Genomic DNA, 57,671 nt, shown 5'->3' with positions numbered 1-57,671 from the left:
TCCTTCGGTAAATCCTCCATCCAAATTAGCTGATTCTGATTCAGGAACTGACGGTAGCTCGCTGCACGCTCTACCTCCATATACAGATTGCGGACCTTGCGCAGCTCTTCAGTTTTACGGCTAATTGTAATACTCACCTGAAGCCTGAGCAGCTCATTAATCGTATGCGTGTACCGTTCACAGAATTGCTGGAGCTGTTCATTTTGCACGATTTTATCATTGGCTTCAATAATAAAAATACCAAGCGACAGATCATGGAAATTTAAAGCATAGCCCTGATTAAATTGTGCAGAGACCATCTCCTGCGCCATATTGTATGCTGCAAAGGTCATTAGTCGCTCATCATTCGGCGTCATCGGCTGATCAATGCGATGCAGCCCCGTTAAGTAGATGTGGACAAACGTATAGTGGTGCGTCCCTACCTCCCAATAAAGTGAGCGCATTCTTCGCTCCAGATCCTGCTCGGATAGATTACCGATATGTCCCTGAAGCAGCTGCATAAGAAAGGTGTTTCGCAGAATAGGCAGCGTCGTTTCGATTTTTTGCTCCAGCTCCGCACTTTTCGTAGAAATATTCGTCCAATGCTCTCGGATCGTTTGAAACTCATTTTTTCTTTTGCGATCAGCTTGTCTCCGCTCAGGATCGATTTGGTTAAGCAGCTTTTGAATCGGTGAATACATCGTATTCGACACAACAAAAGCAAGCAAAAGCGCTGTAATTAAACTAAATGCGCTAATCCATAGCAATGACTTGGAAAACGTAACAACAGGTGTTGTAATAAGCGTCATCGGTGACGCAGACACATAGATCCACTCATCAGCTAACCTTTTGAATACACCGTAGGATACAGAATAGCTTTCTTTTCCGTAGTCAGTGACAAATTGACCCGTCGTTTGCTCACTCGTCTTAATGTGCTCGATGAGCTTCTCCTGCAGCGGGTCCAGCTCACTGGAATCTGAAAGCATTAACTCATAATTTTTATCCAATAAAAACGTCGTTCCTTCATTATATGGCGTCATCGTTTTTAGCAAATTCATAAGCTTTTCCTTGTCCAGCTTTACAATTAGAACGCCAAAGGGAATGGGACTTTCTCCTGGGATTTTGTGCAGCAATGTCAAACCGTTCTTGCTATCGCCCATCTGTTGATCTTGCATCCAAAACATTCGTTTTTCTTGCTGTAATATTTGTTTATAGTAATCTATCGTATTTTTATCATAGAGATGGTAAAATTCAGTTTTGAATAGGATCGGCTGCTGTTCTCGCTCAATATACAGCTCTACATTATTAATTAAGGAGTGCGAGCCCTCCATTACAACAAGCGACTTAGTGACATCCCATGTTTCCTGAAAATAATAAACGAAGTCAAGAGTTTGTAGTCGATAACCAAACGTCGGATTAAACGCCCAATTCGACAGTCCCATCTCCAGATAGCTGAACTGATCATCGATATTTTGCACCCGCTCATTGATCTGTTGATAGTGCAAATCACTAATGTCATCCTGTAATTGATTAGTAGCGAAATGATAGACGAGTAATCCAATCATAAAACCAGGTATGCTTGCGGCCAGTAATATATATACTAGGCTGTTACGGTAAAATACCCCTTTGGGTTGACTTTCCAGCTTAGACCACATTACCTTCATGCTTGAAATCATGTCAGTCGACCTCTTTCTAATGTTGGATCGCATTCATAATACAGTATATCTATATAATGTATGCGTTTACAATAGAAAATTATGAAATGCGTTACAGTTTTTCATATGTTTGTTGCATAGATGCTGCTGCTAGCGAAGGCTAGCAGCGTTATCTAATTCTTTCGTAAGTATCATAATCTGATCAATAAATGAAGACCAAGCGGAACTAATCGTCGTATTCATCATTAATCCAGCTTCTTTTAATGCATCATTAAGCTGCTCTGCGCGCCGAATGGATAACTCATCCCATTGCGCACTGCTGTATGTTTTATGATTAGGCAGTGCTCTTAAATAAGCTTCTAGTCGTTGAAATTGATCATATTCTGAGCGAGAAAGCAGCTTAGAAGGGTAGCTATTCTTCTGTAATCCATAGTCTAATGAAGCAATCAATACATATAGCTGATTGGATACTAGCTGCGGCTCATTCCAGCTACTGGTTTGCTGATACTCTAGAATACCTTGCAGCTCGACAAGAGGCCCCTGAATATGACTGATAAAATACTGCTGCTGGTGCCAATGGTTGGAGTATATCATCATCGCGATTATCGTTCCAAGTATGACGAGCAGCGTACATAGTCCATGCACAATCATTCTGTGACGTTGTCGGCTTCGTTCTACTAGCGTTTTAACCATCGCATCACATACCTCCATATAATAATTTTCTCGCACTGACCAACGATTTCAACAGTACTCTAGGCTTTCATTTTCTCGTGTTAATCCTTCATACCAAACAAAAAAACAGGCTTAAATATGCAACTTATCGTGCGTTTATCTAAGCCTGTTCTTCGTGATTTTTATTTAACTTTCAACAGTGATATTGGATTATTTTGCTGTAATCATTTTGTTGATAGCACTGAATAATCCCTTTACTGAAGACGTCATAATGTCTGGATCGATCCCGACGCCCCAAAAATTAGTGCCATCTGGTGATTGGATGCCAATATACGAAACGGCCTGAGACTTCGAGCCCACCTCTAACGCATGCTCTGAATAGGTCAAGTTCGAAAAGCTAACCTCAAGGTTCGTTTGCAGTGCATCGATAATCGCATCTAAGCGTCCGTTTCCGTTGCCAATAATTTCTTTTTCTACCTCATTCATGCGAACCTTAACGATCGTTTGATAATCATCGTTGTGTGTAAAGCTATAGGATACAAATTGAATCGGCGATTTAATATTTACATACTCTTCCATGAAGATTTGATGAATTTCTTCCGTTGAAATTTCTTTATTTAATCGATCCGATACATTTTTAACTGCATAGCCTAAATGCTCACGCATTTTTTGTGGAAGATCCAAGCCATAACGCTGCTGCAATAGATAGGCAACCCCACCTTTACCAGATTGACTGTTAATCCGGATAATATCGCCCTCATACTGTCTGCCAATATCAAGCGGATCGATCGGCAAGTAAGGAACGGTCCAATACTGACGTTGCTGCTCCTCGCGCCATTTCATACCTTTTGCAATCGCATCTTGATGGGAGCCAGAAAATGCTGTAAATACAAGCTCGCCCGCATACGGGTGACGCTCACTTACCTTCATTTTCGTTAGCTTTTCATAAGCCGCTACAATCTCAGGCAAGTTCTCGAAGTTAAGACCAGGATCTACACCATGAGAGTACATATTCAATGCAAGCGTAATAATATCAACATTACCTGTGCGCTCACCGTTTCCTAGAAGCGTTCCTTCTACACGCTGTCCACCAGCCAGCATACCAAGCTCAGCATCCGCTACACCAGTACCGCGGTCGTTATGCGGATGTAGGGATACAATAACGCTGTCGCGATACTTTAGATTATCACTCATATATTCGATCTGACTAGCGTATACATGCGGCATCGACATTTGAACCGTTGATGGTAGATTGATAATTACTTTATTATCCTCTGTTGGCTGCCATACATCGAGTACAGCATTACAAATTTCTAAAGAAAAATCTACCTCTGTGCCCGTAAATGATTCTGGTGAATATTGGAACTGGAAGTTTCCTTCTGTTTCAGCAGCGCACTCTTTTAACAGCTTCGCACCGCTAACAGCGATCTCAACGATTTCCTCTTTAGATTTTCTGAATACTTGCTCACGCTGTGCAACAGAAGTTGAATTATACAGATGAACGACTGCTTTTTTAGCACCCTTTAAGGATTCGAATGTTTTACGAATAATATGCTCACGAGATTGAGTAAGTACTTGAATTGTCACGTCGTCAGGAATCATGTCCTGCTCAATCAAGGTGCGCAAAAACGTAAACTCTGTCTCTGATGCTGCAGGAAATCCAACCTCAATTTCCTTAAAGCCAAGCTTAACAAGCAGTTGGAAAAACTCAATTTTTTCCTCTAAGTTCATCGGAACAACTAGTGCTTGGTTGCCGTCGCGCAAATCAACACTGCACCAGATCGGTGCTTCCGTAATATTTTCCTTCTGTGTCCACTTCAAGCTGCTTACAGGAGGCATAAAATAACCTTTTGCGTACTTCTCTACATTCTTCATGCTCATGACCATCCTTCATTTAACAATTTTGACGTTATAGATAACAAAAAAAAGCCCTTCATCTCCTATTCTAGAGACGAAAGACTTGTAATCTTACGCGGTACCACTCCAGTTCACGCTAATATAGCATGCCCTTAATGGATCATGTGGCCATCATGATCCTCCTATTGATAACGGTTAGGCTCCGGCTCCACCTACTAATTCATGTTCAGTGAGCAACTCCAAGGCGAGTTCAGCAGTTTTTCACAGCTGCTTTGCACCAACCAGCAGCTCTCTGAGTGTTTCAAACCACTTACTATTCCTTCTCAACGTATTGTAATATTAGTTAGTATCTTAATACAAACGTAACAGGTAATCAAGTAGCAATTCAAAAAAATTTATATTTATTGTAGCTTGTCCAATTTATTATATACCATTCATTGGTGTTGTCTGACTTAAACCAACGGAAAAAAGCAAAGTAAAAAAGGCATTCGAATGCGTTTAAAGCCTGATTCCACCTTATAAATTACTTAAGGAATCAGGCTTTAATCGCGAGTGTAAGAACGCTTTGCTCCGCAGCGTCCTCCGATTGAGAGAACTAAACTAACTATTTAAAGAAACCAATGCACTGCCAAATATGACAACAAATAGCAGTAACAACAACAGGTATAAGCCTATGATGATACAGGCCATAATCAAATACGCCTTGAAAAAGTTGGATTTCGATGGATTGTGACCACTGCTGAATGCATAAACAAAAATCATAACAAGATTAACGATCGGAATGATCATAATTAGCATCGTAATTAGCCATTCCTTTACTGTAACAATAGGCGCTACAGCTTGATTGCTTTGATATTGCTGGTATGCATATTGCTCTTGAGGGGCCTGAGGAGTGTTAGTTTCCAACGAATAATCACGACCTTTCTTGATTGTTGAGCGTTCGAACAACAAACAATTCAGACACAAATTCAATCTATTCGTTGATGCATACATATATTACAACGATCTCACTACAAACCCCATTATTTTTCTCATTATCGCAGTTATGACTGATTAATACTGCTCAGTAATTTTCTTAACGAGTGCATCTCCATCTAGTGCGGATAGACCAGCATTAACGCGGTAATATAGCTTTTGCTTGCCACGCTCATTCAAGCCTGGACGGATCGTGAACGCATGATCGATCCCGATCTCCTCCATCACTTCTAGCAATTCATCACTAAATGCGCCGTAAGGGAAAGCTAAAATATTGTCCTGCTCTCCTAGCTCTCTAACGAGTATTTCATGCGCTTTTAGAAGATCTTCTTTTACACGCGCCTTATATTGCTCAGTTGTTTCGCCTTCCATATGGTTAGCTAGCATTGGGCTTTTATTATCATCAATGTTCAGCATTTTATGAGAATCGTACGTATGGTTGTAAAAGCTCATTCCACTGGCTTTCATTTCACGCATTTGATCCCAGGTTAAATGCGGCAAGTGATCTGGGTTCGGTTCATCCGATGATTTGACGATTATAAAGTTAGTCGCTGGGAACTGATACGTCTGCAATATTGGATAAGCAATTTCATAAAAATCTAAGTATCCGTCATCAAAAGTGATGAGCACTGACTTCTCAGGGAGATCAATTTTACCTTCCATGTAATCAACGTATTGTTCAATGGAAATAATATTAAAATCGTTTTCATAAAGAGCATTCATCTGATCATCAAAAACCTCTGCATTAATAACTGACGGATTGCCTTTATACCCGAAGTCATGGTACATAAGAACAACGACTCCTCTAGGCTTATGCGTAGTCATACCAAAAATAGCTACTATGCTGATTGCGATTACTGCAATAAACCCAATCGCGATAGCAAATGATTTCCGAAACAAACCTTCCACTCCCATTTCCTTTTAATCTATTATTCTAATTATTATGTTACTTTAATATTAGACGATTCTCATATACCAATTGTTACAGAATTTAGATTAAAAGTATAGATGCAAAAATTGCTTATTGCTGCATCTAAGCTATATATTATGATAGGTTAAATGATAGATTCACCTCTATTCGGTTGATAGCAATTTTGATAGATTATATAGAAGCTTCATACAAGCTACCTTTTCACAATAATTAACCAGCTAGTTTTGCTGGCTCATGGGGTGTCGATAGATGAATAACAAACTTCCTAATGAAACCTACGGCTTTCGCTTTCACAGCTCTAAGGAGCTGCATTTACCGATATGCCATCTGTTCGCGGTAGGACATGATCGAATTACACATAACGATTATCGCTGGCATGGGAAGGAGCGAGGCGACGGACCACTGCTGCTTTTTCAATATACTTTGGCTGGACAAGGCGTGCTTGAGCTTAATGGAGAAACGTTACTCGCTACCGCTCAGCACGCATTTCTTGTTGAAATTCCAAGTGATCATTGCTACTTCTACGTACCGGAGCAGGATCAGCAAGGCTGGCAGTTTATGTTCCTGCTAGTCAGACCCCATACCATAATGCCGCTATGGAATGAAATAACCGAGCTAATGGGGCGATTGCCAAAGCTTCCGCCCGACAGTGCTCCGATTGTTAAGCTTACTCAACTCTTCGTAGCTGCTCAGCAAGGACAGATTACCGACCCGTTTACTGCTTCCAGTTATGTCTATTCATTTTTTATGTCACTAAGGCAATTTGCTGATAGCCATTCTGTCCCAGCGGCGATGCCTGCTGCGATAGCTAAAGCTGTTCAATGGATTGATCTGAACTATGCTAATATGATTGGCCAAGAGCAGCTAGCAGAGCTGGTTGGGCTGTCCAAGTATCATTTTTTGCGCAGCTTTTCCAAATACGTCGGTCTGACGCCAAATGAGTATGTAAATCGAAAACGTATCGAGCAATCACTTGAGCTTCTGCTTTCAACAGATCAGTCGCTTGAGCACATTGCGCGTTCTGTAGGCTTCTCTAACGCCAGCTATTACATCCGCAAATTTCGAAAGCTAATCGGGCAAACGCCTGCAACCTTTCGATCTAATAAGCACCAGCTCGCCTATAAACGCTTGTTCTTTGATTAGAACAGATAGCAATTTTGTACTATTGCGTACGTATAATTATTATAGTCAGCCCCGTTATCTTTTCAGTATGATGATGGTATTAGCTTTGAACTATTTCATATCATATTGGAATATTGAATAATGGAGGGATTATGATGGATCATCGTTTATTTGCGCCTACTCCACCTATGGGCTGGAATAGCTGGGACTGCTATGGAGCAGCAGTTAGAGAGGAAGAGATTCGAGGCAATGCAGAGTACATGGCTGAGCATCTGCTCGCTTTCGGCTGGGATACGATCGTTGTTGATATTCAGTGGAGTGAGCCTGGTGCGGTTTCCTCACATTATCGCCCATTCGTGCCGCTAGTTATGGACGAATACTCTCGCTTAATGCCTGCCGAAAACCGTTTTCCTTCAGCTGCGAACGGTCAAGGCTTCAAGCCGCTTGCTGACTATGTACACAGCCTTGGATTAAAATTCGGCATACATATTATGCGCGGTATCCCACGTCAAGCCGTTCATCAAAATACAGCACTGCTTGGAACGTCGCAGCGTGCTCGTGATATCGCTTCAACGAATTCTATCTGCCCATGGAATACTGATATGTACGGGATCGATGCAAACAAAGAAGGTGCTGCAGCCTATTACAACTCCTTGTTTGAGCTTTATGCATCATGGGGTGTAGATTTTGTAAAGGTAGACGATATTGCAGCTTCGAGACTGTACGATGCTCATTTGCCAGAAATCGCACTCATTCAGCAGGCCATACAAAACTGTGGTAGACCGATGGTGCTTAGTTTATCTCCAGGACCTGCTCCACTAGAGCATGCCGGATTTTTCACCAATCATGCCAATATGTGGCGCATGACCGATGATTTCTGGGATCATTGGCATCTATTGCTTGATATGTTCGATCGCTGCGAGAAATGGCAGGGCAAATCAGGCAACGGCTGCTGGCCGGACTGTGACATGCTTCCGCTTGGACATATCGGCATCCGATCTGTAGATGGCGGAGGAGCTGATCGTTGGACTCGCTTTACGAAGGATGAGCAAGTTACGATGATGACGCTATGGAGTATTTTCCGTTCACCGCTGTTTTTCGGAGGAGAGCTGCGTGATAACGATGAATGGACATTAAACCTAATTACGAATCGTGAGCTTATTCATATGCATCAAACATCATCTAACGCTAGATTACTTCGCCGCAGCGGCCATGAGATCATATGGACAGCTGACGGTGAGGATGGCTCCCGTTATGTCGCTTTTTTCAATGTTGGTGAACAAACCACAGAATCAAGCATTCAGCTCAGCCATTATCAATGGAGCTATCAAAAAGCCTATAATGTATGGAGTGGCGAGTCGCTAGACATCAGCGATGAGCTTGTAAGTGGGCAGGTCGCTGCTCACGGTGCTGCTTTATACAAATTAACGTAGTCTATACGTAATGAGCAAGAGATTACGAGCTTCATTTCCGTAAGGTAATCTCAATCTCAATCTCAATACACAGCATAACAGGGTATCCATAGTCGACTGACTGATGAGATACCCTGTTTTGATGCTATGAGAAAAGATATGAAAGCTAACAGGCTAACCAATTACACAACAAGGCATGTGCTCTACACTATGTAGAACACATGCCGCAGCACTAAACTCTAACTACCATAAGATGATTACAATATGAAGCCGATTATAAATTGTTCTCACTACCGATTAAGTAAGCTGCCGACGTAACGCAGCAGCTCATTGGCGCAGGTAGAGCAATAGCCGTGCTCATCAATGAGACGTGCCGAAACCTCATTTATTCTCTTTAATTGATTTTCATCAGGTGTTTTTGTTGAGGTTGTAATTTTTACAATATCCTTCAAATCAGCAAATAGCTTTTTCTCAACAGCCTCACGGAGTCGTTCATGACTTGTAAAATCAAATTTCTTCCCTTTTCGTGAATAGGAGGAGATACGAATAAGAATTTCCTCACGGAAAGCCTTTTTCGCATTTTCACTAATGCCAATTTGCTCTTCAATCGAACGCATCAGACGCTCATCTGGATCCATTTCCTCACCAGTAAGTGGATCTTTAATTTTCGCCCAATTACAGTAGGCTTCAATATTGTCTAAATAGTTCTCGAACAGCGTTTTCGCCGACTCTTCGAATGAATAAACAAACGCCTTCTGCACTTCCTTCTTCGCCAAATCATCATATTCCTTACGTGCCACCGATATAAAGTTGAGATAACGCTCCCGCTCCTCCTTCGTAATCGATGGATGCTGATCTAGGCCATCCTTTAACGCACGCAGCACATCGAGTGCATTGATACAATCCATATCTCCTTTAATAAGTGCACTAGAAATACGGTTAATGACGTACCTCGGATCGATGCCCGACATGCCTTCCTCGACGTACTCGTTTTGCATTTCCTTCAAGTCCGCAGCCTTAAAGCCCTCAACCTCTTGCCCATCATACATGCGCATTTTCTTAACTAAATCCATGCCTTGCTTTTTCGTTTCCTTCAAGCGAGTAAGTATCGAGAATATCGCGGCTGCCCGCAGTGCATGCGGTGCAATATGGATATGCTTCATATCGCTTTGTGCTATAAGTTTACCGTATATTTTTTCCTCTTCCGTTACATTGAGATTATATGGGATCGGCATGACGATCATCCGCGATTGCAGCGCCTCATTTTTCTTATTGCTAATAAAGGCCTTATACTCTGTTTCATTTGTATGAGCGATAATCATCTCATCAGCAGAAATTAAAGCAAATCTCCCTGCCTTAAAATTCCCCTCTTGTGTTAACGACAGCAAATTCCATAGAAACTTTTCATCACATTTCAGCATTTCTTGAAATTCCATAATACCGCGGTTTGCTTTATTCAGCTCGCCATCAAATCGATAGGCACGGGGATCGGACTCTGAGCCATATTCGGTGATCGTTGAGAAGTCGATGCTTCCCGTAAGATCGGCAATATCCTGTGATTTCGGGTCAGACGGGCTGAACGTACCGATTCCGACGCGATTATCCTCAGATATAAACACTCTCTCTACACGAACCTCTTCAATATTACCGTCATACTCCTCCTTCAAGCGCATTTGACAGCTCGGGCATAGATTGCCTTCAATGCGAACCCCTAGGCTTTCTTCTACTTCACGCCTCAGCTCTTGTGGAATGAGATGCAGCGGCTCTTCATGCATTGGGCAGCCCTCTATCGCATAGACAGCACCTTTTCTTGTGCGCGAGTAGCCCTCTAGTCCACGCTTAAGCATCGTTACAAGCGTAGATTTACCACCGCTGACTGGCCCCATTAGCAATAATATACGCTTCCGTACATCCAATCGTCTTGCAGCAGAGTGAAAATACTCCTCCACCAGCTTCTCAATTGCTCGATCAAGGCCAAAAATCTCTTGCTCGAAAAATTTATACTTCTTAACTCCGTTTTCAACCTCAACCCCATGCGACTCGATCATTTCATACACTCTTGCATGTGCTGTCATGGCTGGAGAGACATCACTTTTTAGCAGCTCAACATAATCTCTAAAAGTACCTGACCAGGCTAGTCGATCACTTTCCGCCTGATACTCCGATATGCGTTTGAAGATATCCATTGTTTGCCTCCTCCCAATCACATTAGACGCGATTCATACTATTATCTCCGCTTGAGAGACCGCTAAGCTTTAAAGTGTCTGGTTCCTGACTATGTTTAAAGTGTATGCTTGTTGCTGTAGGATATTGCCCTTTTTTTTCGTGAAATGATGCTTCATTTCTCTGTAACTAGACAAGCTTTGCTATAATCAATACATATGATAGCAATGTAGGTGATAATTTATGGCAGTCCATAAGGAAGAACAGCTATACGAGCCAATTAAAGCTTTTTTTACCGCGAAAGGCTATGAAATAAAAGGGGAAGTTAATCACTGTGATCTCGTAGGCGTTCATGTGGAAACCAATGAGGTCATTATCGTGGAAATGAAAAAGACGTTCAACCTCGCCCTGCTGCTGCAAGGAGTGGAACGTCTAAGATTAGGAGCATCAGTATATTTGGCTGTGGAGCGGAATCGCAAAAAATCAGGTGCGATTAATCAACGCTTCGGTGATCTGGCAGAGCTTTGCCGAAGACTTGGAGTCGGCTTACTTACGGTAACGTTTTATGTGACGAAGGCGCCTGTCGTTGAACTGCTCTGTTCGCCGGACGAAGCGCCACAACGGAGCAATCGACCAAGCAAAGGGAAAAGACTGCTCTATGAATTCAAGGAACGCAGTGGTGATTATAATGTAGGCGGCAGTCATGCTCGTAAGCTGGTTACTGCTTACCGGGAGCGTGCACTTCGGATTGCGAACGCCTTGCAGCAGCTCGAGCAGGCGTCTCCTTCACAGCTAGTAAAGCATACTGGTGTACGCCAAGCAGGAAACATAATTCGTGATAACCATTATCAATGGTTTGTGAAGCTGAACCGAGGTGTCTATGCATTGTCTGAAGAAGGCCATCAAGCATTGAAGGAGTATGAGGCTGTTATCGCTGGCTGGACTTAGCTTTTAGCATTTAGATTATAGCTTCTAACCTCTAGCTTCTTGCAGTAAATTCTCCAATGAGCTCATCAAGCTCCTCGATCAACGTGGGCAGCTGTTCCTCTCTCATCCCGTTAACCATCAGCTCGAGCTGATTAGGAGCGCTGTCCACAGCAGCAATATGGTTCACGCTAAGCACCTTATATCGCTGCGCATCCTTGTTTAACGCTCGAATAACAAGGGCGCTTGGTAAAGCTGCAGGCAGCTGGATGAGCAGCGCTGAACGTTGGCTTGTTAGCTGTCCCGTTAAATGCTTGCTGCTCGTGCACGCATCAAGTAGCTTGCGATATGTGCCTTGCTTGTGCTCTTCCGGCTTGCTCGAAGCCTTCTCCTCATGCCCTTCAGCAACTTCTATGTGCGGGTTAATGTTCTGCACCTTTTCATCGACGGAGATTGCAGATGCTCCTGCTTTACGTTTATTACGTAAAGCTAGCTCTCCTTTTGCCGCACGCTTCTTTTTCGCTCGTTTCATATTTATTCTTTTATTAGCCATTTTTCCACCATCCTTCCTATACTATACTCATATCCGAACTTCATCAATTATGTTCTTATTTTTTGAAGTTTTCTTTTTGGTATTCGTTGGTTATAATAGGGATAGGTTATGGAGGTGTGAATACAATGACATTTTGGATTGTGATGACCGTACTTGTTTTATTCCTAACTGCTATTTTAACTAGCTCTTATAATGAGGATAAAACAAGCGGCCTGTAAGCCTTCAAATCGAGAGCCAGGGCTTTACGTCCCTGGCTCTCAATGTATATGTGCATTAAATGACGAGTAAGGTTAATATATTTAAAACGATAAAAGCAGCGATTTTTCACTACTTGTGAGAAATCGCTGCTTTTATTGCAAAGAATATTATGCTTGTTTTAATTGATCCATTTCGGTCATGCAAACATTGCATATATATCTTTCCTTGAATTCCGCCACTTCTTCCATTGAACCACAGAAGACACATTTCGGACGGTAGCGCTCCAGAATAATATGATCCCCTTGAACGAATATTTCTACTGGATCTCCTTCATTCATTAAATAACGCTTACGGAGTGATTTAGGTAGTACAATACGTCCTAGTTGATCTACTTTTCGAACAACACCAGCTGGTTTCATCATGTCACCTCTCTTATATGTCTGTTTTTGCAAGTATTACTGCTGAGAGAAAACATTGCACTATAATCTATTCGACAAAAACATACAAATTCCTTCAAAACCTTTAACATTCCCTTTAAAAATTTTCAATATAAGTTAGGAAAGCTGTTTTGTCTTAAAGCTTCATACAGAATAGCACATACCGTATTTGATAAATTCAAAGATCGCACAGCATCTGTCATTGGCATCTTAATGCAAGTATCCAAATTTTCTTGGATTAGCTCCTCAGGAAGTCCTTTTGTTTCTTTGCCGAAAACGAGAAAATCCCCATCCTTATAGGTGAATTCAGAATAATATTTTTTCCCCTTTGTGCTGGCATAATAAAAGGTTGCATCCGAATATTTTTGCTGGAGCTCAGCGAAGGAATCATGATATTCAATATGGACTGCTTGCCAATAGTCAAGACCAGCTCGCTTCAGCTGCTTATCGTCCGTACTGAAGCCCAGTGGGCGAACTAGATGCAGATGAGCACCGGTCGCCGCACACGTCCGTGCGATATTGCCCGTATTGGCTGGAATTTCAGGTTCTACTAGTACAATGTGAAAAGCCATTTTTCTACTCCTTACGTGTTCATATTGTCTTTACAATTTAGAATGTTTTTACATGGACTTTACAGAACGTTAATTCTTAGCAAAATGTTCTCCTTCATAATAGTTTTAACGATTGGTTGTAAAGGAGTGCTACCATGCAGAAAAAAATATTAATCGTGGATGACGAGCCTTCAATCTCCAAATTAATTGAGTTCAACTTAAAGCTTGCTGGCTTTGAAGTGATGTGTGTAGAAGATGGAGAGGCTGTTTTTCATTCCTTAAGAAGCTTTCGCCCTGACTTAATTATTTTAGACTTAATGTTGCCCAAAATGAATGGGATTGAGGTCTGTCGCATTTTACGCAATCAGAATAACGCTGTTCCAATCATTATGCTTACTGCACTTCACGATGTGGCGGACAAAATTAACGGTTTAGACAACGGGGCAGACGATTATATGACAAAGCCATTTAGCCCGCAGGAGCTTATCTCTCGTATAACGGCGATCTTTCGCAGACTTGATGCACTGCCTGGTGCAACGAAGGAAGAGCAATATACAATTGGTAAGCTGCATATATTAGCTGATCAGCGGCAAGTTTTTCTAAACGGTGAATTAATCGAATTAACCCCAAAGGAATTCGAGCTGCTTTTGTTCCTAAGTAAGCATGAAGGAAAAGTACTTAGCCGTCAACAGCTATTGCATGGAGTTTGGGACTATCATTTCTTAGGTGATACCAGAATTGTTGACGTTCATATTAGCCATCTTCGTGACAAAATCGAACGTAACGCTCGCAATCCAGAGTATATTACGACCATCCGTAACGTCGGTTACAAAATGCAGCAGCCACGTATCAACGCGAATTCGATCAGTTAAGCCAATAAAAGACCGCTTCTCTTAGATTAAGAGAGAGCGGTCTAGTTATTTATGCGTTACGTTGTTGGAATTCCTTCATAAACTGAGCAAGAGCTGCGCAGCTTTCCATCGGTACAGCGTTGTAAGTAGAAGCACGTAGTCCACCTACATCACGGTGTCCTTTCAAGCCTACAAAGCCAGCAGCTTCCGATTCTTTAATGAATTTTTTCTCAAGCTCTTCATTCTGATCTTTAATGCGGAACGTAATATTCATTGTAGAACGGTCCTCTTTGTTAGCACAGCCTTGATAGAAGCCATTGCTTTCATCGATTACATCATAAATCAGTTTAGTTTTATCAAGATTGAATTGCTCAAGTGCAGCAAGTCCGCCTTTACCTTTAATCCATTTTAATACTAGACCAACCATGTAAACAGAGAAGGAAGGTGGTGTATTGTATAAGGAATTTGCTTTTGCATGCGTATCATAGCGCAGCATAGCAGGAATATGTTTCGGGCTTTCTGCAATTAAATCTTCACGTACGATAACGACAGTAACACCAGAAGGACCAAGGTTCTTTTGTGCACCTGCATAGATCATCCCGAATTTGCTAACATCAACAGGTCGGCTTAAGATATCACTGGACATATCGGCAATTAGCGGAACATTGCCAAACTGTGGAAAGCTCTTATATTGCACGCCGCCAATTGTTTCATTGGACGTAATATGCACATACGCTGCTTGGTCTGGAACAACGATCTCAGAAGCCTGTGGCACACGCATGTACTGATCCTCTTTTGAAGATCCAGCTACAACGGCCTCACCAACGATTTTTGCTTCCTTTAGAGCTTTACCAGCCCATGCGCCTGTATCGACATATGCGCCTACTTTACCTTCAGCTAGTAGGTTCATTGGGATCATCGCAAATTGTGTACTTGCTCCACCTTGTAAAAACAAGATTTTATAGTTGTCTGGAATGTTCATCAGCTCACGAAGTAAATCCTGTGCTTCCTGATTTACCTTTTCATACGTTGCGCTGCGATGTGACATCTCCATAAGTGCCATACCCGCACCCTCGTAATCAACGAATTGAGCCTGTGCCTGCTCCAACACTTCTAATGGAATTGCGGCAGGACCAGCATTAAAATTATACGCACGTGTCATTAACCTTCATCCTTTCTGTTACCCATCATCAATATCTTAAACTATATCAATTTTGATAGACTACATCAAGTGGAATCGTTCGGTTCTTTGCATAAAATCGAACGAATTTCACAATATTCATAAAATCATTCGGATTCTACCGAAATGTATTCGTTATCAAAATCATTACTAATCTCATCTACAGGTTAATTGTGAAAATTTTCACTAAATTGTAGAATATAATAAACATTGTAAGTATGTCTATATAATAAAAAAGAGCGCTCAATCTCATTTTTCAATGATGTTGAGCGCTCCATACGTACATGCTAATTAAGCATTGAAGTATAGGTTAAATTCATGTGGATGAATGCGAATAGCTACTTGTTTCGCTTCATTGCGTTTTAGCGCAATGTAGTTAGCAATGAAGTCGTCAGAGAATACGCCGCTTTCTGTCAAGAACGCAGTATCAGACTCAAGAGCATCAAGTGCCTCTTCAAGAGATCCAGGTACGCTGCGGATTTCTTTTTTATCTTCGTCAGACAGATCGTAGATGTTTTTGTCAAAAGGTCCATAGCCAAGTGCAACGGGATCAAGTCCTTTTTTAATACCATCAAGACCTGCAAGCAGCATAGCTGCAAACGCAAGATATGGGTTAGCTGTTGTATCCGGCGTACGGAATTCGATGCGGCAGCCTTTTGGAGATACTGCTGCAATTGGAATTCTTACTGCTGCAGAACGGTTACCTTTAGAGAATACAAGGTTTACCGGTGCTTCGTAGCCTGGTACTAGTCGCTTGAAGGAGTTAGTACTTGGATTAGTCAATGCAATAAGTGCTGGTGCATGGTATAGAATACCTGCGATATAGCTCATAGCCAACTTGCTTAGGTTGCCGTATGCACCTTTTTCGTAGAACAATGGAGTGTCTCCATTGAAAATAGAGCTGTGTACGTGCATCCCGCTTCCGTTATCTCCGAATAGCGGTTTAGGCATAAAGGTTGCAACCTTGCCCCATTGTCTAGCTACGTTTTGAACGATGTATTTATATTTTAATAGGTTGTCAGCTGTTTTAGTTAATGTATCGAAACGGAAGTTGATCTCGGCTTGGCCAGCAGTAGCAACCTCATGGTGATGACGTTCTACTTTTAGTCCTGTTTCTTCCATAATACGAACCATCTCGGAACGAATATCTTGTTGAGCGTCTGTTGGTGCAACAGGTACATAACCGCCTTTTACACCGATTTTGAAGCCAAGGTTACCGCCTTCTTCTTTACGGCCAGTATTCCATGCTGCTTCTTCGGAATCGATGGAGTAATAGGAAGAATGCATATTGTTTTCGAATCGAACATCGTCAAATATGAAGAACTCGGATTCTGGAGCAAAAAATGCTGCCGTGCCTACACCGGATTTTTGTAGATATTCTTCTGCTTTCTGAGCAATACTACGAGGGTCACGATCATAACGCTCACCACTCGGAAGATATATATTACACATAATGTTAAGTGTTGGATGTAATGTAAATGGATCTACGAATGCAGATGCTGGATCTGGCATCATAACCATATCTGATTCTTCGATACCGCGGAAACCAGGAATGGAGGAACCGTCAAAAGCTACACCCAATTCAAAAGTTTCTTCACTTACTTCGCTTACAGGGAGTGTAATGTGATGTACCCCTCCGTTAAGACCGATAAAACGAAAATCGACAAACATAATGTTTTTTTCTTCAATTGTTTTGAAAATTTGATCAACTGACATAAAAAATCCTCCGTTTCCGAACAATAAGATGTAATTTGATTGATAATGTTCAACTCTCATTTAACTTATGTTGTAATTATAAAACTCAGGAAATCTAGCGTCAATACTCATGTAAGGTATTTCTTGCAACCATGTTAGGTTTATTCACAAGTTCTATCACATATGAAAAACCGCATAAAATCAACGCTTTTCAGCGATTTTTTCTCCATGTAAGCGTTATATTCGCTTCCATTTACCACAAAAATTATGTTGAATAGTACAAACAAAACAGGATATACTAGTACAATTTTCATAACCAGTCAATAATCGGGTATTTTGTTTTGCATTAACTTAAGTTAATACAATGGATATGTTAGCTATTTGCTTAGGTTTGCTATTAGCTATGTGCTTTTACTTATTATTCAATTCATCTCACACATATATAAAAAACAGACCTTCCTAACGGAAGATCTGTTACCTAATGATCTTATTCACTTATATTTCATGTCCAAAACCACCACAAGACTCACGAAAGATAAACGGTGTTTCATACACGATAGATTTAGGCTCACCGGTCGCATCAAGTATTCGCCCCATAACGAGTCGTATACATGCAGCAGCCATTTCTTCAACAGGTAGCTTCACTGTAGATAACGAAGGGACACTATATTTTTCTATATCATGATCACCATAGGTCAATATTTCCATATCCTCAGGAATCCGAATGCCTGCGCGATGAAACACTGGAAGTGCTGCGACAGCCATAATGCCTAACGGGAAGAACATAGCTGTTGGCAGCTCTCCGCCGCTTTTTACGATCTTCGAAGCCGCTATATTGCCCCCCTCCATCGTCGTAGGAGCAACCTGAATATGTCTATCCTCCAGCTCAAGGCCATACTTAGCACATGAATCAACAAAACCACGGAATCGAAAATTGTTATCTGCCTTCATGAGATAATCTGATACAATTGCACCTACCTTCTTATGCCCCCGTAGCATGAAAAGCTCTGCAACCTTTCGTCCAATCTCATACGCATCCACATAGATACAGCTATAGATGCTGCTCGTACGGTTAAATAAAACAGTAGGCACATTTAGAGGATGCTCTTCGAGGTAACGCTGATCCTCTGCAGATATGCCCGTCAATATCGCTCCATGATAGATGCCTTGGTCGCAAATATCTTTAATTTTCTGAATATGCTTCCTCTTATAAGGCTGAATTGTCATTTCGAATTCAAACTCTTGCTCGAGAATGGAGCTTTGAGCACCTACGAAAAATCGACCTAACAAATCCGAAGAAAGGTCAGACGGCCAAAAAATAACAATTGATGGTATGTTCCGAGCATTCGATTGTCTAAGCCGCCTTGCAGAAAGATTAGGCAAATAACCGAGTCCCTGAGCAGCTTCCAAAATTCGTTGTTGAGTTTTTTTTGAAATCCGCATTTCATCACCACGCCCATTGAGCACAATGGAAACCGTCCCTACTGATAGCTTCGTTCGTTCGGCTATTTCTCTAATCGTAGACATACTTATCCGCCCATTCCTCTTATAATACTCTATTAATACTAGATCAAATTAGTAATGTCAAGAAAGCGCAAACATCACTTCTCATATCTTCCCTACCATCCAATAAAGAATAGCGTTTCAACTATGCTGCGAGAGCAATGTAGACATAAGCGAATGATGAATGCCTAAGTATAATAATTCCATTATTACGAATCAATTATTATAAAATTGCTAATACGTAATAGCTCTATTAACCCTCTCCCCATCTTATCCCATTTTAGATACAGATTAATACAATAATAAGCGTCAATTGTATATTGACATTGTCAAACACTGGAATTAAAATGCAAGAGAATGCTAAAACGAAATAGCAAATAATTATCGGAAGGATGTGGTAGCTAAAATCTGTATTTTATATCATGGTTGTCATTGAGAAAAGGAGGAAAGCAATTTGAAGAAGAGACCAAGAAGTTTTTTGAAAACCCTTTCACTTATGCTAGTCATCACATCCTTAGTTTTGACAAACTTTCTCAATCCAGTCACCAACGTTTCTGCAGCTTCTTCTAAGCCGGCAATTAAACATAAAGATACAATCACCCTTACGGTCGGTGATTCTTACATGCTTGATATCCTGAATAAGCCTTCAGATGCTACGTATCAATGGAGCAGCAACAAAAAGGCTGTCGTTACTGTCGATGCAAAGGGACAGCTTCAAGCCATTGGAGCAGGTACAGCAAAAATTTACTGTAGCATTACATTCAATAAGAAGACAATCGTGATTACTTCTAAAGTTACCGTTAAGGAGGCACCTATGAATACAGAACCATCAAAGATCTCCGTCGATAAGAATGGCTTAGACGCTCAAGGACGAATGGTAGCCTATTTCGGTTCTCCAACAATCGACGGTACTGTTGATCCTGTTTGGAATAAGGCAGAGGCCGTATTACAAAAGCATGTAACTGGTGAACTTGATACAACCGCCACATTTAAGGCGCTGTGGGACGATCAAGCACTTTATATTCTTGCTGAAGTGAAGGATCGTGATCTCTCTGTCGAATCAGGAACACCATACATGCAGGATTCTATTGAAATCTTCTTAGATGAGAACAACGACAAAGCGAGCGAATACGGCGTAGATGATTTACATATTCGCATCAATTATGAAAATGCATTGTCCGTAGACAATGGAAATGCAGACATGTATTATACAGCAGCAAAAAAAGTAAAGGATGGCTATGTTGTCGAAGCAAGAATAGCTCTCAAATCACAACCAAAGAATGGGTCAGTGCTTGGCATTGAATTACAAATTAATGATGCTAAGGGAACTGAACGAGCGGGAACCATTAATGTGTTTGATACAACGGGTAACGCTTGGAATAACCCTTCTACCTTCGGTGAAATATTGCTAGCTGGGAAAAAGAAAAATGATACCAGCGGACTAAATCCATATGATCTTATGAATTTGATCAAAAAAACGTTGAAGCTTGATTTCAAGCTTTATAAAAATTCAGATGTCGTTACGGACGCGATAACCAGTGTCATATCCGAAAGCATCTTCAACCGCGATCAAGTAAATCAAAAGCAAATTGATGAGCAATATGCTGCCATAAAAGCCGCGGTAAGCAAACTAGAGATGACCGAGGAAGCTGCAAACGAGAAATACTTTACACCTGTTCCCGATGAATATCGTGTGGAAAGCGATCAACCTGGGAAAATCGAGAGCTTATATTATGACGCTCCTAATTTAGAAAATGGCAAAGACAACAAGAAGCTAAATGTCTACCTGCCTTATGGCTATGACTCCGCCGATAAAAGTAAGAAGTATAACGTTCTCTATCTGATGCATGGCGGTGGAGAGAATGAGGATCTCATCTTCGGAGGACCAGATCAAAGCAAGGAACTTAAGAAAATCTTAGACAATATGATAGCAAACGGCGATATTGAACCGCTTATCGTGGTGACACCTACGTTCAACGGTGGTAAAAATGATGTGGCTCTTTTCCACGAGGAGCTGGTCAATCAAATTGTTCCACTCGTCGAAACGAAGTATCATACCTATGCTAAATCAGGAAGCTTAGAAGACCTGAAGGAATCCCGTGCACATCGAGCATTCGGCGGCTTCTCCATGGGATCAGTGACAACCTGGTATACGTTTATCCATGCGTTAGACTATTTCAAATACTATATGCCGTTAAGCGGCGATAGCTGGATCATAGAGCAAAGAGGCGGCGGCCTGCAGCCGAAGCAAACAGCGGAATACTTGGCTAAGGTAGCTAGAGAATCAGGGTATGCCCCTCACGACTATTACATCTTCAGTGCAACTGGCAACTTAGACATCGCTTATCCGAACTTAAAGCCACAAGTCGATGCTATGAAGCAATTCGATGATGTCTTTATCTATTCCTCGGATACGAAGAAGGGGAATTTTTACTTCATTGACGCTGAGGGCGGAACACATGCATGGAACTGGCAGAATCAGTACATTTACGATATTTTATTCGATATGTTCAAAGATTAATTGCAATTGAACGATGTATGATCGACAAAAGCTCAGGACCAACAGGTCCTGAGCTTTTACTGTTTCTATATTACATTCTCTACTCTCTTACGAATCAATAAGATACGATTGGTTGGCCTTTACCTTGCGTATAGTCAATCATTTCCTTGTAAATCCCATTGATCTGAATCAGTTCCTGATGCGTGCCTTGCTCGACAATTCCCCCTTTTCTCATCACTATGATTCGATCAGCTCCGATGATCGTTGACAGTCGATGCGCGATAACAATCGTTGTTCTTCCCTTCGAAACATAATCTAGTGCACGGTTAATGAGCTGCTCTGTCTGAGAATCAAGATTAGCCGTCGCTTCATCCAATATGAGGATACGCGGCTGGAATACTAATATGCGTGCAAATGAAATGAGCTGACGTTCACCTGCCGAAAGGCCGCTTCCCTTCTCTGATAAGCGTGTATCATACCCTTCAGGCATGCGTTCAATAATAAGGTCTGCACCAATAAATCGGCATGCCTCAATGACTGTTTCACGAGAGATCGAAGGTTCGAATAAACGAACATTATCAAGCACACTGCCTGTGTATAAATATGGCTCCTGCTGCACAAGTCCAACCGTTCGATGCAGATCATGCTGAGGAAGCCCCTTAATGGATATGCCATCGATCGTAATATTCCCCTGCTGAATATCATAAAAACGGCATAGCAGGCTAATGAGAGAGCTTTTACCAGCTCCCGTCGTTCCTACAACACCGATCATTTGCCCCGATTGAATGTTCAAATTCAAGTTTTTAATAACTGGCTCATTGTCTACATATGCAAAGGTTACATCTCGAAACTCAATCTCTCCTCGAATAGGAGTAGGTAGCTTCGTAGGCTGCTTCGCATCCTGCACCTCTGGCTCAATCGATAGAATGCCCCAAATGCGCTGAATCGCGACATTAGCTGCCTGCAGCGTGTTCCATTGCTGTGTAATCGTATTGATCGGCTGGAAAAACAATCGAATATACGTAATAAAGGCGTACAGTACACCAAATGCAAGTGTTTCACCTAGCACCGCTCTGCCTCCAAACCAAACGACACAAGCGATTGCCAAATTATTTAATACCTCAAAGGTGCGGTTGAAAATAACATTCGTCCGAATCTCTCGCAGATTAGCACGGAAATATGATTCATTCTTTTCATTGAACTGTCTGCTTTGTTCCCTTTGCTGGTAAAATACTTGAATTAAAGGCATTCCTGATAGATTCTCCGCTGTAAAAGCTACCAGCCTTGATAGACGTGTTCTTGCCAGTTGGTATGTCTTTCTCATATACGTGCGAAACGCAATGGCAATCGTCGCAATAATCGGAAGCAATATTAAACTGTACAACGTCAGCGTCACGTCAAGCTGAAACATCATGACCAATATAAAAATGAGCGTAAAGCCATCTCTAACGATGCTGAGCACAACCTGATGAAAAAATTGATTGACCGCTTCAGTGTCACTCGAGACATGGGTAATTAGGCTGCCACTTGGCACTCGATCAAAATATGACATGGATAGCTTCGAAATATGCTCAAACAGCCGCTTACGAATGCTCGCAATAATACTCTGTCCCGCTTTTTGCAGCAGATTATGTTGAAAGAATGAAAATACTAAGCTTGTGACAGACAAGCCGAAATACATGCAGCCGATTAGCAGTAGACTTCGATATTCAGTATTACCAATCATTAGATGATCATCAATAGCCAGCTTTAGCAAATAAGGCTGCAGCAACTCTCCGCTTATTGCAATCAATGTACAAATGATAAATGCAATAAATGTTTTTTTATGCTCTAGCATATAAACAGATAATACACGAAAGCTTGAACTGAATTTTTGCTTTTGCTTTGGAGTATTGGGATCATTCGATTCTGACTTTTGATCCATCTCCCAATTACGTATCGCCTGTGCCATTATGCGCGCGTCCCCTCCTCCTGCAGCTCATACAGCCTGCGATATAATCCATCCTCGCTAAGCAATTGTTCATGCTTGCCTTGCTGAATAATGCTGCCTTGCTCAAGAACGATGATATGGTCTGCGTGCTTCAACGCACTTACTCGATTCGCGATAATAATCGTTGTTCGACCGGAGCGAAGCTTTGCAATATTGCTTAATATTTCTGTTTCTGTAATCGCATCAACCGCACTAACACTATCATCCAGAATTAAGATAGGTGCATCCTTAATCATACCTCTTGCTAGACTTGTGCGCTGCCGCTGTCCACCAGACAACGTCACCCCACGCTCTCCGAGCTTTGTGTCAAACTGCTCAGGAAAATCCATGATGTTGTCATAAATTCTAGCATGCTGAGCTGCTTCATATACCTTCTTATCGTCCATACTGCGATCTGAGAAGGCAATATTATCACGAATGGTCGTGCTAAATAAAAATCCGTCCTGAGGCACGTAGCCGATGCTTTCTCTTAAGCTCGACAGCTTTATTGAACGTATATCATGTCGACCATATCGAATGCTATTAACAGGAGCATCATAGAGTCGCAATAGCAGCTTCATCAGCGTCGTTTTCCCGCTGCCTGTACGCCCGATAATGCCTAAGGTCGTTCCTTGCGGAATAGTTAGCGACAAATTATTCAGCGCCAAACGTCCTTGCTTATCCAACTCTCCATTGTGAGCTGCCTCGTAGCTAAATGAAAGGTTGCGCAGCTCGATAGCTGCATCGTTCGGATCCAGTGGCTTAGCATCCTCCAGCTCAACGATTTCTCGCTTCTGCCTCATCAGATCATTCAATCGCTCGAGTGAAGCCCGTGCTCGCTGCACGACATTGATAACGTTGCCGAGCTGCTGCAGCGGATTCATCAGCATACGTACATATAGCGTCAATGCAACAAAGGTTCCAAGCGTAATCGTCCCTTGTACCGTTAAATATCCTCCATACACCATAGCAACAATAAGCGATAGTGCGCCGAGAAATGGAATCGTAGCTTGGAACAATGAGGAAATACGTACTAATCGCAGTTGTCGCTTGCGTATCTCATCAACTGTTGCACCAAATCGTTCGATCATAATTGACTCAACAGCAAATTTCTTTGTTACGCGGATACCGGCAAACTGCTCCTCTGCAGAGGCAGTCATCGCGCTGAGAGCTTCCTGCACCTTAAGTGATCGACGCTTAATCTTCGGACCAATCCACACGACGATAACAGGAATGAATAACAGCGGAATAATACATGCGATAACAAGATAAAGCGGAACATTAGAGAGCAGCAGCATAACAATGGTAGAGATCAGCAGCATTGATGCACCTGCCGTCTGATTTACACCCATCGAGATCGATTCTCTTACCGCAGTCACATCGTTCATAAAGTAGCTTAACAGCTTGCCAACGCCATTGCTCGCATAAAATCGTTCGCTTAGCTGTAAAAATTGCTGATATAGCCGCGAGCGATTCATATATTCAAAGTATCTTCCCGTATACATCACAAGGTACTGTGCAATGCCCCCAAGCACCGTAAAGCTAATACCGATTGCTAACAGCTCCCAGCCTGATTGTAATACACCATCCCAAGTTAATTGTCCCAGCTGCAGCGCGTCCGTAAAATCACCAAGAACGCGAGGAAATTGGACTTGAATAATGTTGGCAATCGCATGCAAGGTAACTGAAATAACATAAGCAATCCAGGTCTTTTTGAAGAACTGCGCTAGTATTTTCGGGGAATCCAATTAATCATCACTTCCTAGTTGTTTTTGAGCAGCCATGTCTCAACCAGTCCCATCCTCTATACGTTTTACTTATTATCTATTTAAGGTTTACGCCGGTGAAATCTATCTTCCCCTTCATGTCCCCCCTCTCCGGCTCAACAGCGCTTAGTACAGACAGAAGCATTGCACAAGGCTCAGATCACTCTAAGCCTTATGCAACGCTTCGCTCGATTCATTGCCATATATATTCCTTCGCTTCTATAACTATCCAATCCTGCACATGTATACTAAAATGTTCAGCAGATTATTCCTCATAAATGAGATCACCCATTTATTCCCTCAATCATCCATGCTGATTTGGAATATATTTGTTGCTGCCAGGAAGCTTCTTTATCGCATTCCAAGCTTCAATGGCTGCTTCACGGTTTTTCCCTTGATTACTCGGATCTGCAAAGTAATCACGTATGAATTGATTGTATTCAAATTGAGGAGCGATCTTTTTCTTATATGTAGGCTCCTTCTTTCGTTTTTCTTCCTCAACCCACGTATCCACCGCATCACGGTATGTCTTGCCTACATTTTCTTTAAAATAATTTTGAATATAGGTAGAAAAGTGAAACTTCGGGATCACTGACTTGAAAAATGCTCTCACCTCTTGACTGCAGCGATGATTTTCAGTAATGACCGTTTCCAGTGTAAGCTCCGCTGAAGATACAGCCTTCTTCATGGAGCTCGATGCTCGTGTAGGCTTTTTTATTTCCCCAGTTTGAAGAAAAAACTCGATCCTTTCAGAAATCTCCGTTTTTGAGCCGCTAGCACTTAGTCCGTGTTCTCTGCAGAAGGCTTGCAGCTCTTCCTTAAGCCAGTAGTAATCTTTAAAGCTTTGAATATGAATATCTTTCGTTAAAGCAGGTCTCAACAACAACACCTCAATTATTATGTAGTATCACCATTATCCATTATAGAACATATGTTCTTATTAATCAAAGCAAATGTTACATCAAGCTATATGAATGTGAAAGCAGCACCATTGTAAAAAGACCTACACCTCTTGGGCATAGGTCTGCATTATACATCCGTTATACGCTGTGAACGGGAGTATGAGATTGCTCGTATAATTGCTTCATTACGGCTTCGATAGGCAGAGCCTCAATTGCCATATCTATGATGCCATAGGACTCGTTAAACTGAGATATAAACGGTTTTAGCGCTAGAGCTGACGTATCTATCTCCAGCTCCACCTCAAGCGGTCCGATACGCTCTAGCAGCTTCAGGCCAGCAGGCAGCGAATCAGGCACAGGCTGCTCGGTAGTTAGTCGAACTGACTTTTTATTGCCAAGTCTGTTTCTTAAACCGTTTAAGCTGTCATCAACAACGATCTGGCCGTGATTGATGACCATTACTCGCTCCGCCAGAAGCTCCACATCCTCAAGATCATGTGTCGTAAGAATAAAAGTCACCTTACGCTTGTTCATGCTGCGTATAAAGCTTCGTATATTCTCCTTAGCGATCATATCTAGACCAATCGTTGGCTCATCCAAAAACACAAGCTCAGGGCGATGAAGCATCGCCATAATAAACTCGCACTTCATTCGTTCACCAAGAGATAGCTGTCGAGTCGGCTTTCTCATCACATCACCAACCTGAAGCAGCTCAACCAATTCATCCAGCGTTTCAGCGTAATCCTTATCTGAAATACTATAAATCGCCTTATTCATATAGAATGCATCCGAGGGTGGAATATCCCATATGAGCTGCGACTTCTGGCCAAATACAGCTCCAATACGGCGTACATATTCCCTACGCTGCTTCCATGGCACAAGACCAAGGCTTCTAACTTCACCGGAGGTAGGATGTAAAACCCCGGTCAGCATTTTCAGCGTTGTTGACTTTCCAGCGCCGTTTGGCCCGAGAAAGGCCACCATCTCACCCTGCTCTATCTTAAATGAGATGCGATCCACCGCACATATTTCCTTCATCGGCCGATGCACAAGTGTTTTGATCACCTCTCGCATCGTATGACCGCGCTCAAAGGTATAATACTTCTTGCTTAGCTCATTTACTTCTATCATCGATTAACACCGCGCTTTCCGTTCCTATGCACATCATTAGCCGCCTGCACTCGTGTAATTTTTCAGCATTCGATTCCAATAGACTATTCCGAGCAGCACCAGCGCTGCGGCAGAAGCTAGTGTCCATAGCGAGCCCCAGCCCTCTCTGCCAAGCAATGCGGAGGCTGGCACAAATGCAATTAATCCAATCGGCAATATATACGTAAACACATTTTGCAGCGCTTTAGAGAAAATGGTACCCGGATACATACCAAAGCCTGACACTGCATCAAAAATATCAAATACTCGACTGCTGCCTACCCAGCGAAACAATATCCCCGACAAAAACAATGACATTGAAAATAAAATCGCAATCGAGGCTATAAACAACAAGCTAAATTGAACCCATGCCGCTCCTCCAGGAATAACGATGCCTTGCATTGCAAAGGCAAACAACACCGAGCCGCTAACGAGCCTGCCAAAATCATCAGGATCAAACCCAGAAAGCATCGACATAAACATAACAGGTCTCGGCCTTAACAGAAGCAGATCGAAGGTGCCTTCACGAACCTGAGAAAGTGTCGTTCCAACCATGCCGAAGAAAAAAGGGAAGGCAATTCCCTTGGCTAGTACAAATACAGCCTGTACAAGGAGCGCTTCATGCAATGTCCATCCCGGAAACGATGCTCCAGAACGATAGACGAGCAGCGTCACGAGAGGAACGACAAGATCACCTACGATGAGCAGCAGCACACTTAATATAAAGTGGCTGCGATATGCCATCATCTCTGCAAGCTTTACTCTCATCATGGAACTCCAGCATGCCAGTATTCCCTTCATACGCCAACCCCCGTAAACCGTTTAAGTGCCGCGCGATACATAAGAAGCATCAGGGCCGCGGTCACTGCGACGGCCAATGCCTGCAAGCCAACTGCTTCTGCAATGGACAAACGTATGCCAGCCAGCTCATAGTCGCCAATAAACACGCGCGTCGGCAAATACGTAATAAATTGAAAGGGCAGAAAAAACAGTATTTTCTGCACCACTTCTGGGAAGAAGGACAGGGGCAGAAACACCCCTGCACTTACATCCTTCAGCAGTAGAAATACGCGTCTAACGCCTTCCGCTCGGACTAGCCAAAATGCAGTAAGGCCAACACAATAATTGATCATAAAGCTCATTAGAAAGCTTAGTAATATCGATACTACTGCCCAGCCCGGGGCAACTGGGACAAGCTGCACCTGAAACAATAAGACAAACAGCAGCAGCACCGGCAGCACCTCAAACCCTAACGCGAGCGTGCGATGACCTAGCTTTTGTGCTAAAGCAAATACCCAGTGCGGCAAAGGACGCAAGGCGAATGTAACGAATTTGCCACTGCGTACGAGCATCTGCAAATTCCAATCAGCAAAATCAAATGTAATATAGTGGATCAACGTTACGACTCCGTAATACGTCAGCATCTGTTCGAAGGTTAATCCGTTAATCGTTTCCTTCCCCACGAACATCGCCTGCCATATAAATACTTGTACGAGGAACAATACAGGTCCTACAAAAAGAGAGGCGAGCATATGGGAACGGAAGGCCGCCCATTCCTTATAGGTTACGAAGCCGATCGCTCGAATGATCGCCCATTGCTTGTTCAAAGCCATCCCGCTCCGATCACATTTTGAGTACCAATCATCGATTCAGGACACCAATCACTGTTAGACGGCACGAAAAACAGAATGACTGCTTGTCGCTTTTGATCGAGCAGCAGAATACAGCGTCCTGCTCCTTCGTGACCGTAAGTATCCTCTTCTATCCATTCACCAGGCGCGATTAGAAGCGGCCCGAGACCATATGCTTTATCCTTCAGCCTTCCTCCCCAGCTAAAGGCATCGATCCCTTTATCTAAGCAGTTGCTGATCATTTTTTCGACGGACTTGCGAGACAAGATTCTTACGCCATCAACGGCACCACCATTTAACAGCATTTGACCAAATCGATTGAGATCCGATAGCGTCGAATACAAGCCGCCGCCTGCTCTTGGTGCATCATTCGGACCAAGCTTACTGCTTAGACGGGAGCTTTCCCACTCATTGATGATGCACACTTCATCTTGAAGCTCTTCAGGTACTACGAAAAATGTACGCTCGAGGCCTAGCGGCTTAACAATACGTTCCATAACGTACTCCTCATACCTCATGCCGCTCACCCTTGCAATTACTTCTCCTAGCACTGTATAGCCTGCCGATGAATAATTCCACTCCTCACCGGGCTTGGATAGCGGCTTGCCTGACAGCAGTGCACGAATCCATGCTGTACGCTGCTGCTTTGCAAGCTCCTCAGAATCCGTAATCGCATGCGGACCCTCTGTTTCCGGCTGGTAAGCGAACAGTACTGAGCCCCAGCCTGCGGGATATGGCTCCAAGTAATAAAACGGGTCTGCACGTAGGCCAGATGTATGGGTAAGCAGATGCATAATATTGATTGACTCATATAATGGATGCTTAAATTCCTCGATCCAATCCGCTACAGATTGACGTAGAAACAGCTTACCCTCCTCAATGAGCTGAAATATAGCTACGGCAGTAAACAGCTTCGTAACCGAGGCGATCCGCCGAATAGAATCCTTATTCATGACGGATTCTGGACGATCAAAGCGCAGACGCCCCATCGCACCATCCGCAAAAACCTTTCCATGTCGAGCTAGCACATAAGATGCGCACTGAATTTTGTCTGCTTTTATTAATTGGGCAAAGTGATCGTTTAACCGTTCTAACACTTCCTCCGAAAACCCTGCCTCCTTGCAGTCCATTCTTGATGGTTCTGTCGTTAAGGACATCATCTTTCCTCCATTTCATAGGATTATAGGTTTATCTATACAAGCAATCATATGATTTCAATAGATTTAGTAGACATGAAGCTTGCGGCATATGATACCAGATACTAGAGGATGCCTGACCACACGATGGAGCGAGGAAGCAAAACGGATTCATGCGTGTAGCCTTGCTGAGAAGGAACGAAAAATACGAATACAAGCTGTTCAACAGGATCAATATATAGCCCGCTATGTCCAAAGCCTTCATGAGAATAGGTGCCTTTCGAGCAAAGATCATAGTGTTCTAGCGACCAACCGAGCCCATAGGGATAGTTTTTATGATTGCTGCCCCAGCCTTGATGAGGAACATTGTGTAGGTGATTCGTGGTTTGCAGCTGGACTGCACGGGGAGATAGAATGCGCTTACCATTATACTGTCCGCCATTCAGCATCATCTGGCCGAAAATCCACAGATCATCCAGCGTTGAGTATAAGCCATTACCAGCTTTCGGTGGATCGTCGTCACTTGCTAGATTTGAACGAGAAAGCTCTTCCTCCTGCCAGCTGCTCGTAACACACACTTCATCGTGCATTGCCTCTGGCACCGTAAAGAAGGTGCGACTCATGCCAAGCGGCTGCAAAATTTCATCATATATGTATTGCTCAAAGGATTTACCCGATACGGCTGCAATAATTGCACCAAGCAACGCGTAAGCGCTCGTTGAATATATCCACTCCTTACCAGGCATTCGTTGTAGTGGTCCCGCCAAGATCACTTTCTTCCAGTTGATTGATGGATCTTGCTTGCGAATCTCTTCTGCCGTCCACTCGAACCAAGGTAGTCCATATGGCTCGTTGTAAAACCCTGGGTCTCCATTTAAACCAGAGGTATGGGTTAGCAAATGAAATATGGTAATCTGTCGATGCTTATCGTTATCCATCTCGGGTAATATACTGCTAGCCGACTGATGAAGGTACAATAAACCACGGTCAATGAGTTGTCCGATAGCCACTGCCGTAAACGCTTTCGTGATGGAATAAACCTTGCGGATGGACTGAGGAAGCAGGTCTTGGCTGTCCGAAGCATACCGAAGCTTGCCCATCGCAGAGCGGGCGAAGATATGTCCGTTTTTGGAGATCAGATAGCTCGCGCCTTGCAATGTTCCGCGTTCAATCAGCTTCTCGTAGTGCTCATTCAGTGCTTCTAGCTTTTTTCTGTCATATCCTACATCCTCAGGCTTAGCATTCAAATTTCCATCATACATTGCTTGAAGCATATGATCCCCCCTAAAAATAAGATAATAAAATAAAAATTGGAATTACTTAGAAATTATATGTAAATCCTTCTATTCTGTCTAGCTCATTTTTTTATCGTGTGTAAGAATAGAACGCTTGGTTGTATCGCATGGTTCAATCGCTTGGTTGTCTTGCTTGCGTAAAAATAAAAAGGACAGCTTCAATATGCTGTCCTAAAAAATCTTTCTGGGTTATGCCTTTTTCACAAACTCACTTTTCAGCTTCATTGCTCCAAAGCCGTCGATTTTACAATCAATATTATGATCACCGTCGATCAATCTAATATTTTTAACCTTCGTACCAATTTTCAAGGTAGAAGAACTGCCCTTCACCTTTAAGTCTTTTATTATCGTGATCGTATCTCCATCCTGAAGTAGATTGCCATTCGCATCGTGCACGACTAGCTCATCACCAGCTTGCTGATCGTTAGCAGGCGACCATTCATGTGCACATTCAGGACAGATAAGCAGTGTGCCATCCTCATACGTGTAGATGGAATTACATTTCGGACAATTTGGTAAATTCGTTGACATAGCGATTCTCCATTTCTATCAATATTGGTCCAAATCATAGTGGACGATATAAGTCCCTATCGTAGCTGATGAATCGCGAATTGTCAAAACTCAAGCCATAATAGCAAAATTATGTAAAAATACAGCTGCTAGCCTCAAAGCTTGAGGTAAGCAGCTGTAGCTGTGTAGTACTATTTAATCCATTCTTTAAATGCTTCAGCGGGTGCTTTCTCTGTATTGAACTCCTTGCCTACAATAGGTGCTAGCTTCTCCAGATCCTTAAGCAATGCAGCGAATTGATCTGGGAACAACGATTGAACACCATCCCCAGTCATTGAATTGTCTGGATCCGTATGCATCTCAATAATTAAGCCGTTCGCACCAGCAGCAAGTGATGCCTTACTCATCGGCTCTACAAGCTCGCGTCGACCTGTTCCATGGCTCGGGTCAGAGATAACTGGCAGATGACTTAATGATTGAAGCACTGGAATGGCAGATAGATCTAGCGTATTTCGAGTATACGTTTCGAATGTGCGAATACCACGCTCACACAGCATGACGTTTGGATTGCCACCAGCTAGAATATACTCTGCTGCGTTCAAAAACTCATCATAAGTAGCACTAAATCCGCGCTTCAGCAGCACAGGCGTTTGAATCGTACCTAGCTTGCGCAACAGATCGAAGTTTTGCATATTGCGCGTACCAACCTGCAATATGTCAGCATACTGTGCACATACATCCACATATTCTGGCGTCATCACCTCAGTGATCGTAAGCAGCCCGTGCTTTTTCCCTGCTTCTGCCATCATCTCTAAACCTTCAACACCAATTCCTTGGAAGCTGTAAGGTCCTGTTCTTGGCTTGAAAGCACCACCACGCAGCACTTGGCCACCAGCAGCTTTTACTAGTCTAGCAATCTCATCGATTTGCTCAGGGCTTTCAACCGCACAAGGTCCGCCCATCACTACGACATGACTACCGCCAATTTTTACACCGTTAATCTCAATAACCGTATCATTTGGATGAAAATCGCGACTTGCCAGCTTGTAGGATTTTGAGATTTTAATGACATTCTCAACGCCGCGCATCGATTTTAATTGTTCTCCGAGCTGAGGATCTGCTTGCCCAATAATACCAATAACTGTCCGATCAGTTCCTTTAGAGATATGGGCCTTCATCCCATCTCTACGCTCGATAAACTGTACAATTTCCTGCAATCTTTCTTCTGGTACATTATTTTTTGTAATAACGATCATATTATTTCTCTCCTTTACTTCGGCAACTGTACTTACTTATATCAGCCTATGTGTATAACACATAACACTTTCACGCTTATACGCTTTAATGCTTATGCGCTTCGACGCTTTTATGCTTTTATCTAATAAAGTAATCATAATCGCTTCCCTTGCAAATGTCAACCATAAAAAGGCCTGCAATAAAAAAAGCATAAGCCTAGTTGTATTCTAGACTTATGCCTTAATCTTAGGAAATAATATTATTTCGTTTTAATTTTTGGTAAAATCTTCTCCATATTAACCGTACGTGTAATCGGCCAGGTAGATGGATCGTCATGCTCATACTGTGCTAAATAATCGATAACTTCCTTCGTTAATGCAGTAGGCGTCGATGCACCGGACGTAACAGCGACCCGATCAATGCCCTTCAACCATTCCTGCTTCAGCTCCGACAGATCAGCAATGCGGTAAGCTTTAACACCAGCAATCTCCTCTGATACTTGAGCTAGACGATTAGAGTTGTTGCTACGAGGATCACCGACTACGATACATAGCTGTGCCTCTCCAGCTTGGTTAGCAACTGCTTCCTGACGCACCTGTGTTGCTAAGCATATCTCATTATGCACTTCAGCATGCGGGAACTTTTCCTTTAGCTTTTCAATAATATGACGGATATCCCATTGCGACATCGTCGTTTGATTCGTAATAAGAAGCGGAACATCGGAGCTAAAGCTTAAGCTCGCAATTTCATCCTCTTTTTCAATCAAGTGAACCATGTCCGGCGCCACACCAATTGCGCCCTCTGGCTCGGGATGACCTTTCTTACCGATATAAATGGTATGGAAGCCCTCTTCACTTTTCTCTCTAATGATATCATGAGTTTTTGTGACGTCTGGGCATGTTGCATCGATAACCGTCAGGCCCTTTTCACGTGCTTTTTTACGAACCTCAGGCGATACACCGTGAGCTGTAAAAATAACGGTACCTGTTTCGATTTGATCTAATATTTCAAGACGATTCGGTCCATCCAGTGTAATTACACCTTCCGTCTCGAATGCCTCAGTGACATGAGCATTATGAACAATCATTCCAAGAATATAAATCGGTCTTGGCAAATTTTGATTTTTTGCCGTTTGCAGAGCAAGTACCATAGCATCAACAACACCATAGCAATAGCCGCGCGGAGATATTTTAACGATTTCCAATCTTTGCACCTACTCTCTATACAATGCTTGTCTTGCAACATTCTGCTTAAAATGTAAAATAAGTGTTCAAAAAGTTCAGCTTTCAGCACCGAGAAGGTTGAAAGAAGCTAGAGATTGAGAAGCGCAGCGTACGTTATTAGTACGAGAGCATCGGAAATCTCGGCTGAATTCAAGATTCGATGTCGAATAAGCTTTCAGTGCTACTTCGTGATCAAAGTTGGACTTTTTGAACTTCCTCTTAAGCAGTCTGTTCTAACCATTATAGCCCATTGTCCCGCTTAGGAAAAGTCTATCGGCAGCCAGATGGTGAATGTCGAGCCTTTTCCTTCCTCAGTCGTTACCTCAATGCTGCCTTGATGCTCATCTAAAATCCACTTTGCAATGGCAAGACCGAGCCCTGTACCAGCTGTTACACCGCGTGATTCATCCGCCCGATAGAAGCGGTCAAATATATGCGGCACCTGCTCTGGATTCATACCTAGACCCGTATCGCTTATTATCCAGGCCATATAATCATCCTTGCGTACAGCGTTCAATGTAACGGTACCCTCTGGCGTATACTTGAATCCATTCTCAATGAAGATGAACAGCAGCTGCTGTAGATAATCCTCATTACCGTGTACCGCTACATCCTTAAGTGGACTAAGATCGCCAACCTCCCAGCTTGCTTGTCGTGGCAACAGCTGCGCACGTCGGACAACCGCTTCCGTTAAGGAATAGACGTCAACTCTCTCCTTTTCCATAACATAGCCCGCGTCAGCACGTGCTAGTGCCAGCAAATCATTCACAAGCGTTGACATGCGTTTAGCTTCTGCTGATATGTCTGTCATCGCTTCCTGTGACAGCGCAAAATGATTCTCCGATATTGGAATGATGCTGTTCACAGCGTTATCTAGCTGAGCTTGATCCTTCGTTTGCGACCACATCTTTTCTAGCAAATCAATATTGCCTCTAATCGTAGTTAATGGCGTACGCAGCTCGTGCGAAGCATCCGAGACGAAGCGGCGTTGTGCTTTATATGCTTCATCCAGTTCGTTGTAGGCCTTCTCTAGTCTTGATAGCATCAGATTAAGAGTATCGACTAAGGTTCCGATCTCATCCTTTACAGGCGGGTCAGCAATACGCACACTGAGATCAGAGCCGCGCTCGATGCTTCTTGTCGCATCGATTACTTTCTCAATCGGGCGCAGTGCTTGGCGCGCAATAATCATTCCGATTGAAAAGGCTACGAGCACGGTGACAATCGAAGCAAGCAGTAAGCTATTCAACAGCCCTTTTAGAAATTGCTCCTCATTGTATGGAATGGCTCCGACCTGTAGCAGCCCGACTAGCTCATCTTGAATGTGCAGTGGTCTCTGATACGTAATCATATTGTATTTTTTAGATCCGATAACGACCTGTGTCTCAACAAAACCAATCTGAGGTGATGATGCTGCATCTTGATAGGGAATATGCATATCCTGCTCAATAAGGTTACTTGATCGACGTATCAATCCGTTGCTGTAATTTACGAGCTGCACATACATATCCTTGCCCTCTATCCGTGACTGCCGATCAAGATTAAGATCAAGCGAATTAAAGAAGGATGTCCCAACAATATTCAGCTTTTCATTTTGCGCACGAACCTGATCCTTTAGCTCGGAATACGTATTCCAGCTTATAAAAAAGTAAACAATACCACCAAAAATCAACAAAGCTCCTGCAAGCATTGCAGAATACCATAGCGTTAGTCTTAATCGCAGTGACAATGCTCTAACCTGCCTCTCCTTTAAGCACATAGCCTGTGCCGCGCACCGTTACAATAATACGTCGTAATCCGCCTTCCTCAAGCTTTTGACGGAGCATCGCAATGTATACCTCAAGTACGTTCGATTCACCGCTAAAATCAAAGCCCCATATCTTTTCCATAATCATATCACGAGTCAACACCCGCTTCGGGTTTTGCATAAACAGCAGCAGCAGCTCATATTCCTTCGAGGTCAGCTCAATGCGTCGGCCTGCGCGAATCGCTTCCCTTGCATCTAGATCCAGCACTAGATCCTCGAATGCTAACACGCTCTCCTCTTTATCCGTGCGTTCCACCTTACGCCTAAACAGTGCTCTTGCTCGAGCAAGCAGTTCCTCCAGCGCAAAGGGCTTTACAACATAATCATCCGCTCCAAGATCGAGACCCTTCACTCGATCTGAGATTTCGTCCTTCGCCGTTAGCATCAGAATAGGAACCTGACTGCCGCTTTCGCGAATGCGACGACAGACCTCCATCCCGTCTATGTAGGGCATCATGATATCTAGAATAACGAGGTCTGGCTCCTTCTGCATAAAGCTCTTCAAGCCATCTGCTCCATTATTAGCAATGGTTACCTCATATCCTTCAAATGCCAACGAGCGACGAAGCATTGATGTAATCCGATCATCATCATCAACAACCAATATCGATTGTCTCATCATAGTTCCTCCTCTATTCGGTCATACTCTAGTTAGAACAAGAAACGCAGAGTTTCACTCCCTGCGTTTCTCGGTTCGTTACATATCTATCAAACTATTCTAAGCCAAACTCGTTCTTATCGCCAATTTCAATTGGAAGCTGCAAGGTTTGACCATTGCGAATGACCGTTAGCTCTATAACGTCACCGATCTCTTGTGACACAATAATTTGTTTCAGCTCGTCTGTATTTCTAATTTTTTTGCCATCTACTTCGGTAATAACATCATATTGCTTCAAGTCACCCTTATATGCTGGAGAGTTGTAAGCTACACTCCGGACGATGGTACCTTCCTTGCTGCTCAACTGGAGCTGCTCGATCAAGCCATCCGTTAAATCCTGCAGGTCCACACCGATAAATGGTGCTGGCTTCTCAGGAATCGGCTCATTGTTTTTCAGCGCATCCAATACCTCAGTAATGGTAGAGGTCGGAATGGCAAAGCCAATGCCCTGCGCTGTTGAGCTTACCGCTGTATTAATGCCGATTACTTCACCATTCATATTAAGCAGCGGACCGCCAGAGTTACCTGGATTAATTGAAGCATCTGTTTGCAGTAGATGCTCATAGTTTCGCACTCCGTTCGAATCAGGAATATCGATTGGGCGCTCCTTCGCACTAATGACACCGACTGTTAATGTATGATCGAAGCCATATGGATTACCGATTGCAATTACCCAGTCTCCAATTTTCGTATTTTCAGAGTTACCAAGCGGCAATACTGGGAACGGCTTATCACTTTCTACCTTTAAGACAGCGAGATCAAGCTCATAGCTTTCGCCAAGCAATGTTGCAACAAGCGGCTCATCATAGCCTTCAACGATAACTCGTATCTCATCAGAATCTGCAATAACGTGCTGATTCGTTAAGATATAGCCGTCTGCCTCGAAGAAGAAGCCTGTTCCCATGCCGGACTGCTCTAGCTCATTAGAATTTTGATCCTCTGTACCTGGAATATTATTGCCAAAAAACTGTCTGAAGAAAGGATCATTGAATAACGAATTGGAGCTGCTTCTTGATCGTTTGGAGAACGTTTCTATTTTAACTACTGCAGGACTTGCTGTGTTGAATAGTTCTGCGATATTGTCTGGTCGATCCATCATCAACGAAGTCGCTGTATTCGTTGTACCACTACTGCTTGAGCTTCCACCAGTATTAGTTACATCGCTTTTGTAGCTATTCTGCGTTGAGATCACATCCTTCGAGAACCAGTTCTGCACATCAGCGGTATACATAAGCAAGCCCACCGCAACTACGCCTGCCATAAAGGATAAAAACATCTTGCCGAATCCACTAGAGCTTCGTTTCTCCTTCTTGGCAGATAATGGATCACCTCCGCCACTTGTTGTAAATGGACGATAGGCTGATTGGTTAGGCTGCGGAGATGTAGCGCCGTAAATCCCGCTGCCTTCATATGTTTCACTACTACGAGGATAAGCTGCAGCCTGTTGATGATTAGTCGGTTGCTGCACCGCTTCCATCGGCCGTGTATTCCCATACGAGTAGTAGGTTGGTCCACTCGGTCTTTGTTGATCACTGCTATGATCGACAATAGGTGTAAATTGCGCATCCTCTGTGGAAGTTCTATTGTCACCTGCGCGATATTCACGCTCTTTATGAGAGCTATCCGTATGCTCGAATGGCTCTTTGCTAAAGGACTGGCCGTCTTTATAGTATTGATCATTTTCGTTGCTCATAGCATAACTCCTCCTGTCTATATCAAGCAATCATCGCGTTTTTGATATCTCTATCTTGCACAATGTACCTTAAAACAAACTTAAAAAAATCTAAAAATAATATAAATAAAAATCCGCATTTCGCGCCTTCAGCGAATTACGGATTGATTCTCATTTTAGTTAGATTATTTATTCGCCCATCCTTTACGATGTGCAAGCACTGCTAGCTGTGTTCGATCCTCTAGCTCGCATTTCATTAACAGATTGCTGACGTGTGTCTTTACTGTCTTAATACTAATATGGAGCTCATCAGCAATTTCTTTATTGGACAAGCCGTCAGCGACAAGCAGCAGCACCTCGCGTTCTCGCTCCGTAAAGCCTTCGTCGCCTTGTTGACTACGCTGTACGCGAAGCCCACGTGTTAAGGACTGGGAGACCTCTGCAGACATAACGGGCATCCCCTTCAATGCGCCCTTAATAGCAAAGATAAGCTCTTCAGCTGATACGGTTTTCAGCACATAGCTGATTGCACCTGCTTCAATTGAGGAATACACCTTATCATCTTCCAGAAAGCTAGTAAGCATGACAATTTTTATATTCGGGTACTTCTCACTAATTGCTTTCGTCGCTTCAATTCCATTCATAATCGGCATCATTAAGTCCATTAAGATGAGATCTGGCAGCTGCTCACTGCTGCTTAAATAAGCTAATGCCTCTTCACCGTTGCCCGCTTCTGCTACGACGCGGAATGACTGCTCCAGCATTAAATAAGTTTTCAAACCTAAACGTACCATATCATGATCATCGACGATCATTATGTTAACAACCTGATCCATGCTATAGCTTCGGCTCCTTCTCTATTAATTTCGGAATCGTTACCTTTACGATCGTGCCTCGGCCTTCCTTGCTAATAATATCCGTATCACCGCTCAGCTTCTGTGCGCGCTCCTGCATCGTTGATAACCCATATGATTTTCTAGTAAGTGCTTCTTGCTTAAAGCCGATTCCATCGTCCTCTAATGTAACAATTACTCGATGCTCCGTCTCATAAAGCGTTAGCTGACAGCTTTTGCACTGCGCATGCTTTACAACGTTGGCCATCGCTTCTTGAATAATTAAAAACAGCTGGTGCTCCTTCGCGTCTGTCAGCTCCGACTGTATTCGGTAGTCCAGTCTACCTTGTATATTATTCTGTCTACAATAATCAGGATACCAGTAATGCAGCGCTTCGGACAAGCTTCGATTTTCCAGCTCCATGGGACGAAGATGCGCAATAAACTTACGCATTTGCTGCTGTGCATTACTCGACATCGTTACGAGCTGTTTCATCACTTCATTCGCATGCTCAGGATTAACTTCCTGTAGCTTTTGCAGCGAGGAGGCGCTCATATGAATAGCAAACAGCTGCTGACTGACGCTGTCATGCAGATCACGCGCCAGCCTTTTTCTCTCTTCGAACACTGCAGCCTCTACACTCGCGGCCTCCTGTAAAACCTTGGCTTCTCCAAGCACCTGAATGTAGGCAAGCTTCTGCTCGGTTTGCTCTAGAAAGTCATTGAATTGTCGATACCATGCCTCATAAGGGTCGCCTTCATCATACTGTACTCTCGCAGAATAGTCACCGTTATATGCATTTTTAAGTGTATACTCTAGTTTTTCTAGTGCTGCACGCTCATTGCGTATAAGCAGTTTTGCAAGAATCGCACTTACAATGACTGAAAGGAACAATACAATCATAATAAGTGTGAGCCAATTCACTAGTGGCTGCAGCAGTACAAAGCTTACAACAGCGAATACTGCGGTCAGCACTCCGACCATAATAGAATGAAGGTTTAATCCTAGATTGCCTATAATCAGCCTGCTGTTTTTACTCATTGTTACCCTACCTTTTTCACTTTTGCATCGCCAATAAAAGTAGATACTGTAATTAGAATTCTGCGTTCACATTCATGATATTGAGGCGTGCTCATTTCGGAAGAGCGTAGAATGCCTGATTCCTTCTGATCAATAAGCTTCGTGTCGCCTAAAAATGCACTCATCTGAACCGATACCCCTAGTGTCACATCGTTCGGGACAAAGATTTTCACATCCCCAATAAATGCTGAAATTTGAATACGAGTCTCACCGTAAGGAATATGCGCTTTCGATAAGTCGATGGTCATATCTCCAATGAATGCAGACAAATTCATCGGTCTAAGCTCCCAGTGCTGCTTACCATAGTGGATGTCACCAATAAAGACAGAACGATTTATCGTATCATAATCACTGGTATAGCTTTTTTTGTTCGTATTCGCTTCATGACCGTAGCTGTAGCTTTGACCGGTATGGCTAGAAGCTGTCGATGAGCCGTAGGTATAGCTTTGCTTCGATTCAGCCTTCGCTTGCTGATCAACGTTAACAGACGAAAACGGTTCATCCATCGGTGGCGGTGGAGGCGGAGCTACATTCGGATTATAATAATCCCATTGCTGTTCTTGCTGCTTTTCATCCTGCTTCTTAGAGCTGCGAATCATCTGCAAGCCATGCATAATGATCGCTGCGCCAACTAAGACTAGAATTAGCTTGCCAAGGCTAAATGAAACAATGCCTAGCTGTTTCGTAATAAACCAGCCGCCAACAGCGATAATTATTACCGCAACCCCATACTTATCAAAAAAAGATCTTTTCATCGGAATTCTCCTTTACATTCTTATCGTTACTGCTCCATAGCTAGCTGTTAGCTGCATGACCAGTGTTAGATTCAGTGAGCCTTTTCTATATTCAAAGTATAGCGCAGCTTACGATTCTCTATAAGCGACGTAGGATTGAAGTTGTCTCGGTCTGTAGACCGAGATGTTAAGAGGTAAGGCCATGTAGATCAATTTAATCATCCAAGTGCAAGGTTAAACCAAATAAATCTCGTATCAGATACAAATTCTCAACAAAAAAGTCATCAGCACCTCCGTATTGGTATGTATTAAGCAAACCAGCAGGAGTGAACCAATGACTCATTTAATTTTAATGGAAGCTTGAAAATATTGCTACTATTGCAATCGCTAATTTGTTGAATCGTTAGCAGTTAGCTGCCAATCGTTAAATCAATACCTAGTACACCGACAATGCTATCGTCTTTATAGATAGGGACTGACAATGTCTGACACAAGCGCTTCGTAATGGCTGAAACATAATAGGTAGATTGATAGCTTTCCCCATTCATCGCTCGCTTCCACCACTCTCTTCCCTTCGCATTTAGCAAGCCTGCATCGGGAATTGATACGATAAACGAACCGTCCGCATGATTAGACCAGATCGCTTCGACCTCTGTTTCACTGCTTAGAAGAGCGCTCAATTGCTCATAATGCTCTTTTGGGTCGAGCGATGTAATTGAACTGCGACTCGCTACCTCAGTCAACCACTTGATCATTGCGTCTGTATTCGCGTTTGTCGCCTTCTTAACGACATCTATCTCTACACATTCGATTGCTTGCCTCAATTCGTTAGAAGCTTTCCCCATATTACTGCGTATACGATCGAGCTTATGAATTTGGGTACGCTGGGCTTCATTCATACTTACCGTATCCTTTACAGCAATTAATGTTTCATTGACATACTCTACAGCCTCCTGTAGACGAGTTGTCACATACGCGGTTTGAATCTTCTGACTATCACTCGATGCCTTCATATCGGAAACAAGCTGATCAACCTCAACGATACGTTCAGCGATCATATCCATTCGCTCGCAGCTCATCCCCATTTCCTGTACGCTTTGCTCTACGAAGGTGCGCTCCTGTGCCACTGCACTTGTCACAAGCTTAACGCCTTGTTCGATATGCGCAACAAACTCTGATGACTGCTTAACCGTAGCATTGCTTTGATCTGCTAGTCTACGAATTTCTTGTGCTACGACGGCAAAGCCTTTCCCATATTCACCAGCATGTGCTGCTTCTATTGAAGCATTTAGAGCAAGCAATGAGGTTTGTGACACAATTTGCTGAATTAGCTTGTTCAGCTCATATATTTTTGATGTATGTTCAATAAGTGAATTAATTTGCAGCGTCATGTCGAGGTTACTCTTTTGCAGCTGCTGCATTCTGCTTTCCATTTCAGTTAAAGACTTCTGCAGATCAAGCGTTACTTGCTTCGTTTCTGAGCTTTGATTCGTAAGATGCATCGCGCCATAGCTGATCTGATCTGCAGCGGCAGATACCTGCTGCAGGGAAGAAAACACCTCCGTAATTTTACTATTGGCCTGCTTACTGCAATTTGTTAATAAGCGCTCCTGCTGCTGGCTCTGATCAGTGATCGAGCTTAAATGTATCATTGCTTGATCCACTTCATCTACTGCCGCCACAAGCTGGTCGGAGATCACGATCGATTCATTATATAAGCCTTTCATCTGGTGAATGTAGCTATCCTGTTCAGCATCTCGCTTTTTTGACAATGAAAATACGTTAATCATATGTCACTCACTCCCACACCCTGCGTTATGTATAAGTCTTATACTACAATTTTACGCGCTATAATAGAGGTGCACAAGAAGGGTAAGTCATATTTATGTTATATTATATGACGTAATTTTTGCAGTAAAATACGTAAAAGCTTTCATAACGCAAAAAATCCACCCTTGCGGTACAAGTTCCAAGTACCCAAGGTGGATTTTCTCTTGCTGTAAGATCGACCGTGACACTGCCACCGGCTATTCTTTGCTTTTATGCAGCTAGAGTGCATATTCTCGTAATAGCTCCTCAGTCGTAAGCTCTTTCGCTTCTTGCTTCGTTACAAATTGGTCATTAGCCCAGCAATCTTTACACTTTTCTTCTGTTTCACAGCGATAGGCGTTTTCACAATGGTAGCAGTACATTAGTAAGTTTGTTGTTACTTGATCCGGTTTCATCTTCCTCACCTCAGATATCTTTGTTATGTCTTAAGTATATACTGTAGATTCATATATTTATGTGATTTTTTTCACATAACAAACATAAAACGAACTTGCGCTGGCACGTATCGTGCAGATCGAAGTTCGTTTTTTCGTTTCGTTGAGAGTGTACAGCTACCCGAAAATCTCTACATTATTTACTGTTCAGTTTTTCTGTTTTTTCAGCAGTCCCTGCATCCTCCTGCCATCTCATCGTATGCTCCAGGACAATGGACAAAAGTACACCTATAATAAATCCATTACTAACTAAAGGCTGAATAACTGATGGCAAGCTAGTAAACAGCTTAGGATCAGCCATCATAATGCTGACGCCTAACAAAACTGGTGCAGCGAAGCGATGCACAGTTACCGAGTTAAAAGCATAATCTCGGACACTTTTCAGTGCCGTACCAAACAGCTGCAAGTAAGCAACAAATAGCACTGCATTGCCAACCGTAATTGGAAGCTGTGCCAGCATCACCGCCAGGCCAGGAACAACACCAAGCGCGATGATCATCGCTCCTCCCCAATAATACGGCTTCTTCTCATAAATTTGAGTGCTTTCTAAGAAACCGATCGATGACGCAAATGGCGCATAGGCAACTAATCCAAACAAGGAGCCTATCATACTATATCCGCCTGTGAGCAGCATGGAATTGCGATAACGATTACGTTCCGGCGCCTCCTTATACAGGACCGCTGCCGCCTGTATTGACGCAAATGTATTACTCATATTAAGTAAGCAAGCAATAAATGTCATGATGACGATGCTGAGCTGCAGATTAGGCGTTCCAAGCGGAAAAAGTATCAACCCTCCACTACCTTGAGTCATAGATGCAATGGAACCCGCGTCAGGAAACAATAGCTTAAATATGGGCCAGCCTACGATAATGCCAATCAGCAACGAAAAGTTACTGATCAGACTATTCCCTCTAATTTTCAAAAATGCTACAAATATGACGATAACGAGTGAGAACAATGTAATGGTTACGTTCATTGTACCGTCATCTGCTACACTTATCATTCCGTCAAAGAATATGATAGCGAGCTGGATAGATAGCAGCATAAGAAAAACATTCATGACCATCGGTTTGAATATTTTATTAATAAATGACACCGCACCAAAAAGTGCTAGCAATATCGTTACTGCACCAGCTAGCAGCATGCCAGTCGCAATCCCGCCACCAACCTCCTTTAAGCTTAACCCAAGACTCGGTGCAGAAGCTCCAAGCGTAAGCATAACACCCCATATAATACCTGATGGACCTTCCAGCAGAGGATAACGGTGGCCAATCCAGCCTTGTAATATACAAGCAGCTCCAGTAACGACTAAGGAGGTGCGTAAGATGGAAACAATCTCACCGGTAGACAATTCAAAAGCTGCTCCTATGGAAATGGGCACGACGACAACATTAACAAAAATAAAGAACATCCATTGAATCGATGCAAAGAATGTTACTTTGTTATTACTAGGATTCATGACCTTTCTCTCTCTCCCCATTCTTAGATACCTGTCAAAAATTTTGTTTTTGCAACTTTTCCCCTTGCGTTTAATTTCCTTATCGTACCATAGAATATGAATAAGTTCATCTAACGTTTAAGAGGCGACCAGCCTCTGTGTAACAAAGATTGGTCGCCTCTATGCTAAGTAGTGCTGGGTAGATCTAAGTATATCTAATTAACGTTGTTGATTATTGTTGTGAAGCTTATTGTTTTGTTGCTGTTGTTGGTTGTTAACTTGTTGCTGATTGTTTTCTTGATTGTTCTGGTTGTTAAGCTCTTGTGCAAATTCAGCATTTTGGTTTTGATTGTTATTATTATTAAGCTGGTTTCTGTTTCGTTTAGCCATGTTTATCACCTCCAAGAGTTAGTATGGTTAATTTCACGCTTCCTATTCAAAATTTCCAGAAACCCTAAAAATGGAATTAAGTATATAAATTAAGTATATAAAAAAAGACTAACGATCCGCCCTGCTTACAGCGCTGATTGGAATCGTTAGTCTATATAAATATTTCGCAGGTAATTAACGTTATTGGACTTTAGTTGCAATATCCTTCTGAACTAAAGCAATAAAATCTGCAAGCGGCATGGAGCCAATGTCTCCTTCTCCACGTTTACGAACGGATACGGAGCCTGCAGTTTGTTCATTTTCACCCACTACAAGCATATATGGTGATTTTTCAAGCTGGGCTTCACGAATTTTGTAGCCAAGCTTTTCATTACGAAGATCGACTTCTGCGCGAATACCTGCGTCAAGCAGCTGCTCAGTAACTTTAGATGCATATTCATCAAAAGCTGTTGAAACAGGAATTACTTTAGCGTGGACTGGTGACAGCCATAGTGGCAAAGCACCTGCAAAGTTTTCGATCAAATATGCAGTCATACGCTCCATTGTACTAATAATACCGCGATGAATAACTACCGGACGATGCTTCTTACCGTCTTCACCAGTATATTCAAGCTCAAAGCGCTCAGGCAACAGGAAGTCTAGTTGAGCTGTTGACAGCGTTTCTTCTTTACCTAGTGCAGTTTTAATTTGTACATCAAGCTTCGGACCATAGAAAGCAGCTTCGCCTTCTGCCTCGAAGAACGGCAAACCTAGCTCCTCAACTACTTCACGAAGCATACGCTGAGACATTTCCCACATCTCGTCGTTTTGGAAATACTTCTCTGTATCTTGAGGGTCACGATATGACAAACGGAAGCGATAGTCTTTAATTCCGAAGTCTTCATAAACCTTACGGATGAGATTAATTACACGAGAGAACTCTTCCTTAATTTGGTCTGGGCGACAGAATATATGTGCATCGTTCAATGTCATTGCACGAACGCGATGCAAGCCTGTTAATGCGCCAGACATTTCATAGCGGTGCATTGTACCCATCTCCGCAATACGAATTGGTAGATCTCTATAGGAATGCATCTCACTCTTATATACCATCATATGGTGCGGACAGTTCATCGGACGAAGCACTAGCTCCTCGTTGTCCATCTGCATAAGCGGGAACATATCTTCATTGTAATGGGCATAGTGACCAGAAATTTTGTATAGCTCAACGTTCGCTAGTACAGGTGTATATACATGCTGGTAGCCTAAACGCTCCTCTAGATCAACGATGTAACGCTCCATCGTACGGCGCACTTTAGAGCCGTTTGGCAGCCATAGCGGTAATCCTTGGCCAACCTCTTTGCTGAACGTAAACATTTTAAGCTCTTTACCTAGCTTACGATGGTCACGCTTCTTCGCTTCCTCAAGCAAGTGAAGATGCTCATCGAGCTGTGCTTTTTTAGGGAAAGCTGTTCCATAAATACGCTGCAGCATTTTATTTTTTGAATCACCACGCCAGTAAGCGCCCGCTACGCTAAGCAGCTTGAATGCTTTAATGCGGCCAGTGCTAGGCAAGTGAGGCCCACGACATAGGTCAAAAAACTCTCCCTGATCATACATCGTAATAACAGAATCTGCTGGCAGATCATTGATCAACTCAAGCTTCAGATTGTCATCGATCTCTGTATAAATTGCCAATGCTTCCTCACGAGAAACCTCGCGACGACGAATAGAAAGATTCTCGCCAACAATGCGGTTCATTTCTTTCTCGATCTTCACTAGATCCTCTGGAGTTAGCGATTGTTCCATGTCGATATCATAATAGAAGCCATCCTCGATAACAGGACCGATGCCAAGCTTCACGTTAGCATCTTTATACAGGCGTTTAATTGCTTGTGCCATTAGATGCGCTGTGCTATGACGATAAACCTCAAGTCCATCCTCGCTATCTACTGTTACGATTTCAACGCTCGCATCCGCTTCAATAGGTGTATAAACGTCAACTACTTTTCCATTTACCTTACCCGCTATAGCATTCTTTTTAAGACCTGGGCTAATGGAAGCTGCGATTTCCTCAGTTGTTACACCAGACGGATATTCACGAACTGCGCCATCTGGAAACTTAATGTTAATACTCATGTTTTTTACCTCCTGCAATGAATTATGCTAATCAACAAGCGATTGCGATTCGACAAGCAAAAGCTTGAGACACAAAAAAAGCACGCATCCCAAAAAAGGGACGAGTGCTTGTCATCTCGTGGTTCCACCCTACTTCAACTACAATATTGCAGTCCTCGTACGATCTGTTAACGGAGATACCCGGTACAGCTTACTATGCATGCGCAGTTCTGCGGTACAGCTTAGAAGTGGTACATCTATGTGCAGCGTGGAAGGAATTTTCAGCCTTGATTCCTCTCTCTGAGCCCGTGCGTTCATAGTTGCGTGTCTTCCTCATTGCTATTAAAGCATATCGATAAGAGATCAACTCTTAATATATTCAACATTATAAAACCATCATGCATGTGAGTCAAGTGTAGTTAACTCCAATTGTATCAACCGTTGTCATAACTGAGTTAAATGATTAATAGAAATTAGAAGCTATTTCCAGTAAAACTTGTTAGAATCTAAACTAAAGGGGTGACGTAAATGAGTAAATATTCAATTACTGAGTTCATTAGGCAAACGGAACAAAATGACCAACAAAAAGATTTCTTTGAATTAGAAACACCGCGCATGCTTGAAGTGAATTTAAGAAATTTCGTATGGGCAAAAGCAGGTTCAATGGTTGCCTACAATGGCAATATTAAATTTGAACGTGAAGGAATTTTAGAGCATGGGCTAGGCACACTGTTTAAGAAAGCTTTTACTGGAGAAGGCGCATCCTTGATGAAGGCGACAGGTGCAGGTTCACTTTACTTGGCAGATCGAGGCAAAAAAATTATTGTCCTCGAGCTCAATAATGAAACCATTTTTGTTAATGGCAACGACTTGCTAGCGTTTGAACCAACCGTTAAACATGAAATCAAATTTATGCGTAAAGTTGCTGGCATGATGGCAGGCGGTCTGTTTAATATTCGTTGCTCGGGCTACGGTCTGGTCGCGATTACGAGTCATTATGAACCACTGACGCTGCATGTTACACCAGGAAACCCAGTATTCACAGATCCTAACGCTACGATTGCTTGGTCAGGCAATTTAACTCCAGAATTTCAAACCGATATATCTTTTAAGACCTTTATCGGCAGAGCGAGTGGAGAATCAATTCAAATGCGCTTCGAAGGCTCCGGCTTCGTTATTATCCAGCCTTATGAGGAAGTGTATTTTCAGCAATCACAATCTTAGCTCTGCTTAACCATCTCAACGCTCAAACCTTCCTGCGTCAGGAGGTCGCTATTGAGATGGTAAGCTCCGCTGATGCTGATTACATGCAAAAGCATAGTTTGCTTATTCTTCGGGGTTTATTATGAAACACTCAGCGCTCCGCTTAACTATCTCTCACGCTCGAACCTTCCTCCGTCAGGAGGTCGCTTTTAGAGATAGTTAAGCTCCGCTGATGTTTATATAAGAACTACAGAACAAAACATGCCTTGCTAGCTTACCCTTCGCATTCCTTCGAGTCCTCAGCGCTCCACTTACCATCTCTTCGCTCGAACCTTCCTACGGAAGGAGGGTCGCTTAGAGATGGAAGCTCCGCTGGTGATTTTACATCGTCCTCAAAGTCGGATTTTTTGAACTTCATATAGTGATAAGAGCATAGCTCTTATTATTTTCAATATTAAATAAAAACTAGCTATTGAAACGGTAGCAGCTCATTATGCTTTGTTCTGCACATCGGGCATGTTTTGCAGATTTGAGCGCGATCTCCAAAGATGGATTTTACGGAACGAACGACCTGATAGTCCTCATGCTTTGTATGCACGATGATTTTCTGAGGTGATGCCGAGATCAGGGAGCTAATGACAATGTCCTCAATATTAATTTCCGTTTCCAGCATTTCTGCTACGATCCGATCATGCTCATGTTTATGCTCTAAAGGCTGCATCTGATGATCGCAGACTATAAAGCTACTGCCTTCCTGTTGGACTAGGTGTACCAGCTCTGTTCTCGTCTCCTGCAGCTGTACAAAATACTTTAAGAGTGTCATGAACTCCTCATATTGCTGATCGAGGATGTACTCATCAATCGCATATTCAATGACTTCTTTTAGTTCTTTCTTATAGCTGTGCATTCTAAAGGACATATACCCTGCTAACTGCAGCTCCGATTGTTCCTCAAGAAACTCAACTAGCTCATCGACAATTTTGTTTCTACGTCTCAGGCGATCCTCATCCGAAAACTTTTTGCCTAAGGGCTCCCATGGATCATTGTTTAGCAGGTTATGACAATACTTCTCAATTCGTTTAGTATCAAGATTCGTATGCTTACATCTACGGTTCAACAGCTCTGCAATAACTCTGCTTTCCCACTCCTCAACAATATATTGAGCAATGACTTGAGCTACCGTCGTAAACAGAATTGGACCATGCTGAACCAATTGAAAATGTGGTAGCAAGGGAACAAATTTTACTTTGTACTCCTCAGCTACCTTCTCCAGCGAAATTGGGCAAAGAGAAGTGTTTAAGTTTTTACTGAGCTGCTGTTGATTCAGACGATCTTGATTATGTAATTCGTCGATTGCCTGGTCAAAGCGCTCGATTATTTGCATATAGGCTTGATTGTCAATCCCATTGAAATTAATCGTTAAAATAGTCATTGATCTCACTCCCTTCTCCCCTAAAGTATATGGTTCATGGACACTGTATATACAATGAAGAGATTGGAATACATGCTATAAATTATCCCAACTTGTACGAATAAAACAAAAAAATAGCTGTACAATCGATTAATTTCATTAAAATCGATTGTGCAGCTCGTTCTTTTATTATTAATTTTATTAAATAATATTATTTACCATTAACTATTTAAATTCTTGCATTGCTTTCTCTAATGCCTGATCCAAATCAGCAATTAAATCATCAACATGCTCAATACCAACAGAGAAGCGAAGCAAGCGATCATCTACCCCTACTGCTTGGCGTATATGTTCAGGAATATCAGCATGAGTTTGAACGGCAGGGTAAGTCATCAACGATTCAACACCGCCAAGACTTTCAGCGAATGCAATCAGCTTTACGTTTCTTAAGATAGGCGCAACATATCGGGCATCCTTAACCTTAAATGAAAAAATTCCTGTATTTCCCGAAGACTGTCTGTTTTGAATCTCATGACCAGGATGTTCAGGCAGCGCAGGATAAAAAACCTCAGTAATCGCCGGATGCTTCTGCAAGTGTTTTGCGATTGCGGTAGCATTACTTTGATGACGCTCCATACGCAGTGCTAAAGTTTTCATGCCGCGAGCAAGCAAGAAGGAATCCTGAGGGCCTAAAACTGCTCCGATGGAGTTGTGCAGCACGGCCATTTGCGCAGATAGCTCTTCACCCTTTGTAACAATAAGACCGGCTAACACGTCATTATGTCCGCCAAGATATTTCGACGCACTATGAATAACGATATCCGCACCTAGCTCGATCGGACGTTGAAAATAAGGCGTTAGCAGCGTATTGTCAACAATTGTCAATAGCCCATGGCTTTTCGCCCATGTCGTTACCTTCTTAACATCTGTAATCATCATCAGTGGATTCGTTGGGGTTTCGATAAGAACAGCCTTCGTGCTAGGCGTAATGCTTGCACCTAGCTGATCCAGATCATTCGTGTCAACATAGGTTGCCGTCACACCGAAACGAGACATAATTCTTTCTAATAAGCGGTACGTTCCACCATATAAATCAAGAGAAACGATTAGATGGTCTCCAGAGCTAAACAACGCGAAAATCGTCTGAAGTGCTGCCATTCCAGAGCTACAGGCAAACGCCGCATCTCCACTCTCTAATTCAGCAGCAGCTTCTTCTAGCACCGAGCGAGTCGGGCTTTTCGTCCGGGAGTAATCAAAGCCTGTGCTTTCGCCTAAGGCTGGGTGACGGAACGCAGTTGCTTGATATATCGGAAAGCTAACCGCTCCAGTAACATGATCCTTCTGTGAACCAATTTGTGCTAAACGACTTTCAATTTTCATTTCATGCTCACTCCTATTCTAATCTATCCAACCGCTATATACCTGCTCCAAGCTCATAAGGTGTAATTTGATATACGTAGTAATTCAACCAGTTCGAGTACAGTAAATTACCGTGTGCTCTCCATGTAGATAAAGGAATTTTCGATGGATCATTATTAGGAAAATAATTAACAGGAACATTGACGCGCAGGCCTTTTACTTGATCACGATCATATTCGAATTTTAATGTTGTCGCATCATATTCGGAATGACCCGTTACAAAAATTTGCTTGCCGCCCTTTGAGGCTACGATATACACTCCAGCTTGTTCAGATTCTGACCAAATCTCTAGCTCTTCAACCTTTTCTATATCCTCACGACGTACTTCTGTATGTCTGGATTGTGGAACATAAAACTGCTCATCAAAGCCTCGCAAAAGCGGAACATTGCGCCGACTCAAAGTATGTGGAAACACGCCAAACATTTTTTCTTCCAGTGTATACTTTTTAATTCCATAATGATGGTACAAGCCAGCCTGTGCCGCCCAGCAGATATGGAAAGTCGAAGTAACGTGGGATTTGCTCCAATCCATAATTTGCGTTAGCTCATCCCAATAATTGACTTCCTCGAATTCCATCATCTCAACGGGTGCTCCGGTAATAATCATACCATCGAAATATTGAGATTCGATCTCATCGAATGTTTTATAGAAGCTAGATAGATGCTCAGCAGAAGTGTTTTTTGATGTATGTGTTTTGGGATGTAATAGAACTGCCTCTACCTGTAGCGGCGTATTACCAATTAATCTGAGCAGCTGAGTCTCCGTTGTCTCCTTTGTTGGCATTAAATTTAGAATCACAATTCGCAGCGGACGAATATCCTGTTTGTAAGCAATGCTTTCATCCATCACGAAGATATTCTCGCTCATCAATACTTCCTTAGCTGGCAAATGATCCGGAATTTTAATTGGCATATTGTTCACTCCTTATGTCAAAATATATACAAAAAAAGACCTTCCTGATGTGAGAAAAGGTCTATCTATCGGAACCTCTCTCTCATCTCTCAGAAACTAAAGTTTCCGCAAGAATTAGCACCGTACATTACATGCCGGTTGCCGGGCTTCATCGGGCCAGTCCCTCCGCCTGCTCTTGATAAGAAAGTAGTTTATTTAATTGTAGGTCTTCGTATCATTACTTTAATCCATATTTCGTCAATCGTCAAGATAGCTTACCACCTTATTGCCTCCATCCTACTTTCGTGTTTATGAATCAGCACATTAACATGACATGTTCGCTACTTTTACATTTCATTGTACTTGCATATGAATATTACCTTCCATGGCACGAACGAAGTGCACGTGCCAACATATGCTGTTAATACATAGTGATCCGATGCTATATACCATCCCTCAGATGAGGATCATTGACAATTGCATTTTGATGTTGAATGATAAAGTACACAGGGCGTATACTAGACAAGTACTAATTGTTCTAACCAATTAATTATTGAAATTTTTGCGAAGGAGTGTGTGGCGTAATGGGAGATGACCGACCGTGCCCCGATGATGTAGACATATGGATGCTGCTAGCTAAGCGCACTTATTGGGGAAATTTCTTCATTGCACATACACACTCCTATGTTGTTTATGTGCCTTCCATCCAATAGGTAAGTTGTTCAACAGCTCCTGAGATGAGAGAGGAGACAGCGCAATGAAAATTAGACATGTAATTTCTGGAAATTTTACAATTATTGATGACGTACACAAAACTTTGATCCCACCTGAAGAAGGCTTCTATTGGATTGATGCCAGTATCGATGACCTTGTTACGTTGCAGCCTTTATTCAATATGCATGATCTTGCAGTTGAGGATTGTTTAAATGAGGAAGAGCAACGTCCTAAAATAGAAATTTATGAAAATCATTATTTTATCGTAATTAACAGTATTCGTTTTGATGACGAAGAATTCTTTTTACGCGCATTAAATATGTTTTTAGGCGCCCATTTCATTATTACCATAACAAAGCAAAAAATTAATGAGCTAAGAACGCTCAAGCCTATTTTATGGGAGCAAGAGGCTAGTCGACCTGATCAGTTTTTGTACCATTTAATTGACCTTGTTATAGACAATTATGCTTCTGTAGGCGATCGAATCGAACAGCGTATTGATGAGCTTGAAGAGGAATTGCTCGTTCATCTAAAGAAAGCTCATTTAAGTGAAATAATTGGTCTGCGCAGTGAAATAATGTGGGTAAAAAAGGTGCTAGGTCCTCAAAGGGAGCTCATCGCTACATTAATTAAAAAAGAATTAAAATTAATAGATGACCAGCTACAAAAATATTTTAGTGACGTATACGAAAATGCAATTAAAATCTCAGAATCATTTGATACGTATCGAGATTTGATGGGGAACCTTAGAGAGGCGTATCAATCTGGATTGACGGCTCGTTCCAATGAAATTATGCGTATATTTACAGCCATAACAACCATATTCATGCCACTAACTTTTATTACTGGTATTTATGGAATGAACTTTAATGATCTGCCGTTACTAAGTTATGAGCATGGTGGAGATCTGATGATTGGCATTATGCTAATTATCGGCATAGGTCTTTATTTTATTTTCAGAAAAAAAGACTGGCTATAGCTATATGGGCAGCGAGAGGAATGCAAACTCCTCCGCTGCCTTTTTGCGTGTACTTTGCCCAAATCCTATTAGTTCGTTATAATAAATAATAGCTTCATCGGATGAATCCATTCGAAAAGGAGGTTTGACGAAATTGAATATAAGTCAGCTAGAAACCTTACTTACAATTTCGAAAACGATGAGCTTTCGTAAAGCTGGCGAGCTGCTTAATTTAACACAACCAGCCGTCTCAGCACAAATCAAAAGCTTGGAAGAAGAGTTTAATACGATTCTGATCGATCGAAATCAACCTGTTACCCTGACAGACCACGGAAAGGTCTTTCTTGAGCATGCGGAACGTATGCTAGCCATCGTCGAGGAGCTCAGACAGAAGCTATCTGATCTCAACGATAATCCTCAGGGCCATATTGTATTAGGAACAACTGCCTCTATCGCAGTTCAAATCCTGCCTCGTGTACTCTCGTATTTTCAAAATCAATATCCATTAATTAAGACAACAATTCATACGATGCCATCGGCACAAGTAATGACTGCCGTCGAACATGGAAACGTTGATATTGGGATAACCTATCTATATGAAAAATCAACAACGATCAGCTCCTCTATCCTATATTATGATACGTTCCAGCTTATCGTAGCTCCAGAAAATCCTTTAAGTCGATATGATTTTATTACGATAGAACAGCTGCAGCATATTCCAATCATTATGCTAGCACCTGATACGCTTGGTCGACGCTTCGTCGATCAAATCTTTCGAGATCACCGCATACAGCCGAATATCGTGATGGAGCTCTCAAGCAGTGAAGAGGTAAAACGTATGGTAGAGATCAATCTTGGAGCTGCATTCGTTTCTAAGCTGTCCATCGAGCAGGAATTAAAGCTAGGAACGCTGAAGGCCATTCGTGTTGATGAGCTGCAGGCGACACACCCCGTTGGTGTAGTATATAAATCTGGCCGTTATTTAAGCTCTGCCATGCAGCAATTTCTAAACGATCTAAAGGGTATGCCCGAGTATCAATTTATGAGTGCAGAATAAATAAGGAGTGAGTGAATATGACTAACCAAACCGCAGTTAAATTCGATTTACATACCCATCATATTCGCTGTGGGCATGCAGATGGCGTCATTGAGCAATACATTCAAGAAGCGATAGATAGAGGGTTTCAGGTTATTGGAATCTCCGATCATACGCCATACTTTGCGCATGAGGAGGACCAGCCATTTCCTGGGATCGCTATGGCAACGAGTGAATTTCCTAATTATGTACAAGAGGTTCTTGCGCTAAAGAAAAAATATGAGGGAAAGATTGATGTATTGCTTGGCGTTGAATCTGATTACTTTCCACAGCATTTTGAGACCTATAAAAAAGCGCTAGACAGCGTACCGTTCGATTATATTATCGGTTCCGTTCATCAGGTTTCCGGGGTAAGCATATTTAATAAAAACCGCTGGAAGGGCAAGACTGACGCCGAGAAAATCGAAATTAAGGAACTGTATTATGATCTCATTGCACAGTCAGCTCGAACTGGGTTATTCCATATACTAGGGCATATCGATGCGATGAAAGGCTATTATCCTGAATTTTCTGACATTCCTGCCCATAGTAAAATTGATGAAACACTGAAGGTTATCGCTGACTGCAATGTGGCGATCGAGGTAAATACGTCAGGCGGAACAAAGGATGCAGGCGGTTGGTACCCATCTCATGATATTTTGGCACGTGCTTATCATTTTGGTGTTAAGATTTCATTTGGCTCTGATGCACATACTCCACGTCGATTCGGTGAAGATTTTGATAAGGTTGCCCAAACACTACGTGACATCGGTTACAAGAGCTGGGTGTACTATAAAAACCGTCAAGAAGTTGTAGTACCTTTATAGTTAAATAAATCCACAAATATTATAGGAGCCTACAAGCTATCCTGTCACTTACAGGCAGTTAGCTTGTAGGCTCCTTTTCCGTTATGCTTTACACCATACATAGCAAGATCTGCTTCTTGGATAAGCTCATCGATTGTTAGTTGCTCTAGAGATCCACAGCAAATCCCTATGCTAATAGATGCTATAACCACGCCTCGCTCGGACTGAATTGGCTTACGCATTACATCCAGCAGCGATTCTGCTAAATCCTCTGCTCGCTTTTCGGCTCCACTCTCGGTTGCTTCAAGCATGACAACGAATTCATCTCCACCCATACGGATAATAACAGCCTCGCTGCCTAGTACTTGCTTAAAACGCTTCGCAATGCACTTAAGCACTGCATCTCCAGTAATATGACCATACCTGTCATTTATTTGCTTGAAGTTATCAATATCAATATACATCAACGATAAATGTGGTTTCTTTTCACGTAGGTTCCATTGTTGACTGATATGATCGATATAGCTGCGTTGATATAAGCCCGTTAACCCGTCCTTCAATGTCTCATATTTTAATTCGACAATATACCCTAACATTAATGCCATTCCTTCTAATAGCTTTATAACTCTATAATTATATTGAACCGGTGTGGTGCTAATAATGCATATTACTCCATATATATCTCGTTTGCTAAAGATCGGAACACCAACGAATGAATAGATAGCTTTATCTCCCATTAAACCTGTAAGTGTAGCATCTTTATTTTTATCTAAGCTTGAAAGATTTACTGCTTTTTTACTTTCAATGACTATGCGGCAAAGCGAGTCTATCGCGTTCATTTGTTCAAATTCAGATGTAGCTTTATCATGAGGGTACGCGTTAATTATAGAGAATGTATCTCTAAGATGAGACATAATGAATATACGATCAGAAGATATAAACTCTTTAATCATGTCAATTGCGTACTGTCCCGCTTCTTCAATTGATTTACCGTAAATCATCTCATCACTCCAATAGCCATTTCATATCATTTCAACGAAATTTAAAAAAACAGGTCTGCCGGATAATCGTTCCGACAGACCACAGCTAAACTTCTATAAAAACCACTGTTGCAAGCATATATAAGCATAAATCTAAAGCTTTTATATAAGATCTACTAACTTCTAAGAAACATCAAGTGCTGCCGAGTAATTGATATTTCCACGTCAGTCACTGCACGATACTGCGTTTTGTCTTATTACATCATAGCATGTAGCCACTCAACAATTTCTGAACATCATGCGAGGATTATCAACTTTAGTTCAACTTAATTGCAGCTCTTCCTTCATGCGCTGAACTTGCTTTGCTCCTGTCGTCTCCCCTTGTTCCTCCAGACAGCTTGTAAGCTCATCGTAGTAACGTTCGTTATCCGAATCTAGCTCAATTAATTTATAGAGGAGCATGATTTGATCTTCTTTGCTGGAAATTTTCTTCAGACGCAGCAACACATTCACATAATCAGTATGCAGCGTCATTTTTCGAGAGACAGCCCAGGTATAATGCTCTTTTTCAAAGTAATCTCCGCCATACAACGATAAGATAGATTTTAGATCAGTGATTCTGCTCTCTAAGCTGTGATCATTGGATAAAGTGGCTAGCTGATCAATATCACTAGATAACACGGATAGATTCAGCCAATATCGTTCATCTCCGTATGATAGAATCTCTGGATAGCCCTCTGCTTTAAACATACTGCGTAAATAGTATACAGTTGTATGAAACAGACGCTGTGCTTGTTGAGCCGAGTATTCTTGCCACAGATCATCCAAAATCGCATATTTATATACTGGATTTCCTTGATGATGCCATAGATAAGCAAATAGTTCTTTCGTTTTTTTCGTTCTCCACTTTATTAGCTTACCATCCGTTGTATAGAGCTCCAGACTACCTAATGTTTTTAGTTTTAATGGGGTAACCGTTGAGTCTTCATGTTTCAGCTGTTCAGCTTGGGCAGCTTCCGTGCCTTGAACGAGGGCCGTTGATTTACCTGTAAGCAGCATGGAAGCACGCGCAACCGCCTTTGCCAGTCGCTGCTTGTCCACTGGCTTTAGAAGATAAGCCAACGCTTCACGGTCAAAGGCCTCAACTGCATAATTAGCATGTGCAGTTGCAAATATAATTTCCGCACTTGGGCAGCTCTGTTTGAGCCGCTCAGCAGCTGATAAGCCATTCTGCTCAGGCATTTCAATATCTAGAATGATG

General features: G+C 42.4%; 49 protein-coding genes, 1 riboswitch and 1 other annotated feature (2 of these 51 cut by a window edge). Of the genes, 10 read left to right on the top strand and 39 right to left on the bottom strand.

Translation table 11 applies throughout. The features are described 5' to 3' along the window. The 5 genes from NSQ99_RS22875 to NSQ99_RS22855 all read right to left on the bottom strand — a co-directional run. On the bottom strand, nucleotides 1-1,643 hold the 5' portion of the coding sequence (locus NSQ99_RS22875; RefSeq protein ID WP_340839212.1) for an AraC family transcriptional regulator. 661 nt of this gene lie to the left of the window's left edge; the window shows 1,643 of its 2,304 coding nt (coding positions 1-1,643); it begins with the start codon at nucleotides 1,641-1,643; its stop codon lies off the left edge, out of view. A 141-nt stretch (nucleotides 1,644-1,784) separates the two neighbouring features. Next, on the bottom strand, nucleotides 1,785-2,327 hold the full coding sequence (locus NSQ99_RS22870; protein WP_340839211.1) for a hypothetical protein: 543 nt from the start codon (nucleotides 2,325-2,327) through the stop codon (nucleotides 1,785-1,787). A gap of 189 nt (nucleotides 2,328-2,516) precedes the next feature. Beyond that, nucleotides 2,517-4,181, bottom strand: a complete 1,665-nt coding sequence (leuA, locus tag NSQ99_RS22865) for a 2-isopropylmalate synthase (RefSeq protein WP_251668619.1) — start codon at nucleotides 4,179-4,181, stop codon at nucleotides 2,517-2,519. 69 nt (nucleotides 4,182-4,250) lie between these two features. Then, nucleotides 4,251-4,499 (bottom strand) — a binding site (T-box leader). A 264-nt stretch (nucleotides 4,500-4,763) separates the two neighbouring features. After that, nucleotides 4,764-5,156, bottom strand: a complete 393-nt coding sequence (locus NSQ99_RS22860) for a hypothetical protein (RefSeq protein WP_340839210.1) — start codon at nucleotides 5,154-5,156, stop codon at nucleotides 4,764-4,766. Nucleotides 5,157-5,216: 60 nt separating this feature from the next. Continuing rightward, nucleotides 5,217-6,038 (bottom strand): polysaccharide deacetylase family protein, encoded by an 822-nt coding sequence (locus NSQ99_RS22855; RefSeq protein ID WP_340839209.1) that lies wholly within the window; start codon nucleotides 6,036-6,038, stop codon nucleotides 5,217-5,219. A gap of 280 nt (nucleotides 6,039-6,318) precedes the next feature. Here NSQ99_RS22855 and NSQ99_RS22850 point away from each other — a divergent pair, with 280 nt between their 5' ends. Together NSQ99_RS22850 and NSQ99_RS22845 are read left to right on the top strand one after the other, a co-directional pair. Next, nucleotides 6,319-7,212, top strand: coding sequence for an AraC family transcriptional regulator (locus NSQ99_RS22850; RefSeq protein ID WP_340839208.1), 894 nt, complete (start codon nucleotides 6,319-6,321; stop codon nucleotides 7,210-7,212). Between the two features lie 134 nt (nucleotides 7,213-7,346). After that, nucleotides 7,347-8,624 (top strand): glycoside hydrolase family 27 protein, encoded by a 1,278-nt coding sequence (locus tag NSQ99_RS22845; protein WP_340839238.1) that lies wholly within the window; start codon nucleotides 7,347-7,349, stop codon nucleotides 8,622-8,624. Nucleotides 8,625-8,893: 269 nt separating this feature from the next. Here NSQ99_RS22845 and NSQ99_RS22840 read toward each other — a convergent pair whose 3' ends face one another. Next, a complete protein-coding gene (locus tag NSQ99_RS22840) occupies nucleotides 8,894-10,789 on the bottom strand; it encodes a PrkA family serine protein kinase (RefSeq protein ID WP_251668611.1) in 1,896 nt (631 codons plus the stop codon). A 220-nt stretch (nucleotides 10,790-11,009) separates the two neighbouring features. Between NSQ99_RS22840 and NSQ99_RS22835 the strand changes: the two genes are divergently transcribed. Next, complete coding sequence (locus NSQ99_RS22835; protein WP_251668610.1) at nucleotides 11,010-11,714, top strand: DUF2161 family putative PD-(D/E)XK-type phosphodiesterase; 705 nt, start codon at nucleotides 11,010-11,012, stop codon at nucleotides 11,712-11,714. 31 nt (nucleotides 11,715-11,745) lie between these two features. On the opposite strand, the gene NSQ99_RS22830 is transcribed toward NSQ99_RS22835, so the two are convergent. The 3 genes from NSQ99_RS22830 to trmL form a co-directional block, all read right to left on the bottom strand. Next, a complete protein-coding gene (locus tag NSQ99_RS22830) occupies nucleotides 11,746-12,222 on the bottom strand; it encodes a hypothetical protein (protein WP_340839207.1) in 477 nt (158 codons plus the stop codon). Between the two features lie 386 nt (nucleotides 12,223-12,608). Next, complete coding sequence (locus NSQ99_RS22825; protein ID WP_251668716.1) at nucleotides 12,609-12,860, bottom strand: AbrB/MazE/SpoVT family DNA-binding domain-containing protein; 252 nt, start codon at nucleotides 12,858-12,860, stop codon at nucleotides 12,609-12,611. A 125-nt stretch (nucleotides 12,861-12,985) separates the two neighbouring features. After that, nucleotides 12,986-13,450, bottom strand: a complete 465-nt coding sequence (gene trmL, locus NSQ99_RS22820) for a tRNA (uridine(34)/cytosine(34)/5-carboxymethylaminomethyluridine(34)-2'-O)-methyltransferase TrmL (RefSeq protein WP_251668606.1) — start codon at nucleotides 13,448-13,450, stop codon at nucleotides 12,986-12,988. Between the two features lie 134 nt (nucleotides 13,451-13,584). On the opposite strand from trmL, the gene NSQ99_RS22815 reads away from it, so the two are divergent. Further along, a complete protein-coding gene (locus tag NSQ99_RS22815) occupies nucleotides 13,585-14,301 on the top strand; it encodes a response regulator transcription factor (protein ID WP_251668604.1) in 717 nt (238 codons plus the stop codon). A gap of 49 nt (nucleotides 14,302-14,350) precedes the next feature. On the opposite strand, the gene serC is transcribed toward NSQ99_RS22815, so the two are convergent. The 3 genes from serC to NSQ99_RS22800 all read right to left on the bottom strand — a co-directional run bounded on the left by serC (nucleotide 14,351) and on the right by NSQ99_RS22800 (nucleotide 18,682). Beyond that, nucleotides 14,351-15,442: a 3-phosphoserine/phosphohydroxythreonine transaminase gene (serC, locus tag NSQ99_RS22810; RefSeq protein WP_251668602.1), complete on the bottom strand. Its 1,092-nt coding sequence runs from the start codon at nucleotides 15,440-15,442 to the stop codon at nucleotides 14,351-14,353. A 309-nt stretch (nucleotides 15,443-15,751) separates the two neighbouring features. Beyond that, nucleotides 15,752-17,176 carry a type I glutamate--ammonia ligase gene (gene glnA / locus NSQ99_RS22805; protein WP_340839206.1) on the bottom strand — a complete coding sequence of 475 codons (1,425 nt, stop codon included), beginning with the start codon at nucleotides 17,174-17,176 and terminating at the stop codon, nucleotides 15,752-15,754. A gap of 474 nt (nucleotides 17,177-17,650) precedes the next feature. Further along, nucleotides 17,651-18,682 carry a LacI family DNA-binding transcriptional regulator gene (locus NSQ99_RS22800; protein WP_340839205.1) on the bottom strand — a complete coding sequence of 344 codons (1,032 nt, stop codon included), beginning with the start codon at nucleotides 18,680-18,682 and terminating at the stop codon, nucleotides 17,651-17,653. A gap of 430 nt (nucleotides 18,683-19,112) precedes the next feature. Here NSQ99_RS22800 and NSQ99_RS22795 point away from each other — a divergent pair, with 430 nt between their 5' ends. Then, on the top strand, nucleotides 19,113-21,179 hold the full coding sequence (locus NSQ99_RS22795; RefSeq protein WP_340839204.1) for a sugar-binding protein: 2,067 nt from the start codon (nucleotides 19,113-19,115) through the stop codon (nucleotides 21,177-21,179). Between the two features lie 94 nt (nucleotides 21,180-21,273). Here the strand turns inward: NSQ99_RS22795 and NSQ99_RS22790 are convergent, their stop codons facing one another. The 22 genes from NSQ99_RS22790 to thrS form a co-directional block, all read right to left on the bottom strand. Then, nucleotides 21,274-23,109 (bottom strand): ABC transporter ATP-binding protein, encoded by a 1,836-nt coding sequence (locus NSQ99_RS22790; protein WP_340839203.1) that lies wholly within the window; start codon nucleotides 23,107-23,109, stop codon nucleotides 21,274-21,276. Next, nucleotides 23,109-24,875: an ABC transporter ATP-binding protein gene (locus tag NSQ99_RS22785; protein ID WP_340839202.1), complete on the bottom strand. Its 1,767-nt coding sequence runs from the start codon at nucleotides 24,873-24,875 to the stop codon at nucleotides 23,109-23,111. Before NSQ99_RS22785 ends, NSQ99_RS22790 begins: the two co-directional genes overlap by 1 nt. A gap of 322 nt (nucleotides 24,876-25,197) precedes the next feature. Next, entirely contained in the window at nucleotides 25,198-25,773 is a 576-nt protein-coding gene (locus tag NSQ99_RS22780) for a DUF6434 domain-containing protein (protein WP_340839201.1), read from the bottom strand. Nucleotides 25,774-25,933: 160 nt separating this feature from the next. Then, nucleotides 25,934-26,926, bottom strand: a complete 993-nt coding sequence (locus NSQ99_RS22775) for an ABC transporter ATP-binding protein (RefSeq protein ID WP_340839200.1) — start codon at nucleotides 26,924-26,926, stop codon at nucleotides 25,934-25,936. Between the two features lie 36 nt (nucleotides 26,927-26,962). Beyond that, the gene (locus NSQ99_RS22770; RefSeq protein ID WP_251668585.1) at nucleotides 26,963-27,745 is read right to left on the bottom strand and encodes an ABC transporter permease; all 783 of its coding nucleotides are present in this window, start codon (nucleotides 27,743-27,745) and stop codon (nucleotides 26,963-26,965) included. Then, nucleotides 27,742-28,557, bottom strand: coding sequence for an ABC transporter permease (locus tag NSQ99_RS22765; RefSeq protein WP_251668583.1), 816 nt, complete (start codon nucleotides 28,555-28,557; stop codon nucleotides 27,742-27,744). Before NSQ99_RS22765 ends, NSQ99_RS22770 begins: the two co-directional genes overlap by 4 nt. Beyond that, complete coding sequence (locus NSQ99_RS22760; protein WP_340839199.1) at nucleotides 28,548-29,705, bottom strand: serine hydrolase domain-containing protein; 1,158 nt, start codon at nucleotides 29,703-29,705, stop codon at nucleotides 28,548-28,550. Before NSQ99_RS22760 ends, NSQ99_RS22765 begins: the two co-directional genes overlap by 10 nt. Before the next feature lie 131 nt (nucleotides 29,706-29,836). Beyond that, nucleotides 29,837-30,985: a serine hydrolase domain-containing protein gene (locus NSQ99_RS22755; RefSeq protein ID WP_340839198.1), complete on the bottom strand. Its 1,149-nt coding sequence runs from the start codon at nucleotides 30,983-30,985 to the stop codon at nucleotides 29,837-29,839. Between the two features lie 210 nt (nucleotides 30,986-31,195). Then, nucleotides 31,196-31,537, bottom strand: coding sequence for a zinc ribbon domain-containing protein YjdM (locus tag NSQ99_RS22750; RefSeq protein WP_340839197.1), 342 nt, complete (start codon nucleotides 31,535-31,537; stop codon nucleotides 31,196-31,198). A 170-nt stretch (nucleotides 31,538-31,707) separates the two neighbouring features. Next, the gene (gene aroF, locus NSQ99_RS22745; protein ID WP_251668575.1) at nucleotides 31,708-32,772 is read right to left on the bottom strand and encodes a 3-deoxy-7-phosphoheptulonate synthase; all 1,065 of its coding nucleotides are present in this window, start codon (nucleotides 32,770-32,772) and stop codon (nucleotides 31,708-31,710) included. A gap of 239 nt (nucleotides 32,773-33,011) precedes the next feature. Beyond that, complete coding sequence (locus NSQ99_RS22740) at nucleotides 33,012-33,956, bottom strand: 4-hydroxy-3-methylbut-2-enyl diphosphate reductase (protein WP_251668573.1); 945 nt, start codon at nucleotides 33,954-33,956, stop codon at nucleotides 33,012-33,014. 278 nt (nucleotides 33,957-34,234) lie between these two features. Next, the gene (locus NSQ99_RS22735; protein ID WP_340839196.1) at nucleotides 34,235-35,704 is read right to left on the bottom strand and encodes a sensor histidine kinase; all 1,470 of its coding nucleotides are present in this window, start codon (nucleotides 35,702-35,704) and stop codon (nucleotides 34,235-34,237) included. A 4-nt stretch (nucleotides 35,705-35,708) separates the two neighbouring features. Next, nucleotides 35,709-36,401, bottom strand: coding sequence for a response regulator transcription factor (locus NSQ99_RS22730; protein WP_340839237.1), 693 nt, complete (start codon nucleotides 36,399-36,401; stop codon nucleotides 35,709-35,711). Between the two features lie 94 nt (nucleotides 36,402-36,495). Next, nucleotides 36,496-38,133, bottom strand: coding sequence for a S1C family serine protease (locus NSQ99_RS22725; RefSeq protein WP_251668569.1), 1,638 nt, complete (start codon nucleotides 38,131-38,133; stop codon nucleotides 36,496-36,498). A gap of 164 nt (nucleotides 38,134-38,297) precedes the next feature. Then, complete coding sequence (locus NSQ99_RS22720; RefSeq protein ID WP_251668567.1) at nucleotides 38,298-38,948, bottom strand: response regulator; 651 nt, start codon at nucleotides 38,946-38,948, stop codon at nucleotides 38,298-38,300. Nucleotide 38,949: 1 nt separating this feature from the next. Beyond that, on the bottom strand, nucleotides 38,950-39,987 hold the full coding sequence (locus NSQ99_RS22715) for a sensor histidine kinase (protein WP_340839195.1): 1,038 nt from the start codon (nucleotides 39,985-39,987) through the stop codon (nucleotides 38,950-38,952). Between the two features lie 2 nt (nucleotides 39,988-39,989). Further along, complete coding sequence (gene liaF / locus NSQ99_RS22710; protein ID WP_340839194.1) at nucleotides 39,990-40,781, bottom strand: cell wall-active antibiotics response protein LiaF; 792 nt, start codon at nucleotides 40,779-40,781, stop codon at nucleotides 39,990-39,992. Nucleotides 40,782-41,170: 389 nt separating this feature from the next. Next, nucleotides 41,171-42,550 (bottom strand): methyl-accepting chemotaxis protein, encoded by a 1,380-nt coding sequence (locus tag NSQ99_RS22705; RefSeq protein WP_340839193.1) that lies wholly within the window; start codon nucleotides 42,548-42,550, stop codon nucleotides 41,171-41,173. A 258-nt stretch (nucleotides 42,551-42,808) separates the two neighbouring features. After that, a complete protein-coding gene (locus NSQ99_RS22700) occupies nucleotides 42,809-42,985 on the bottom strand; it encodes a hypothetical protein (protein WP_340839192.1) in 177 nt (58 codons plus the stop codon). Between the two features lie 175 nt (nucleotides 42,986-43,160). After that, entirely contained in the window at nucleotides 43,161-44,486 is a 1,326-nt protein-coding gene (locus NSQ99_RS22695; RefSeq protein WP_340839191.1) for a uracil/xanthine transporter, read from the bottom strand. A gap of 198 nt (nucleotides 44,487-44,684) precedes the next feature. After that, entirely contained in the window at nucleotides 44,685-44,855 is a 171-nt protein-coding gene (locus tag NSQ99_RS22690) for a hypothetical protein (RefSeq protein ID WP_251668558.1), read from the bottom strand. A gap of 180 nt (nucleotides 44,856-45,035) precedes the next feature. Then, nucleotides 45,036-46,973, bottom strand: a complete 1,938-nt coding sequence (gene thrS / locus NSQ99_RS22685; RefSeq protein WP_340839190.1) for a threonine--tRNA ligase — start codon at nucleotides 46,971-46,973, stop codon at nucleotides 45,036-45,038. A 507-nt stretch (nucleotides 46,974-47,480) separates the two neighbouring features. On the opposite strand from thrS, the gene NSQ99_RS22680 reads away from it, so the two are divergent. Next, nucleotides 47,481-48,176, top strand: a complete 696-nt coding sequence (locus NSQ99_RS22680) for an AIM24 family protein (protein WP_340839189.1) — start codon at nucleotides 47,481-47,483, stop codon at nucleotides 48,174-48,176. Between the two features lie 448 nt (nucleotides 48,177-48,624). Here the strand turns inward: NSQ99_RS22680 and ytxC are convergent, their stop codons facing one another. The 3 genes from ytxC to metA all read right to left on the bottom strand — a co-directional run bounded on the left by ytxC (nucleotide 48,625) and on the right by metA (nucleotide 51,898). After that, nucleotides 48,625-49,587 carry a putative sporulation protein YtxC gene (gene ytxC, locus NSQ99_RS22675; protein WP_251668552.1) on the bottom strand — a complete coding sequence of 321 codons (963 nt, stop codon included), beginning with the start codon at nucleotides 49,585-49,587 and terminating at the stop codon, nucleotides 48,625-48,627. Nucleotides 49,588-49,791: 204 nt separating this feature from the next. Then, complete coding sequence (locus tag NSQ99_RS22670) at nucleotides 49,792-50,946, bottom strand: aminotransferase class I/II-fold pyridoxal phosphate-dependent enzyme (RefSeq protein WP_251668551.1); 1,155 nt, start codon at nucleotides 50,944-50,946, stop codon at nucleotides 49,792-49,794. 34 nt (nucleotides 50,947-50,980) lie between these two features. Beyond that, a complete protein-coding gene (gene metA, locus NSQ99_RS22665; RefSeq protein WP_251668549.1) occupies nucleotides 50,981-51,898 on the bottom strand; it encodes a homoserine O-acetyltransferase MetA in 918 nt (305 codons plus the stop codon). 79 nt (nucleotides 51,899-51,977) lie between these two features. Then, nucleotides 51,978-52,083: riboswitch (SAM riboswitch) on the bottom strand. 378 nt (nucleotides 52,084-52,461) lie between these two features. On the opposite strand from metA, the gene NSQ99_RS22660 reads away from it, so the two are divergent. From NSQ99_RS22660 to NSQ99_RS22645, 4 genes are all read left to right on the top strand, one after another. Continuing rightward, a complete protein-coding gene (locus NSQ99_RS22660; protein WP_340839188.1) occupies nucleotides 52,462-52,590 on the top strand; it encodes a hypothetical protein in 129 nt (42 codons plus the stop codon). 44 nt (nucleotides 52,591-52,634) lie between these two features. Then, a complete protein-coding gene (gene corA / locus NSQ99_RS22655) occupies nucleotides 52,635-53,570 on the top strand; it encodes a magnesium/cobalt transporter CorA (RefSeq protein WP_251668547.1) in 936 nt (311 codons plus the stop codon). 133 nt (nucleotides 53,571-53,703) lie between these two features. Further along, nucleotides 53,704-54,606: a LysR family transcriptional regulator gene (locus tag NSQ99_RS22650; protein WP_251668545.1), complete on the top strand. Its 903-nt coding sequence runs from the start codon at nucleotides 53,704-53,706 to the stop codon at nucleotides 54,604-54,606. A gap of 17 nt (nucleotides 54,607-54,623) precedes the next feature. Beyond that, the gene (locus tag NSQ99_RS22645) at nucleotides 54,624-55,451 is read left to right on the top strand and encodes a histidinol-phosphatase (RefSeq protein ID WP_251668542.1); all 828 of its coding nucleotides are present in this window, start codon (nucleotides 54,624-54,626) and stop codon (nucleotides 55,449-55,451) included. A gap of 44 nt (nucleotides 55,452-55,495) precedes the next feature. On the opposite strand, the gene NSQ99_RS22640 is transcribed toward NSQ99_RS22645, so the two are convergent. Continuing rightward, entirely contained in the window at nucleotides 55,496-56,431 is a 936-nt protein-coding gene (locus NSQ99_RS22640) for a sensor domain-containing diguanylate cyclase (protein ID WP_340839187.1), read from the bottom strand. A 300-nt stretch (nucleotides 56,432-56,731) separates the two neighbouring features. After that, nucleotides 56,732-57,671, bottom strand: partial view of a response regulator gene (locus tag NSQ99_RS22635; protein ID WP_340839186.1) — the 3' portion only. 146 nt of this gene lie beyond the right edge of the window; only the last 940 of its 1,086 coding nucleotides appear in the window; its start codon lies beyond the right edge, outside the window; it ends in the stop codon at nucleotides 56,732-56,734.

Origin of the sequence: Paenibacillus sp. FSL W7-1287 (genome assembly GCF_038004245.1) — a bacterium.
In the GTDB taxonomy this organism is placed as follows: domain Bacteria; phylum Bacillota; class Bacilli; order Paenibacillales; family Paenibacillaceae; genus Pristimantibacillus; species Pristimantibacillus camelliae.
This window is presented reverse-complemented; position numbering and strand designations above follow the sequence as displayed.

Bases quoted from the DNA above. Each gene is read 5' to 3' on its own strand.
- NSQ99_RS22870 (WP_340839211.1), bottom strand. From the start codon at position 2,327: ATGGTTAAAACGCTAGTAGAACGAAGCCGACAACGTCACAGAATGATT.
- leuA (WP_251668619.1), bottom strand. From the start codon at position 4,181: ATGAAGAATGTAGAGAAGTACGCAAAAGGTTATTTTATGCCTCCTGTA.
- NSQ99_RS22860 (WP_340839210.1), bottom strand. From the start codon at position 5,156: ATGTATGCATCAACGAATAGATTGAATTTGTGTCTGAATTGTTTGTTG.
- NSQ99_RS22850 (WP_340839208.1), top strand. From the start codon at position 6,319: ATGAATAACAAACTTCCTAATGAAACCTACGGCTTTCGCTTTCACAGC.
- NSQ99_RS22845 (WP_340839238.1), top strand. From the start codon at position 7,347: ATGGATCATCGTTTATTTGCGCCTACTCCACCTATGGGCTGGAATAGC.
- NSQ99_RS22840 (WP_251668611.1), bottom strand. From the start codon at position 10,789: ATGGATATCTTCAAACGCATATCGGAGTATCAGGCGGAAAGTGATCGA.
- NSQ99_RS22835 (WP_251668610.1), top strand. From the start codon at position 11,010: ATGGCAGTCCATAAGGAAGAACAGCTATACGAGCCAATTAAAGCTTTT.
- NSQ99_RS22830 (WP_340839207.1), bottom strand. From the start codon at position 12,222: ATGAAACGAGCGAAAAAGAAGCGTGCGGCAAAAGGAGAGCTAGCTTTA.
- NSQ99_RS22825 (WP_251668716.1), bottom strand. From the start codon at position 12,860: ATGAAACCAGCTGGTGTTGTTCGAAAAGTAGATCAACTAGGACGTATT.
- trmL (WP_251668606.1), bottom strand. From the start codon at position 13,450: ATGGCTTTTCACATTGTACTAGTAGAACCTGAAATTCCAGCCAATACG.
- NSQ99_RS22815 (WP_251668604.1), top strand. From the start codon at position 13,585: ATGCAGAAAAAAATATTAATCGTGGATGACGAGCCTTCAATCTCCAAA.
- serC (WP_251668602.1), bottom strand. From the start codon at position 15,442: ATGACACGTGCGTATAATTTTAATGCTGGTCCTGCCGCAATTCCATTA.
- glnA (WP_340839206.1), bottom strand. From the start codon at position 17,176: ATGTCAGTTGATCAAATTTTCAAAACAATTGAAGAAAAAAACATTATG.
- NSQ99_RS22800 (WP_340839205.1), bottom strand. From the start codon at position 18,682: ATGTCTACGATTAGAGAAATAGCCGAACGAACGAAGCTATCAGTAGGG.
- NSQ99_RS22790 (WP_340839203.1), bottom strand. From the start codon at position 23,109: ATGGCACAGGCGATACGTAATTGGGAGATGGATCAAAAGTCAGAATCG.
- NSQ99_RS22775 (WP_340839200.1), bottom strand. From the start codon at position 26,926: ATGATAGAAGTAAATGAGCTAAGCAAGAAGTATTATACCTTTGAGCGC.
- NSQ99_RS22770 (WP_251668585.1), bottom strand. From the start codon at position 27,745: ATGAAGGGAATACTGGCATGCTGGAGTTCCATGATGAGAGTAAAGCTT.
- NSQ99_RS22765 (WP_251668583.1), bottom strand. From the start codon at position 28,557: ATGGCTTTGAACAAGCAATGGGCGATCATTCGAGCGATCGGCTTCGTA.
- NSQ99_RS22760 (WP_340839199.1), bottom strand. From the start codon at position 29,705: ATGGACTGCAAGGAGGCAGGGTTTTCGGAGGAAGTGTTAGAACGGTTA.
- NSQ99_RS22755 (WP_340839198.1), bottom strand. From the start codon at position 30,985: ATGCTTCAAGCAATGTATGATGGAAATTTGAATGCTAAGCCTGAGGAT.
- NSQ99_RS22750 (WP_340839197.1), bottom strand. From the start codon at position 31,537: ATGTCAACGAATTTACCAAATTGTCCGAAATGTAATTCCATCTACACG.
- aroF (WP_251668575.1), bottom strand. From the start codon at position 32,772: ATGATCGTTATTACAAAAAATAATGTACCAGAAGAAAGATTGCAGGAA.
- NSQ99_RS22730 (WP_340839237.1), bottom strand. From the start codon at position 36,401: ATGAGACAATCGATATTGGTTGTTGATGATGATGATCGGATTACATCA.
- NSQ99_RS22725 (WP_251668569.1), bottom strand. From the start codon at position 38,133: ATGAGCAACGAAAATGATCAATACTATAAAGACGGCCAGTCCTTTAGC.
- NSQ99_RS22720 (WP_251668567.1), bottom strand. From the start codon at position 38,948: ATGGATCAGGTTGTTAACATAATGATCGTCGATGATCATGATATGGTA.
- NSQ99_RS22715 (WP_340839195.1), bottom strand. From the start codon at position 39,987: ATGAGTAAAAACAGCAGGCTGATTATAGGCAATCTAGGATTAAACCTT.
- liaF (WP_340839194.1), bottom strand. From the start codon at position 40,781: ATGAAAAGATCTTTTTTTGATAAGTATGGGGTTGCGGTAATAATTATC.
- NSQ99_RS22705 (WP_340839193.1), bottom strand. From the start codon at position 42,550: ATGATTAACGTATTTTCATTGTCAAAAAAGCGAGATGCTGAACAGGAT.
- NSQ99_RS22700 (WP_340839192.1), bottom strand. From the start codon at position 42,985: ATGAAACCGGATCAAGTAACAACAAACTTACTAATGTACTGCTACCAT.
- NSQ99_RS22695 (WP_340839191.1), bottom strand. From the start codon at position 44,486: ATGAATCCTAGTAATAACAAAGTAACATTCTTTGCATCGATTCAATGG.
- NSQ99_RS22690 (WP_251668558.1), bottom strand. From the start codon at position 44,855: ATGGCTAAACGAAACAGAAACCAGCTTAATAATAATAACAATCAAAAC.
- thrS (WP_340839190.1), bottom strand. From the start codon at position 46,973: ATGAGTATTAACATTAAGTTTCCAGATGGCGCAGTTCGTGAATATCCG.
- NSQ99_RS22680 (WP_340839189.1), top strand. From the start codon at position 47,481: ATGAGTAAATATTCAATTACTGAGTTCATTAGGCAAACGGAACAAAAT.
- ytxC (WP_251668552.1), bottom strand. From the start codon at position 49,587: ATGACTATTTTAACGATTAATTTCAATGGGATTGACAATCAAGCCTAT.
- NSQ99_RS22670 (WP_251668551.1), bottom strand. From the start codon at position 50,946: ATGAAAATTGAAAGTCGTTTAGCACAAATTGGTTCACAGAAGGATCAT.
- metA (WP_251668549.1), bottom strand. From the start codon at position 51,898: ATGCCAATTAAAATTCCGGATCATTTGCCAGCTAAGGAAGTATTGATG.
- NSQ99_RS22660 (WP_340839188.1), top strand. From the start codon at position 52,462: ATGGGAGATGACCGACCGTGCCCCGATGATGTAGACATATGGATGCTG.
- corA (WP_251668547.1), top strand. From the start codon at position 52,635: ATGAAAATTAGACATGTAATTTCTGGAAATTTTACAATTATTGATGAC.
- NSQ99_RS22645 (WP_251668542.1), top strand. From the start codon at position 54,624: ATGACTAACCAAACCGCAGTTAAATTCGATTTACATACCCATCATATT.
- NSQ99_RS22640 (WP_340839187.1), bottom strand. From the start codon at position 56,431: ATGATTTACGGTAAATCAATTGAAGAAGCGGGACAGTACGCAATTGAC.